We start from the raw sequence: 57,671 nt of genomic DNA, 5'->3' as shown, positions 1-57,671 counted from the left end.
GTGCTTGCATGGTCACAATGTGGCCATTGCAAACAATGCGAACAGCGGAATCAACGATTAGCAGACTTTTGAGGTTCTGTTTTGAATCTATCTCTGCAGACTCCAACAACAGGCTGTCGGTTTTGTTTTCACACAGAGTATGAAACAGACGAGTAGGATCCTGCGTGTAAGGTGCAGAGGCTTGGATAACTTCAAGGTTTCCCAACTTTTTGATTTCAATGGCCTTGTTCACAAGACCTCCTTTTCATTTGTAATCTTTTTTACTTCCTGCCGTACATAGTCGCACAAAGAAAACATTCACCCAATGTGGAATTTGCTCTATTTGATGAATGTTTGACCAGTTGAGTGCTGAGTATCCGACAAAACAAAAAGCCCGCTTTAGTAGCGGGCTTGGTAACATTAATTTGGTAAATTAAAAGTACACGTTAGCCCACCAAGAACTTGTCCAAGTGCGCCACCAAGCAAAGTTTGCAGAACTGTCACGTAGAGAGTTAGCTGCAAGATTCGCTTTCTGGTTTTGGTTAATTTCTTGTAACATAGTGAGCCTTAATTCAGGTACTTCGTATTTGTGTACTAGTTAACTAGTGCAGAGGTAAAAAGTCAACTAAAAAAACACATTTATGAGAATTGATTTACACAGCCATACCACGGCCTCTGACGGACGGTTACCTGCTAACGAATTGATAGACAGAGCGCTCGGTTTTGATATCGATGTGCTGGCGATTACCGATCACGATACGGTAGATGGTTTAGAGATTGCGCATCAGTATGTTCAAGACAACCAGCTACCCATAACAATCATTAACGGTATTGAAATATCCACGGTGTGGCAAAACAAAGACATCCACATTGTTGGGTTGAATATAGACCCGCAGTCCGCCGAGTTGGCTCAGTTAATCGAACAGCAGAAAAAGCACCGTGAAGGGCGAGCAGAAATGATCGCTCATCGCCTGAGTAAAGCAACCCGAAAAGGGGTGCTTGAAGAGGTCCAAGCCATTGCCGGTGATGCACCTATCACACGAGCACACTTTGCAAAATGGCTGGTGGACAATGGCTATGCTAAAACCATGCAACAGGTATTTAAAAAATACCTGACCCGTAATAACCCTGGTTATGTACCACCAAGTTGGTGTTCGATGGCTGAAGCAATCTGTGCCATCCATAGTGCAGGTGGTCAAGCGGTGCTTGCTCACCCCGGACGCTACGATCTTACTGCAAAGTGGCTCAAGCGACTGCTTGCAGCATTTGTTGAAGCGGGTGGGGATGCGATGGAAGTAGCCCAACCACAACAAGGCCAACAAGAAAGGCGCAACTTGGCCGATTATGCTATACAATACAAACTATTAGCGTCTCAAGGCAGTGACTTCCACTATCCGTCTCCTTGGATGGAACTTGGCAGGAATTTGTGGCTGCCAGCAGGTGTAGAGCCTGTATGGAAAGATTGGGGTATTGAGCCTTCGCAAGTTAATTAGTCAATAGATTGCTATTAAATCAATACGTTAAAAATAGAGTCGAGAGACTCGATGATGAGGAATTACCATGAGCCAGTTTTTTTATGTTCACCCAGAAAACCCCCAGGCTCGCTTGATCAATCAGGCTGTGGCAATCATTCGTAATGGCGGTGTGGTTATCTATCCGACAGATTCCGGTTATGCATTGGGTTGTCAGTTGGAGAATAAACAGGCTTTAGAACGAATTTGTAAGATTCGTCGATTGGATGAAAAGCATAACTTTACTTTGCTGTGTCGTGATCTTTCAGAGCTGTCGCTGTACGCTCGTGTCGACAACACAGCGTTTCGCTTGCTAAAGAACAATACGCCAGGGCCGTACACTTTTATCTTCAAGGGGACGAAAGAAGTACCGCGTCGTTTGATGAACTCTAAACGTAAGACGATTGGTATCCGTGTACCTGACAACCAGATTGCGTTGGATTTGCTGGAAGCGCTTGGTGAACCTTTGATGTCGACATCTTTAATTCTTCCGGGCAATGACGTCACTGAATCTGACCCAGAAGAGATTCGTGATCAATTGGAGCACGCGGTGGACTGCATCCTAAACGGTGGCTACCTGGGTGAGCAACCGACGACCGTGGTCGATTTCAGTGATGACGAGCCTGTTATTGCTCGAGTCGGGTCCGGTGATCCAGCAGCGTTCGAGTAACGACGCCTCTTTTCCAAACGTCCAATTATCTGAGCATAGTGTGTTGATACCTATGCTCTTTCAACCCGCAAAAAACCCGCGTGACTGCTATGCTGATTGTTAAGTCTAACAAACCAGATATGCAATATGCGTCATTTGCTTCTTATTCTATTCTTGTTCCCCGCTATTTCTTCTGCTGCACCGATAGAAGTGCGCGTTGTCCAAAATAATGGCAAACCAGTCAAAGATGCGGTGGTCTATGTTACCGCGTCAAACTTACCCGTTGAGGAAACGACAACTAACGAAACGTTAGTGACCGAAGTATCTCAAAACGGCCGTGCTTTTAAGCCTTATATTTCAGTAGTAAGAGTCAACCAACCGGTCCTATTTACCAACAAAGACGACATCTCCCACCATATTTATTCCATCACAGGCCCTCTCGATTTTTCTTTTGTGATTCGTGCTGCTGAACAGGGTGTTGAGAAATCTTTTCCTAGTGAAGACGTGGTCGCCATGGGATGTAACATTCATGACTGGATGAGCGGTTACATCAAGGTGGTCGATACTCCTTATTACACCATTACCGGTAAGTCAGGGGTTGCCAGAATAACGCTACCAGACGGTTTGGAAAATGTGACGTTAACGGCTTGGCACCCACAGATGAACGAAACGCTGCAAACGGAAGTGGCGGGTGACCAAGAATTTGAACTGGCGTTAACCAAGAAAATGTCACCGATACCGAAGCAGAAAAATGCTCAGATGATTGATTTCTACGGGTCCTATAAATGAATCAATTTAAAAGTATCCAGACTCAAATACTGTTCTCTTTTCTCGCGGTGTTGATCGCTGTTCAATGCATTTTGTTTTACTCCATTTTCCAATCGAATGAAAAAGAAAGAGAAGAGCGAGCGCAAATACACCTCAGTACAGCAAAGGCGGTGTTTGAAAATCAGTTTGATCAACGTACGCGTAATTTAACCGGGTTTGCTCAAACCGTCGCAAAAGATTTTGGCCTTAAACAGGCTTTGAGAGAGGACGCGCGCAGTTTCTTGGTGGCGCTGAATAATCATCGCCAGCGGATTTCTGCCGACTTGGCGATTGCAGTTGATGAGAATGGTAATTTCATCGGCAAGCTGGTTTACGACAAAAGCAGTAATCGAACCCGCGCCGATACAGAAAACAATATGCTGACCATGGAGGATACCGCTGCTCCAGATGAGGATCGCCCAATACTCTATGACTATCAGGGAGCGGTATTTCAATTAGTATTGGTTCCAGTCCAAAGTGGCGCTGAAACGGTCGCTTGGATAGGTTTTGGTTTTGCTATCGACCAGACTTTAGCGCAGCGACTCGCGCTACTGACAGGTATGAATGTCGATATCGGTTACCATGAGAGCGGGCAATGGTCACTGCTTGCCAGCAGTGTAGAAGAGGCGGTCAATGGCCCTTCCGCTATAGAGCCGCAGCAATCGGATGCTCACACTATTGCGACTGAAGTGGCGATTGGCTTTAAAGACCAAAAAGATCTCATTGCATCCCTTTATCTCTCAAGAGCGGACTTGTTCGCAACACTACAAAATCGATGGCTACAGATCATGTTGATCGTCTTGGTAACGTTTGGTTGTTCGATCGTCGCTGCCTTTTTACTATCAAAAAGTATCGCGAAGCCATTGCAGGGACTTGTGAGTAAAGCGAAGCAAATTGCTCAAGGAGAAAACATCGAAGCCTTGGTGGTGAATCGTAAAGATGAACTTGGTGTATTAGCCCATGAGTTTAACCTCATGAATCAGGCCGTTAACGACCGACAGGCTGAGTTAAACTACCGCGCTTATCACTCTGATCTTACAAAAATGCCGAATAAGAAAAAGTTGTTTGAAGACATTGCCAATCTTATCAACAAATCCTGTGATGGTTTTTTGCTCATTCGTTTCAGAGTGTTAGAATTTGAAGAGCTCAATTACAGCCTAGGGCTAGATACTGGCGAAGAGCTTCAGGTTGCAGCGGTCAGTCGATTAATGGCGTTGGAAGAGAAAGCACAATTTTATCAACTCGAATCGTCAGAATTTGCTTTGCTCTCCCAATGCAATACACAGCAGTCGGATGAGCACACTGCTAATGTCGTTCTTGCATGTTTGTCCGGAGCGTTCAACTTACAGCGCATTTCGGTAAGCGTGCATACTGTGTCAGGGTACTGCCGCTATCCTAAACATGGTGAAACTGCCCGTCAGTTGTTACACAACGCCGGTATTGCCTTACAACGAGCGATGAAGATTAAAGTACCAACGCTTGAGTTTGCCTCCAGTATGGCAGAAAGCGCAATCCATCGTGTTCGTTTGACGCATGAACTGACGGAAGCCATTCAAGGCGAACAGTTGGTACTTTACTACCAGCCAAAACTCAACCTTAAGACCTCGCAGGTGGATAAAGTCGAAGCTTTAGTAAGATGGATTCATCCACAACTGGGTATGATTCCACCGGATGAATTTATTGAAATTGCAGAGACCACTGGGCAGATAGATGCCTTGACGGATTGGGTCATACGCAGTGCCTTGCAGCAACTACAAGTCTGGCGAGAGAACGGATTCGAATTAGGTGTGGCAATCAATATCTCTGCGGTTAATCTAAAGCAGAAGAACTTTGACGACAAAATACTGACCTTACTCTCCCAGTTTGAATGCCGTGAAAACGAGGTCACAATTGAAGTTACAGAAAGTGCATTGGCTGAAGACCCCGAGTACGCCTTGTGTATACTCAGCCGATTGTCTGAGAGGGGGCTATCTATTTCAATTGATGATTACGGCACGGGTTATTCGTCGCTGTCGCAACTCAAACACTTACCGGCAACAGAACTGAAAATAGACAAATCCTTCATTCTTAACGTTGCCAGTGATCAGCAAGATCAGACGATCGCACAGTCGACGATTAAACTCGCCAAACGCTTTGGGCTTAAAATAGTCGCGGAAGGTGTTGAAGATCAAGCTTCACTGGATTGGTTGGTTGCCCATGGCTGTGATCATGCGCAGGGGTATTTTATCAGTCGTCCACAAGCGGTTGAAAAGTTAACCAGTTGGTTAGAGTTGTTAGATGAACAACGTTGGAGCCAAACAGAGCTAAAAGCCACTGAGATAGGCTCGGTGCACTCAGGACAATAGTGCCGTCTAATTAACAGCGTATTTGAGGTTGTAAAATCTTACCCTCACTCGTTTTATGGCTCTGGTGATTGCTGTTGGAAATGAAAATAATGCATGCGTTTTTTTAGAGAATTTGCGATAATACGCGACCGCGATTTAGGGTCGCAAAATAGAATCGACGTCTGAGAAGACGACACAAAGGTAGATTGATGAACGAAAAATTACAGAAAGTGTTAGCGCGAGCAGGCCATGGCTCACGACGCGAACTTGAAGCTTTGATTAAAGCGGGTCGTGTGAGTGTGAACGGCGTTGTGGCTAAGCTTGGTGAACGACTAGAAGACGAGAATGCGGTAGTTCGTATTGACGGCCACACTGTTTCTGCGAAGGCGCAGGAAGAAGTGGTGTGTCGTGTACTTGCGTACTACAAACCTGAGGGTGAGCTGTGTACTCGTCATGACCCAGAAGGTCGTCGAACTGTATTTGACCGTCTGCCAAAAATCCGTGGTTCTCGTTGGATCTCTGTTGGTCGTCTGGATGCGAACACATCTGGCCTACTACTATTCACAACCGATGGTGAGCTTGCTAACCGTTTGATGCACCCAAGTCGTCAGGTTGAGCGTGAATACCTTGTGCGCGTATTTGGCGATGTTGACGAGAAGAAAATACGTAATCTAGTTAGTGGTGTAGAGCTTGAAGATGGTCTAGCGCGATTTGAAGACGTTGTTTACGCAGGCGGTGATGGTATGAACCACACTTTCTACGTTGTGATCAACGAAGGTCGTAACCGCGAAGTACGTCGTTTGTGGGAATCTCAAGACTGTACGGTTAGCCGCCTAAAGCGTGTCCGTTACGGTGATATCTTCCTTGATAAGAAACTGCCTCGTGGCGGATGGATGGAGCTAGACCTCAAAGAGGTGAACTACCTACGTGAATTGGTAGAACTGCGTCCTGAAAAAGAGACGATGCTTGATGAAAACAAAGCGAATACATCACGCAAGCGTGAACGCTCACGTAGCCAGAAAATTCGTCGCGCAGTTAAGCGTCATGAAGAGCGAATGAACAACGGTGGTGGACGCAGCAACAATCCAGCGCGTCGTAAACCGCGTAAAGGTGCAGGCGAGCAAGGTGCTCGCAACAAACAGCGCCAGCGTTAGAAATATGAATAAAAAAGCAGCCATATAGGCTGCTTTTTTGTATTCAAAATCAGATAAATAGCGTGCCTTTAAGCGCAATCACTGCGCTACCAGAAAGCTTGACTCGCCCACTTTCCACTCGTTCGATATCCAGATAGCCGCCCCTTGAAGATGCTTGGTAGGCGGTGAGGACAGGCTTATCGATTTTTCCTGCCCAGAACTCAGCCAGTACGCAGTGCGCTGAGCCTGTCACCGGATCTTCATTCACGCCGACCCAAGGCGCAAAGTAGCGAGAGATGATATCGCTATTGGATTGGGTGGATTGAGCGGTGACAATGATCCCTCGCCCTGGTTGTCTAATCAATGAAGAAAAGTCAGGGCTAAGATCATGCACTGCCTGTTCGTCGCTAAGCTCAAACAGCTCCTTAGAATCAAACTGGCAGTAGGAGACAACCTGTTGTTCAGATAACCCGAGTGCATTGAGTCTCTCTTGAGAGCAATGTTGGTTGTACTCCAGTTCGGGCGCAGGGAAGTCCAACTCATAAGTCGAACTTGACACCTTCACACTCAGCAAACCGGATAAGGTATTAAAAGTAATGCTGTCGCCAGTTGCCATCTTTCCTTGTTGCTTTAGAACATGGGCAACAGCAAGCGTGCCGTGCCCGCACAGTTTGACTTCTACTTCGGGTGTGAACCAGCGCAAGCGCATATCGCTTAAGGACAAAAATGCCGTTTCAGACACCGCCATTTCTGCGGCAATAGCAAACATCAATGACTCATCAAGTGGCTGGTCCGTAATGCAGACACCCGCTGGATTGCCTTTGAAAGTTTCTGTGGTAAATGAGTCGACTTGATAGATGTCCAATTCCATGTTTTGTACTCCGCTGCGATTAAGTGTGATTGCGCATACTAAGTTGCTTAATGTTATCTCGCAACCAATTGATTTTCGGATTGTATGCGTTGCGCTTATGCCAAATTAACGTAAATGGAATCATCAACTTTTGCTTAAACTCTTCTTCAACCGGTATAGGTAAACTAATGAGGTTGGAGTGTAACTGTTTGGCGTAATGCTCGCAGTAATTTGGGGCAGTAGTGATGTACTCATGACCTGTTTGGGCTGCCATAAACAGAGATTGCTCAAAGCTTGCCATGGTTAATGTACTGGCTCGGCTCAGGCCTTGCTCTGCAAGGACGTCATCAAGGGCCCAAGTTTCACTCTTCTCCCAAAGGATATTAATGTGGGTGTAACGAAGAAAGGTATCCAGATTCCACTCTTGCTTAAGCGCTGGGTGGTCATCACGTAAATAGACTTTGGGTAGATCGGTAAACAGGACTTCGTAGTCCACAAAGTAGGGGAGAAGGTCAAGTGACTCTTTAGAGCGAGGATGGCTCTCCCGACCAGTAAAACCGATGTCAGCATCGCCACGGATGATGGCCTCAAGTGAATCGTAATCCCAGTTGCTGGTTTTTATTTTGGCCTGCGGGTAGCGTCCGTGTATTTGCTGAATCAACTCCCCCAGCAAAGTCAGTAACAAAGGCGACTCTATCGCGAGATGAAACTGAATCCCTTTCGTGGACTCTTGAGTGCGCCTTTCTGCAATTTGAGCACCAATTTGCAGCCAGTCATTGAGGTCTTGTTCCATACTGAGGGTCAGCGGTGTGGGTGCCAGTCCGGTTGGAGTTTTGACAAACAAAGGATCATCAAACCAATCGCGCAGCTTTCCCAGTGATTTACTCACGGTCGAAGGCGTAACATTGAGCTTTTTCGCTGCTCTGGAAACACTCAGCTCCTGAAGCAGAAGCTGCAATGTAAACAGTAAATTGAGATCAAGCCGTGCCAGAGATTTCTTCATAACGCTGTAGTGGTGTCGGTTTTGGTATCCATAGTATTAGAGCAAAGCTGATTAGGCTACCTGCCGCCAGTATTATTATCAGCATGTTTAGAGCACTGATGCCCAAAATACCCGCAAACCATATGTAGAAGGCTGAGCTGCATACTTGTGAAATGCCCAACAAAGAGCTGGCAAGGCCGGCACGTTTAGAAAAAGGGCTGAGTGCCTGACTCATGGCCACGCCAAAGCCGAGAGAAAAGCCAGCGCACAACAGCCCAAAGCCTATGAAGTACCCGATATGACTCAATTGAATAAAGTGAGTGATGATTAACGTAGCAGCAGACGCCGAAAAAAACGCTTGGGATAACAGGCTCAGACTTCGCTGCTCAAATCTGACCAGCAGGAGAGGCGCAGAAAAAGACGTGAGCATACTGATTAACGCAGTGAGCGCCATAACGGTCGAATAGCCGCCGCGATCGAAACCCATATCACTCATAATCAGCATTGGTGAAACATTAACGTATGTCAGGATCATGGTGACACTAAATGAAGTCACCATCAGACGACTCAAGAAGTAACGGTCTTTAAAAGATTCACTCTCTAAATTAGCGGGCTCATTCAAAGGTTGCTTGGTGGCCTTAGGTCGGCTCTCTTTTAGAGCAAATAGCGATAGAAGACAGACGATCACACCCATGCCGGACATGGTGGTGAAAAGCGCAGGCCAAGGGGAGTGAAGCATAATCAAATGGCCGATGACGGGAGCAATGACAGGCACGATGCAAGTGATGCCGTTGATCATTGATAGAACCTTTGCTCTTCGCTGGTCGTCCAGCACATCGCGCAAAATCGCGAACGCAACGACGTAACATGAACCAGCGCCGATACCCTGGGCAAATCTCGCGATGAGAAACTCCGTACTTTGGGTCGATGTTCCGCCCATAATTGACGCCGCGACAAATATGGCAGCACCGGCAATCGCTACGGGTTTTCTTCCCGATGAATCCGCAATTCGACCAGCAACTAACATCGTGGCCGCCATGCCAGCCAGATAGACCGAAAAGGCGATGTGTAGCTCGGCTTCTGTTGCGTTCAAGTCTTGAGCAATTTGCGGTAAACCAACCAGATACAGGTCTATGGCCGTGGGATAAAGTAAAACAAGAGTAAAGCTACAAAGCAAAAATCGAATCATGGAAACCTCGCGAACTGAGAAGTCCTGATACTAAATTGCGCTTGAGGGAACCGCGAGTGGCAAATGCGACAACGGGTATTTCCAATGACGACAAACCCTTTATGAGTGAGAATGATTGGGAGGTGAACAAAAAGGGGCAATCAACATTGCCCCTTGTGTTTATAGCGTTTGGTTAAGCGCGAAATACCGCCCTTGTTTCTCAAGCAGCGCCTGATGGCTGCCATGTTCAACGATTTGGCCTTGTTCAATCAGACAAATCGAATCCATCTTATCAAGGTTGACCAAGCGGTGAGTGATGAAAACGACGGTTTTGTCTTCAAAATGCTGTTCAAACAGCTGCATGATTTGTTGCTCAGTCTGTTTATCTAAGCCTTCTGTCGGCTCGTCTAGCAACAGAATAGGGCCATTATGAAGCAGCGCTCTCGCTATACCGATACGGCGTTTCTCACCTCCGGACAACTGTCGACCACCGTCACCTAACCAAGTATCCAAGCCCTGATCGTCAAGTAGTTTCTCAAGTCCTACTTTAGTCAGAGATTCGCTTAGCGCTTCATCACTGGCATCAGGGGAGGCCATCAACACGTTGTCACGCAAAGTACCATTCAAGATATCAACCCTTTGGCTGACTACACTGATTGCCTGACGAAGTTGGCTTTCACTCCAATGACGAATGGATTGGCCTGCAATCTTAATGTCGCCTTGTTGGGTGTCCCAATAGCGATTCAGCAACTGCATTAATGTCGACTTGCCCGAGCCGGTTTGACCCACCACTGCGATGCGGTGCTTGGCAGGGATTTGTAGGCTAATGTCTTGCAGTGTATTTGAGTCGCCATCCGGATAGCGGAAAGTGACATTCTCATACTCAATTGAATACGCGTTGTTGTGCTGCGTGTTCTCTTCTGGGAACTGAACGTCGGGCTCGGACAAGATGATGTCGTTTAATCGACGTGCTGAAGTCAGTGTTTGCCCCAAATGCTGGAAAGCACCGGCAATTGGCATTAGAAGCTCGACACTGGCCATAGTGGCGAATACCACCAAGGCAATCATAGGGTCTGGCATAATACCGCCGACACCATCTGCCGCTAGCCATAGCATCAGAACAATTGTCCAACCGTTAGCAAGCATCAGCAATGCTTGGGCTAAACCAGCAAAGTGAGCGTTAAAATACTGATTCTTCAGCAAGCGTTCTTGCACATTTAAAATCGCATTGCGGTAACGTTCTTCGGCGCCAAACAGGGTGAGCTCGCTATAGCCTTGTAACCAATCTAATGTCGCGATACGCAGGTCGGCTTTGTTTTGTGTCAGCTCTGCGCCATTAGTTTTACCTAATTTGTAGAACAACACTGGCCAGATAAGCAGTAAAGCCATAAGAATGGCGCCAAGTGTTAAGCCGAGCTCCATGTCAAACCAGCAAATTAGCGTTGTTATACCTAGGATGCCAAGTGTGCCTACGACCATAGGACTGACAAGGCGAAGGTAGACGTGGTCCATTGCGTCGATGTCGGCAACTAGGCGGTTAAGCAAGTCTGCATCACGCAGGTTTGATACTCGACCCGGAATTAATGGTGCGAGCTTAGCGAAGAAGAAAATACGCAGATCGGTCAGTAGCTTGAAGGTGGCGTTGTGACTGACTACGCGCTCCCCCCATCGACCGGCGGTACGTCCCATAGCAAAGCCACGAACAAAAGCCCCTGGCAGCATGTAGTTGAAGGTTTCTCGGGCGATAGTTAATCCGGCTACTGCAGCAGCAGATAGGAACCAGCCTGACAAAGTCAACAAGCCTATAGAAGCGAATAGAGTCAGGAAAGCCAACAGCATGCCCAGCGATAGGCCGAACCAGTGCTTTTTATACAGTTTTAGATAGGGAATTAAATCACGCATCGAGATTCCCCTTATTGGCTTGGTTGAGAGCATTACTCGCCTGAAGCATATTTTGGAATAACCCCTCTTGATGGGAGAGTTTGTTGTAGTGACCACTTTGAACAATCTCGCCGTTTTCCATGACCAGAATCTGTTCAACGCTTTGTAGATGGCTGAGCTGGTGGGTGACCATCAGTGTTGTTTTACCTTCGACTTGATCCGCTAAACCGAGCATAACCAAGCGCTCACTGCGTGCATCCAGACTTGCGGTTGGTTCATCAAGTAACCAGAACTGACCGTTTTGAACCATTGCCCTTGCCAAAGCGAGTCGTTGCGCCTGACCGACGGAAAGGCCGCCAGAGCGGTCAGATAGGGTGTAATCGAGCCCGTGTTGCTCAACGAATTCTGCGGAGAAAGACTCTTGTAATGCGGTTTGAATGGTGTCATCCGTTACGTTGTCTTTGCCTAACGTGATGTTGTCACGAATAGAACCATGTAACAGCAACGGATTCTGGCCAACCCAGCTGATTTTTTCTCGCCAGTTCTCGAGGTTCAATTCTGTTCTTTCAATACCATTGATGATGAGTGACCCTTGATATGGTAGGAATCCGAGTATCGCATTGATTAAGCTGGTTTTGCCGGCGCCACTTGGGCCAACTAAAGCTGTCGTTTGAGCCGTCGAGAGCTCAAAACTCACCGGGCCAAGCAATTTAGTGCCTTCAGGTGAGAACACCTCTAAATCTTTTGCTTGGATGGAAATTGTGTCACTCGCGCTGAGCGTTTTGTCACCTGAACGAACGGCACCGACATCAGTATCAAGGAACTCAACAATGCTTTCAGCAGCTCCAACCGCTTGTTGCTTAGCATGATAGAAAGTGCCTAAATCACGCAGCGGCTGATAAAACTCAGGAGCCAGCACCAGAATGAACAGACCAGCCATTAAAGTTACACCCGCACCATAGTCGCCAAAGTTAAGCTCGCCGATAAAGGCAAAACCGAAATAAACGGCTGTCAGTGCAATGGAAATAGAGGTAAAGAATTCCAGAACGGCAGATGAAAGAAACGCAATCTTAAGAACATCCATTGTGCGAGTTCGGAACACTTCGGAAGCGCCGCGCATCACTTCAGTTTCCGCTTTGGTTCGGTCAAACAGACGAATGGTGGTCATCGACTGTAAACGGTCATAAAAGTGACCGGACAAACGTTGCAACGCTTTGAAATTTTTGCGGTTTGCGTCGGCTGCTTTCATACCAACTAGGGCCATAAACATCGGCACCAAGGGGGCAGTTAGCAAGAAGATAAGTCCAGCTGCCCAGTTCACTGGGAAGACAACAATAAGAATCACGAAAGGAACCAGCACAGATAAGGACATCTGAGGTAGATAGCGAGCAAAGAAATCATGCATATCTTCTACTTGTTCAAGCAGCAGTGTGGCCCAAGAACCAGCAGGTTTACCTTTGATGTAAGCGGGCCCTAACTCTCGAAGTTTATCGAGAATAAGCTGACGTATATAGAGACGAATTTGCTCACCGCAGCGATAACCTGCGATCTCCCGACCCCAGGAACACAGTGCTCGAACGCCAATAACGGCAGCTAAACCTAGGAAATATGGAATCAGTTCATATTTGTCGACCTGTTCAATGATCAATTGATGAAGAATGGTGGCGAGCAAGGCTGCTTGAGCTAACAAGAACACGCTTGAAAGTACGCCGAGGCCAACAGCAATCATTAGCCAGCGTTTCGCTAACTTACTTTGCTGCTTGAGCCATTTATTCAAGCTGCGCTGTTTCTTTTTGTCCATCGTGAAGGCTTAATGATAATTATTATGACTAATCGAGGCTCGCGATTATACAAAAGAAAGCCTCGTGGGAATACCACGAGGCTTTAAGGATTTGAGTCAAAAATGAAAAATATTATTTACTGTCTGCTAGAGCATCTAAATAACGCTCTGCATCTAGTGCAGCCATACAGCCTGTTCCGGCTGACGTGATGGCCTGACGATAGTTGTGATCCATGACGTCACCAGCGGCGAAAACACCGGGAACACTAGTCTCAGTTGCATTACCTTCAAGACCCGATTGAACGATGATATAGCCATCTTTCATCTCTAGCTGGCCTTCGAAAATGCCAGTATTAGGTTGGTGACCAATTGCGATGAACGCGCCCATCACCTCCAATTCTTCGATAGAATCTGACTGGGTGTCTTTAATGCGAACGCCAGTCACACCCATATCGTCCCCGGTAACTTCTTCTAGAGTACGATCAGTATGAAGAATGATATTGCCGTTTTCGACTTTGTCCATCAAGCGTTTAACCAGAATCTTTTCGGCTCTGAAGCTGTCACGACGATGAATTAGGTGCACTTCTGAAGCAATGTTAGAGAGGTAAAGCGCTTCTTCAACAGCGGTGTTGCCGCCGCCTACAACCGCCACTTTTTGGTTACGGTAGAAGAAACCATCACAGGTTGCACATGCCGAGACACCACGACCTTTAAATGCTTCTTCGGATTCAAGGCCAAGGTATTTGGCAGATGCACCGGTAGAGATGATCAACGCATCACACGTGTATTCGCTACTATCGCCTTTAAGTTGGAATGGGCGCTGGCTGAAATCAACCTCGTTGATGTGATCAAACACGATCTCGGTCTCAAAGCGCTCGGCATGTTCTTTCATGCGCTCCATCAATGCTGGCCCTGTTAGACCCTCAGGATCACCAGGCCAGTTCTCAACTTCGGTTGTTGTCGTTAACTGACCGCCTTGCTGCATGCCTGTGACGAGTACTGGATTAAGATTAGCGCGCGCAGCGTAAACCGCGGCTGTGTAGCCTGCAGGACCAGAACCAAGAATAAGTAGCTTACTGTGTTTTACGTCGCTCATTTGTGCTCCATTAGCGATGACGCTTATCAATTTCTCTCGATTGTATGGAATAGTTGCAGCTATTGAAAGCGTTAGCAAGTCACGGAAATGTAATTAATGGTTATAGATTAGAACGCAAACGATGACGCTTTTGACGCTGAATTTTCCTCTTAACTGCTTGAGCTTGAAGGCATATATCGCTGTTAATAGATAAGTCATCTGAATTTTGGAGTGATAAAAGTTCCATTCTAGCTTATTGTGCTAAATAATAACTTAATATTGGTTTCAAGTTCTTATTTATTATTTTTGATGGATGTAAGTGCTGATATTTGTTGATCTAGCGATATAAATGCGCAAATAATAATTGTGAACAAGATGTTAACCCCATATTTCAGTGTGAACATTCATTAAGGAGATGATGATGTTACCTAACCGCGAAACAACTCTGCAGCTCACTAAGCTAAGTGACAATGCTTTTGCACAGTTGGCGCCGTCTTTTACCAAGCTACCCAATACCGAGCATGCAGATGGCCAATATCGTTTGCGACGTTACTCTGTGATTCAGTTTAAAGATGGTCAGGTTATTGATCTTCAGAAAAATGAGTTTATGCAAACCGATGATATTAATCGTTTTCAGGGTAATGTCGTACGACAATTCGAGCCGATTGAAACACCGACTCTTCAAAGTGAAGGCATGCGTGAAATTTGCCAGTTATTTGTAGAGGCCAACAAGCTGATTGACGGTCAGGAAATTGAAATTCACCAAATGCGCATCTCTGCTATTTTCGATGAAACTCAGGTAGCCCCTGAAGGCGTGCATCAAGATGGATTTGAGCATATTGCTCTGATTGGTATGGGGCGACACAACATCGAAGGTGGTGACGTGATGCTTTACAGCAGCTTCAACGAGGCACCTTTCTTCCGTAAAGTATTGCAAAACGGTGAAGTCGCTATGTTGGCCGATAATAAGCTTTGGCATAACGCGACGCCTATTCGCTCTGTAATTGAAGGTGAAGAAGGGTATATGGACGTATTTGTACTAACCGCGAAGGAAGCCGTGAATGAACTTCACTCCTAATTTGGTACGCGCACAGTTTCGTGCGCTGCAGCAAAGTCACAATGATTTGCCGGTGATGTTTCTAGATGGACCAGGCGGTTCCCAGGTACCAAATGGTGTTCTGGAAGCGATGACCGCATATCTGGGTTTTTTTAATTCGAATTTGGGTGGTCACTATTTTTCCAGTGCCCACACTACAGATTTAATGAAACTAGCGAGAGAGTCCGCACAAGCACTGTTAAATGCAGAGTCGAGTGATAATATTGTCTTTGGTGCCAACATGACGTCTCTCACTTTCCAGCTTAGCCGAGCGATCAGTCGTAAATGGCAAGCGGGTGACGAAATCATTGTTACATCTCTCGATCATTATTCTAATGTCTCTAGCTGGCAGCAAGCGGCCGATGATAAGCAAGCGACAGTCCTTCAGGCACGAGTTAACGAGCAAGACTGTTCACTAGACATAGAACATTTGCTATCGCTGATCAGTCCTAAGACTAAACTTGTCGCGCTGACTTACGCATCGAATACCACAGGCTCGATTGTAGATGTGAAACGTGTCGTTGAAGCAGCACACAACGTCGGGGCAATGGTTTACGTTGATGCAGTGCACTATGCTCCGCACCACTTAGTCGATGTTCAACAATTGGGTTGTGATTTCCTTGCTTGCTCTGCCTATAAGTTCTTTGGCCCTCACGTTGGGGTAGCGTATGTGGCACCTAAGTGGCTGCATGCTTTGCAGCCCTACAAAGTTGAGCCTGCAACCAATACGGGACCTGGTCGGTTTGAAACTGGGACTCAGAGTTTTGAAGGATTAGCCGGTGTAATTGCGGCAGTGAAGTATCTGGCTCAATGGGGCAACGATGGTGATGATCTCCGTACTCGACTGATCGACTCTTTCCAGCAGTTCAATCAGCATGAATCGGCGATCAGCGAACGTTTTTTGGCTCGTTTCGCAGAATTGAAAGGCGTGACCTTGTTGGGCCGTAATGAAGCCAACAGTGAACTCAGAACACCAACTTTTGCTCTAACGTTTGACCACCATGCGCCCGAAGAGATCGCTAAGAAACTTGGTAAGCGCAACATCTGTGTCTGGAACGGACACTTCTATGCCCTCGGTTTGGTTCGTCAACTCGGTCTCGAAGAATCAGGTGGTGTTGTTCGAATTGGCTTCATGCACTACAACACATTAGAAGAAGTAGATATCTTGTTTGATGAATTGAAACTAATCTTAGGCCAATAGAGCAGTCTGAGATTTTTCATCTGGCTTTTGAGCCGGTACAAAGACCCTCATGTAGGGTCTTTTTTGATCGTGCGAAAGGAATTACTCTATCTAACGGTCTGATTTCTCTAAGCAGAATGTATAAGGATAAACCGTGAATCTAACTCCGTTATCAGAGCACATTGGCGCTTTAGTTGAAGGCGTTGATCTTTCTAATTTGAGTGAGCAAGAATTTTCTGCTCTTTACCAAGCTTACCTCAAACATAAGGTATTGTTCTTTCAAGCCCAAGGAATGACACCGCAGCAGCAGATCGGGCTAGCAAAGCGTTTTGGTGATTTGGAGCCAGTACACCCGTTTTTTCCTCACCTAGATGATGAAGAACAGGTGGTTGTGATTGAGACTTCTCCCGGTAATCCCCCCGGTGAAAGCTATTGGCACACAGATTTAACCTGGCAGGTTACGCCGTGCCGTTGTTCTATCCTGCAAGCACAGCACTGTCCTCCACATGGAGGAGACACCATCTGGACATCGATGGAAGCGGTATGGTCACGTCTAACGCGTGATGAGCAACAAGCTTTACAAGGACTCACAGCGACACACGGGCTGCATGCGTTTGAAGGCAGCCGTTATGACTCCGTTAATGAACAAGGGGAGAGCCGCGTTGCAACAGTATCTAAAGGCTACCCGCCGGTTAAACATCCTCTTATTGTCCGTCATCCGGAAACAGGTAATCTGACCGCATTCGTCAATGAGCAGTTTACCCTGCGTATTAACGAGCTAGAAGAAAGAGAAAGTCGAAAATGGCTCGACCAACTATTTGCTTTAGCGCGACAACCTGAACATCAGGTACGATTTTCATGGCAACCGGGCTCTGTTGCCATCTGGGATAATATCTGTACTCAACATTTTGCTGTGACTGATTATGGCGATCAACCACGTCGACTTCACCGTGTAACGGTTCGTGGCTTAGACTTGCTGCCAGCTTAAACCAGACCCCACTGAGCGCCGCCTAGTTTCTTCCGTATACGCGCGGACGCTCAAAGCGATAGAAACCTTGTTGCTCTTCTTTTTCGAGTGTGGAGGCCTGCTCGCCAAAATAGTCGATTCGAAGTTGGGTTAGCTGACTGTCCAGATCTTCACCGGATAGACTGGCCAATAGTGCTTGCCTTTCTCCCATATATTGATAACCAATTTGCCAGCGAAGCTCATTGTCTCGATCTTGCTTTGCCGCTTTTTCGATTTGTGATTCGCTATAGCCCAAATCTCTGCGGATACTGGCTAGCTGCTCTGCTCGTTGGTAGGAAGACATGTTGCTCAAATCACGTTGAACAGAATCTAAACTGAAGAAAGTGCTTGCCATCATCGCAGGGCTAAGGATTTTACCTCCAGCATGTTCAACAAAATTGGTTTCAATGGTGGCTTTAAGTGAAAAAAGCCGCTGGTTGATTTCCATATCATAAGCGTTGTTGAGTAGTTCAATCGATTTTTGCGTATCGGCAATTCTTTGCTCTCGTTCAGCAAGCTCTGCAGACCATATGATATCGGCGTCATCGCCAAACAGCTCACGCCGTTTTGCCCATACTGCTATTTGCTTCTCTTCAAATGTCATTGTGAGCAGAGGTTTCATTTCAGAGAGTAGCCACTGTTCGTAATCTTCCATTAAAACAATTTTTTCAAAGATGATGTCTGCGTATCTCGGAAAAGCTTGTCTGATAACATCATAAAAAAGGAAGGGGGATTGGTCCGGATATGTTTCTGTTAGATAGTCTCTGAAATCACGCAAGCCAACTTGAATTTCGATCCGATTAACTCGATCACCTAACTCCTTTTGCAATTGAATCGCGAGGCGATCGGTAATGTTTGCAGCTTCCTGCTCTTCTTGGATTTTGGTTTGGTCGGATAATTGTGCTTCAGTATTATCCTTATTGTTGTACGCTGATATAACAACAGGAACTGTGTTGATACCGATAGGCGCAAACCAAGCTCCTACCCCTGCAATGGCACATACTGCGGAAGCCCACACCCACTTACTCATTGTTTTCTCCTTATCAGATATCCATAGCTCACCGATGGTTGACCACCGGTGAGTGTATTGAAGCGACTAGATTACGGCTTGTAGGTAAGGCCAGATTAGCTGCGCCAGTTTTTGAGAGCCCGAAGTTGTGGGATGAATATCGTCCGATAGGACATCGTCTGGTGTGATGTGAGGTCTAGGGTCGACAAACTGACAGGATACTGTGGTGTTGGTACAAGCGTCAGCAAGTCGGGTATCGCCAAAATCGATAGCCTGATGAAGATTTTCCTTATCGCCTGTGGTGTAGTAGTAACCCAGATAGATGACCTGTTGTACACCATCCTGGTCCATTTCGTTGAGTAGATTAACGGTTTCCACATAGACATCATCAACCAAGCTTTTACATTTGCTGCTTAACTCTGGGCGGTACCAAGTGGTTTTACATTTGTGAGGGTCAAAGATGGCGGCGGGCAGTAGGATGTCGTTACCGCCTCCATCCATCACAATAACATTGATATTGGAGTCATCGCTTTTGGCATCCTGATATTGCTCAACAACTGGCTTGGCAACAATTCCTCCGCTCAGCTTAGCGCCACTTAAGGTGTAATCACGGAACGTGGTATTAGCCATTTCAGGTCCCTCAAGAAATTGTTGCAGTTCTCCTGAAAGGTCAAAAATGGAATCTCCTAAAGTAATGACATCGTTGCGTTCAGCCTCGGTTACGTACGGATTACCTGCACAGCCTGCAAGGGCAGCGACTAGAGCCGCGGTGGTCACAGTTTTAAATAGAGGTGAAGAGCCAACTTTACTGTTCTTATAAATGGTTTTCATTTTTCTTCTCACTAATAGATTGACGTCACGCACTTAATTGCGCTCAGATTTAATCTAGTCGGCATATTGAAAACTTTCAAAGTATTGAAATAAAACACATTTAATGACAATTGTCTCATTTGTTGTTGGGAGCGATGCATATCGTGTAGTTGATTAAAAAGGCAACATCGAAGGTAGAAAAGGGGCGTAGATGAGTCCATTCATGTTAAATTGACTATCGACAGAGCAGTTTACCAGTTATATTCCGCATAAATAAAAAAACAAAAAAGTATTTCTATTATGAAGAATATCCTGATTTTGGTCGTCTTACTGCTGACAGCTTGTGCTCAGCAAACGACTAGCATTCCCATTGAGAAGAATACCAACTGGACGTCTGGTCAGTTAAACAACGGGTTAAAGTATCACATTTATCCGATTGATACCGAAGCCTTGTCTCTTCGCTTGTTTATTCATGCAGGATCTCTCGAAGAAACCCCAGACCAACTTGGATACGCTCATTTTGTCGAGCATATGGCATTTAATGGCAGTAAAAACTTTACCCCTAACGAAGTCATTGAACTGATGGAAAAAACGGGTGCGAGTGGGCACGATGTCAACGCTTACACTTCATATGAGGAAACGGTTTACACACTGAGTTTGCCCAATCAAGATGAGCTCGATAAGGCGATGCTTTGGTTAAGAGATGTTGCCAATCGCGTCACATTCTCGCCTGATGAAGTTGAACGCGAAAAAGGCGTTGTACTTGCAGAATATCGCCGCAGGGCCCCAGAAAATCGGTCTTTCTACGATAAAGCTTATGAAAACAGTATTAAAGGAACGCCTTATGAGGGAAAGGCGGCGATCGGTACGCCAGATAGCATTCAAAACGCAACATCTCAATCGCTCAAAGCGTTTTATGATACTTGGTATCAGCCCCAATTGAGTGAGCTAATTATTGTAGGTGACATTAAGCGCGAAGATGCCAGAGAGCTGATTAAAAAAATGTTCTCTGATTGGCAATCGACCAGTGACTCTCAACCTCCTGTTCGACCAAAAGCGAAGATCAATAAAGGTGATTTTGTCGCGCAAGTTAACATTGGTGAACCGTCTGTGGCCGGACTAACATTCTACCTTGGTGATGATGTGCTGCTAACGAGAGAAGATCTTATTGAGTATTGGAAAGACAGTATCGTTGCGCGACTTGTATCAAATCGCTTGGATGCCGTTTACTCAGAGCATGCACTACCGTTACGTGACTTCGATTCTAGCATATACACTAGCGTGGATGAACGGATATACGACGTATCTATTGCATTCGCTCCACAAGACAGAGATACCGTCCAGCCTTTGTTTTTTAGTATTTTGGCGTCACTAAGGGACCATGGTGTGAGTTCGGAGGAATTCGATGTTGTGATGGCGGGGTATCGCAGTAGTCGTAAACATGCTGATGATGATTGGTTTAAGCGTGGAGCAGAAGCTTTTGCTGAAGACAGAACGTACCAACTGGCGGAAGGCGAACCTTCTCAATCTTTAGCTGACTATAAGCGCAGCCTCGATCAGCTGCTAGTAACAACCAGTCTTGATGATATTAATCAACATGCGAGAAATATGCTATCTTATTCATATGATATGTTCGTTGGCACTGATCAAACAGAATCAATTGAGCAAGCGAAGCGAACTCTACCAGAGTGGAAAAGCATGTATGGAATGCCTGGTGTTACCAGTAATCGTATCACTACAGACGTAGATGGGCTAATTGAAGTGGAGTCTGTTGACCCATTACCTGCCGCTATCGATGGGAAAAATGGTGAACTAACCTGGTCCTTGGAGAACGGCATCGATGTGTTGTTCGATCCTGAAAATGACAGCGATTTTGCCCACATTGTTTACATGTCAGCCGGCGGTAAAGCCGTATTGGATAGGGAACTGCTACCTGCATCTCAACTTCTGCTTGCAACGATCATTAAGAGCGGTGTTGGTCAATTTAATGGGGTACAGCTAAAAACGTATGTCCGCAAAAATGACATTGATGTGCAAAGTTACATTAATGGCACGGAACATGGTTTCGAAATTAGTGTACCTAAAGATCAGGTCAATGATGCCCTAAAACTTCTATACAACGTAATGACATACCCCAAGTTCAGTGAACAGCAGCTTGACGTGTTGAAGAAGGAATACTCTGATGAACTTATGTCTTACGTCAAATCTCCACTTGGCCAGTGGTATGACGCCATTGAGAGTAATACCTACGCGCAGCAAAGTGTCTATTTTCCTACCACAGCTCATGACTTTGAAAGCGTAACGGTCGATCAAGTCCAACAAGTCTATGATGAACTATTCAGGAAATCACGAAATAGTAAACTGGTCATTGTGGCTGGTTTAGATTCAGCGCCGGTTGCAGAGGGTGTGAAGAATTTTGTTGCGACCATCTCACAGGAAGAGGCGCCAATGCCATCTTATCGGGTGAATTATAATGATCGCCCTGACAGCAAAGTTAATCTGGCGATCAACAATGAACAAAATAGCCGTTATAGATTACGCGCCATCAACAAATCGGCTCGGGTTCAGGATGCAAAACTGGTATTAGTTGATAAAGTTATTCAGCGTATTCTAGCAAGACGATTGGATGCGTATGTGCGTGAAGAGCTGAGTTTAGACTACGCTCCAGATAGTTACTATTCTACGGACTACAATGAACCTGCAACAGATTGGACGCTCGAAGCGCAAGTAGCCGCAGAGGATCTGCCCAAGGTAGAGCAAGCTATCGACAAGGTTATTCAAGAACTCATTGCTGAAGTTACCCAAGAAGAATTTACTATCGCTAGGGAACAACTGGATGCGTATCTCAAAGACACGATCAACTACCCCTCTGATGTCGCTTGGTTCCGTGCTTTAACTTTGGTGAATGGTTTTGGTGAGGAAGCCTTTACTCAGGCAAGAGAGATGGCAAAAACCATCATGTTAGAAGACGTGAGAGTCCGTATCGTTGAATCATTTGGTCAAGGTGCAGAGAAATACAAATACATACTTAGTCCCCTCGATCAATAAGCCTCCGCACTTAAAAAGCCCTTTCATTGTTTAATGAAAGGGCTTTTTGATTACATCAGGGTATCCTTCGATCAAACGCTGACTTCGACTTCGTAGGAAGTGAATTTACGGATGTTGATAACACCAGTATCAAAAATCATATACTGGCCTTTTATCCCCTGTAAGAGCCCAGTGACTTCAGGGTTCTTATCAAAGTTATGCGATGTGATTTTTGTTGGGTGCTGTAAAACTGGGTAGCTGATGGACGTGATATCAGCGTTGAGTATCTCAATCGCATCATCACCGAACTGATGTTTTATCTCAGCGATTTTGTCTTCAACCAACGGCAATAGCTCTGCAAACTTCTCTTCAAGCGGCATTGGCTCGCCATCTTCTTTCAGCAAGGTACGCCAGTTGGTTTTATCTGCAATGTGCTTAGCCAGTTCAACTTCAATCAGGCCAGAAATATGACGAGTTTTGACTTTGAGTATGGGTAGACCTTGGGTTGCTCCTTGATCGATCCAACGAGTCGGGATTTGGGTATGGCGAGTAATCCCTACTTTGAGACTGGATGTATTTGATAAATAGACGAAGTGGTCAACCATACAGTTCTCTTCACCCCACTGCGGTTCGCGACACGTACCTTGGTCGTAGTGGCAACTCTCTGGTTTCATAATGCACATATCGCAGCTGGCGAGTTTTTTCATGCATACAAAGCAGTGACCTTGGGAATAGCTCTTCTTGGTTTTCTTGCCGCAAGCGCTACAAAAAATGTTGCCCGTGTGGGTTAGGGTAATGCTCCGACCGATGAAGGGTTTAAGATCGACGAGTTCTTCGCCCACAGGAAGACGATAGTGGACCTCACCATCTAAGGAAGCACGCATTTTGTTTAGCGTACCTTTTGCGATTAAAGACATGACATTGCTCTTTTTTAATATTCTTCAGCTCTTATATCGATAAATGTTTTATTTAAGCTGATTCACTCGGCATTCAGTGTAGCAGAGAATTTCGACTGGCAATATGAATACCTTGGTTGCCCAGCGATCGTTGGATTTTATGATGGATTTATCGACGACTATTGTGGGAGTAGTCGCGATGTACAGGCGCGTATGTTGTCTTTATCGCCAATACAATTCGCCTGCCGTGAAAACACGATAACGCAATTCAAGGTAAGTAGTAATAGGTAACTATTGATGCCACTTTATGGTGGCTTGTTCGAGGCTTACAGGCTGATTTAAGCTCAGAACACCACCTCGTGCTTTGGGTTGGGACACACTCTTAATTGTGAACGAATATAAACGAGCGCCAGATACTCAAATTCAATTTGTTGTCAGTGATTCTACGCTACGTTGGGGATTAGCGTCTTCTATCGTAGTTGATTCACCATTGTCGGTTTGGATGGGCTCTTTGGGGCCAAGGAATTTAGGTTTTGCGCGTGTGATATAAAGATCCAATACAGCTTTAGCTCTTGCAAACACTTCCCTTAGCCTGATCTTATAACCAGAGTGTGCTGATGGGCCTGGAACCGCAAAACACTTGGCATTGATATTATGAAAGTTAGCGATAAACAAGGCTCGTTCGCAGTGAAATTTCTGAGTAATGATCAAGAAGTTGTCGGTATCAAAAATTTCCTTTGCTCGAACTACTGAGTCAAGAGTTCGAAAGCCTGCATAGTCGAGGTATATATGATTCTCAGGAACGTCTGCTTTGAGCAAGTCTCGTTTCATAGTCCAAGGCTCATTGTAAGAGCGATGGGCATTGTCACCGCTTAACAAGAAATTATCGACTTTTTCACTCTGATACAAAGCTATTGCCGCACTGATACGATTGGCGTAGTAATCATTAAGGATTTTTCCTAGATATTTACTGGTTCCCAGTACAACGGCAACGTCGAAATTACCGATTTGCTCTGGACTTGTATAGAGCTGATCTTTGGTTTGATGGGAGACCCAACGATCAATCAAGAACAGAGCAATAGTCGCACAGATAAGCAAAAATGGGATCAAGCGAAGCCCCTTTAACGCGTAGGCCAAATAATGGTCAGAGGGTTTAGGTCTGTGAAAGAGTCTTCGCACTAAATTTGTCGATTCCGTTGTGCCCATGAGCCAATCAATACAAAGCTGACAATAATAATAGTGAACATGATGCCAGCATCCATATCGCGTAATGTCCGAGCGAGGTAAGGGGTTACTTTGACAATGATTAAGCCGTAACCAAAAGCGTTAATCAAGATAAATACGATGGTTCTGAGTACAAAGTTGTGGTTTCTCAGTGTTCTTCTCAATAATGTGTTTATCTCACCGCCCGCCATCACCAAAAAGCAGGCAATCAGCGCTGTGGATATTTCAGTTAAATATGGAAATAGATATTCCCCCGCTGGGGAAAAAAATTCAAAAATCATCATATATAAAAAGCCCCTGCTACCAGGGGCTGAATCAATAAAAAGTTAGAATGAAGTACGCTTGTAACGACGGTAAACTGGCTGCCAAAAGTGGTTTTCAATCGCTTCTTCCAGGGCCTCGTCAGTAATCTCTAGCGCCACGCCTTGTTCAATTGCCTTCTTCGCTACAGCAAATGCAATCTTCTTCGAGACTGAGTGGATCGCTTCCAGAGGAGGCAACAGTGGTCCTTGACCATTGATTGCCAATGGAGAGCAAGTGGCCAGAGCTCGACTTGATTCCATCAGCATTTCGTCAGTCACGCGCTTAGCCTGCACTGCAAGGACGCCTAAGCCAATCCCTGGGAAAATGTAGCTGTTGTTACATTGTGCGATCGGGTAGGTTTTTCCATTATGAACGACAGGATCAAATGGGCTACCAGTCGCCACTAATGCTTCACCGTTAGTCCAGCGAATAATGTCATTTGGCGTCGCTTCAACTCGGCTAGTTGGATTCGATAGTGGGAACACGATTGGCCTAGCGCAGTGTTTGTGCATCTCTTTAATGACCTCTTCACTGAACAGGCCCGGGGCGCCAGAAACACCAATAAGAACAGTAGGTTTTGCGTTACGCATAACATCAAGTAGTGAATAGCCACTGCCTTCTGCTTCCCAGTCGTCAGTGTTGATGTGTTTCTGTACTAAGCGTTGCTGAAAATCAAGTAGATTTGGCATGCCTTCCTGTAGCAGACCCCAGCGGTCGACCATGTAAACCTGAGAGCGTGCTTGCTCGTCAGAGATCCCTTCCGAAACCATTTGGGCAATGATAGCTTCTGCAATACCGCAGCCTGCAGAACCTGCACCAAGGAAGGTTACGCGTTGTTCTGACAATTGTGTGCCTGCTGCTCGACATGCTGCCAGTAGAGAACCGACAGTGATAGCCGCCGTGCCTTGAATGTCATCGTTGAAACAGCAGATTCGGTCTTTATAGCGCTCAAGCAAAGGCATTGCGTTTTTCTGTGCGAAATCTTCAAATTGAATGAGCGCATCAGGCCAACGACGCTGAACAGCTTGGATGAACTCTTCAACAAACGCATCATATTCAGCGCTTGTAATACGCGGATGACGCCACCCCATGTACATTGGGTCAGCAAGTCGCTGAGGATTATTAGTACCGACATCCAGTACGATAGGCAGCGTATATGCTGGGCTGATACCACCACAGGCGGTGTACAGCGCAAGCTTACCGATAGGAATGCCCATGCCACCGATGCCTTGGTCACCTAGGCCCAGAATACGTTCGCCATCGGTAACAACAATCACTTTAACATTGTGGTTGGATGCATTGTTCAGAAGATCGTCAATACGATCCCGGTTTGCATAAGAAACGAAAAGGCCGCGACCACGGCGATAGATGTTTGAGAAGTTCTCACATGCCGCACCCACTGTAGGTGTGTAGATGATTGGCATCATTTCTGAAACATGGTTCTGCACTAGGCGATAGAACAAGGTTTCGTTGGTATCCTGAATGTTACGTAGATAGATGTGTTTATCCATATCGCTTTCGAAGTTGCGATATTGTTGGTAAGCACGTTCCACTTGTTCCTGAATGGTTTCAGTTGTTTCTGGTAACAAACCTTCGAGGTTGAAAGAAGCTCTTTCTTCTGCTGAGAATGCACTTCCCTTATTGAGAAGAGGCGTACTAAGAAGCGCTGGACCAGCGAAAGGAATATATAAAGGGCGTTTGTCGTTATTCATTACTTGCCTTGTTGTAGGGTATTAAGGAACGGGAACCAGAAAATGATAGGGATTAGTGACCATATTGTAAACCGAATATTCCTGCATTCTGGCACAGATTAGTTATATACTTTCCGACTTTTCCACGATCTCAATGCAAACGATGTTCAGCTTACCTATAGACACTCTCAAAACCGAATTTCTGAAACTTCTTTCTACTCACCATATGATAGTAGAAGCGGAAACCGGCTCGGGCAAATCAACTCGATTACCATTGTGGGCAGCGGAGCAGGGAAAAGTACTGGTGATTGAACCTCGGCGTATTGCCTGTACGTCATTAGCGCAGTTTCTGGCAGAGCAAAAAAATGAGCCACTAGGTTGCTCTGTGGGTTATTCGATTAAGCTGGAAAACCGTTGTGATGAGAAAACAAATATTATTTTCGTTACGCCAGGTGTTGCATTGCGTTGGTACTCTGAAAATCGGCTCAGCGATTTTAAAACCATTATTGTCGATGAGTTCCATGAGCGCCGCTGGGATACTGACTTGCTGGTGGCGTTGTTGAATCAGAATAATCAGCATCGTTTAGTCATTACATCAGCCACGATTGAGGGTGAGAAGCTTGCGCGATACGTTGGAGCGCAACGCCTACAAGCTAAGGGGCGCAATTTTGACGTAGCAATTGCTCATCGGGCCGGTGATTCAAGGCAGCTACCAGATAGCCGGAACCTAGAACAAAGAGTCCGAGCAGAGGTGGAGAGTTTACTCGACTTAGAGGGGGATATTCTGGTTTTCTTGCCAGGGCGTAAAGAAATTACCCAATGCCAGAGTGCGCTCGCTCATCTTGACAAAGTGGTAGTCGTGCCATTGCATGCTTCTGTGACTAACAAACAGAGGGAAGTTGCGCTTAACCAGCAAGAGCTGCAAAAAGTCGTGCTTGCGACAAACGTTGCTGAAACCTCACTAACCATACCGAATGTGGTTGCCGTTGTTGATTCTGGTTTGGAGCGACGTACTGAGCAGAGAAACGGTAAAACCACATTGAGCCTAAAACATATTTCTAAAGCAAGCGCGAGACAGCGCAGCGGTCGAGCGGGAAGAGTGATGGATGGCATTTGTATTCGCTTGTATGGTGAACATGCTGCGTTGGCTGACGTTACTCCTCCAGAGCTTCATCGAGAAACACTCACAGAAGCCATGTTGGCCTGCGCCAGTTGTGGGTATTCTCTTTCTGCACTGAGCTTTTTAGAACCACTACCTGAAAAGTCGCTTGTTCAGGCGACTGATATTTTGCACGCCATGGGTGCGATAGATGAATCTGGCCTAGTCACTTCACATGGACAACGTATTTACCCTCTTCCGATTGATGCTCTGTATGCTGATTTGGTGACGCGAATGCCACAGCGAAAGCTACAAGAAGCCATGGTGGATTTAACCGCAGTGCTCGCGACACCTGCATCTATGTACCGTTTATCGTCAAATGAAGAAGCACTAGAAGAGCTTGGCAAAGAAGAGCCTTTGGGATGTGATGCTGAAGTCGCGATTAGAGTCGTACGTGGAGAAAAGCTCCCCGGTGTTACTATAGATGATGATGTACTCACAGAAGCGCGGGCACTTTCTCAACAAATGCGGACAGTGTTCGAGTTGCCCGAACTTAGTGTGGCTTCCCGTTACTCTCATAATGAGCTAGTTGAAGCTATTGCCTCTCTTCACCCTGAGTTATTGTTTGTCAGAAGAGAACGTCGTCGTGAGGCGTTGGGCAATGGTCAAATGGAAGTCTCACTGGGCCGGGCAAGTCGTTTACCCGATGATATTGAGGCTGCACTGGTGCTAGATACTCACAGTTTACCGGGGCGAGGAGTTAAACAAACATTGACACTCGCGACGGTGACGATGCCAGTTAAACTATCGCTTTTTGAACAACTGGACATTGGGCACTGGGTAGAAGGCGAGGTGATCAGTGTGGGAGATGTCCCCTACATTCAACTCCATATGATGTATGCCGGACGAGAAGTGGCCTACAAGAAAGCGCCAGCAAAAGGTGAGTTTGCGATTAAATCACTCGTTGAAGCCGTTAAACGTGAAGAGTTGTTACCGGGATTTGCTAAACAGCGACATCAACAGATCGAGCACTGGAAATTATACCACTCACTGCATAACCCCTCTGCAACACCGATTCAGGAATCGTTGACATTTGACTCTTGGTTTACTGAACAGCTCGTAACATTGGAGCTGGCAGATGCGTCGGAGCTTGCGATGTTCAGCGCAGAAGATTTTCCTTTTGAAGGCATTCCTTACTGGGAGTATGAAGACTTTGCTGCCATGTACCCATTTGAACTCTATATTGGTGACTTGCAATTAAGCGTCGAATATCAACCGATGAAAAAGCGGGTCTACGTGGTGTATAAGTCGGGCTTACGTAAAGGCGACCCAAAGCGTTGGGAGCTACCGCGCTGGGCAGGTTGGCGTGTGCAATACAAAAGAGCTAGTCGAATTATAGATATCCGCTAGCCAGTGGCTTGGGATAAATTACTGCCCTGAAATATTACGCAACTGATTACCCATGTCTCTATCTTGTGCATCTTTTGTTATCGGGTTGGTTTTGATATAGCTTTTTGACCGAAAAAATAGCTATAAAAGATGATTGTTCTATATCCTATTGCTATATGGATAGTGATAGACGATATTGAGGATACTGTGTTGCCTACCAGAGGAGATTGATATGGAACATCAGGGCAAGGCAAGTGTGGTATTCGACTATACCTCTTTTCTTGGCGCGTCGTGCAGTAAGAAATGGACTTTCTTAGAAGCAATGAGTACCTTCGCACCTATTTTCAGTTTGGCTTGGAAAAGTACGATCAAAGAGGCGGTATCTGCGGAAGACCGCCTGTGGGATCAGGCAATGAAATCACTGTCGGTAAGTCGGAGCGATGAGTCCAATATTCTGACACTGATGCAATTAGCACGGAGTGAAGGCATTGAAGAGCTGAAACTGGTGATGCCTTATGAGCTCGAGCGAGAACAAATCGAAAAACTGAGGAACCGCTCCAATACTCATATTGAAAGCCATCAGCAAGATGAATTGATCATTACTTTCTAAGGCCCATGATTGGGCCTTTCTCTATTGTGACAATCCTGTTGTTCTCTCAATAACTTGCGCCAAGCTGAGCTATACTTTCAAATCCAGAACGGCAGTCATTTGTGATTATTAAAAGTGCGTTCTCTCCCATACACTGGCTTTATTCGTTCGTCTAAAGAGGTATTCATGGAAGTAAAACGGCCTTATCTCCTTATTCCAATTCTCGTGGCGGCATCATTTACTGCTCACGGGCAAAGTGCGACAAACAACCTCAATTACAACTTTTTGTACGCCGACTTAAGTGCGGGCTCGCTTGATGAGAATTTAGGGGTAAATAGCAATGTGACTTCTCTAGCGGTGGGGGGCAACATGCTTATCGACAATCAGTTTCTCGCTACATTGGATTACGAAGCCAGGTTTATCCATCCGCAAAACACCACCACCGAGATTTACACTTTACTGCCTGGTGCTGCATTTAGGTACCCATTAGAGGATAAGTGGGATTTGGTCGCAGGCGCGAAAGCCGGCTTTGTTTGGTCAACACAAACCAACGATATTACAGATGCAAAGATATCGAGCGACAATAAGTTCATGTGGGGCGGAGATTTGACGCTTAAATATGAGTTAAATAAGTTCTGGGAGCTGTCAGTGACCGGTGGGTTACGACGGAGCGACATTCTTGATGAAGATATCTTTAATATGCGTGGGGATTATCAGGTGTCGACGAAGTTGGTCTTCGGTGGTTTCTATACGCATCGAAACAATGGTTCAACGACGACCAATGAAGGTGGCGTTAGCATACGTTATCTGTTCTAGGCGCTATCACACAAAAAGAGCCAGCATCAGCTGGCTCTTTTTTATTGGATTCTGGTCGCTTATAGAACAGCGGCCAGTGCTTTACAAAGTGGTAGCATGTTCGAACGAGTCATACCTGCTACGCTGATGCGGCCTGAACCTACGATGTAGATGGCGAACTCATCTTTAAGGCGAGTCACCTGTTGTTTTGAAAGGCCAGAGAATGAGAACATACCGTTTTGACGTTCAATGAAGCTAAAGTCAGCGTCAACGCCTTGTTCTTTGAGGGTGGCAACAAACAGTTCGCGCATGTCTTGAATACGGTCACGCATTTCTTTTACTTCCGCTTCCCACTCATTGCGCAGTTCAACATTGTTAAGAATGTGCGTCACAACTGCGCTACCGTGTGCTGGTGGGTTAGAGTAGATAGAACGGATGATGGCTTTCACTTGAGAGAATGCTGTGTCCGCTGTCTGCTCTGATGCCGCAACCAAGGTGAATGCACCTACACGCTCGTTGTAGAGGCCAAAGTTCTTAGAGAAGGAGCTCGCGACTAAGATCTCTTTGTTGTATTTAGCAAAAATACGTAAACCTGCCGCATCTTCTTCAACGCCTTTGGCGAATCCTTGGTAAGCGAAGTCGAACAGAGGTAGCAGTTTTTTGTCCGCAACCAGCTTGGCAAGTGTTTCCCATTCTTCAAGTGTTGGGTCAATGCCTGTTGGGTTATGGCAGCAGCCATGAAGAAGGACAATATCGCCTTCAGACGCTTGCTCAAGATCGGCTACCATTGCCGCGAAATCTTTATCTTTTGTCTCAGCGTTGTAGTAGCTGTACTGAGCGGTTTCGATACCTGCTGCAGTGAATACACCGTTGTGGTTAGCCCAAGTTGGGTTGCTGATCCAGATCTTCACATCACCTAACTGACGTTTGATGAACTCACCCGCCACGCGCAATGCGCCTGTACCACCAGGAGCCTGAGCGGTTTTTGCTAATTTGTTATTAACAATATCAGAATCTCCACCAAATAGGAGTTTCTGTACCGCTAGGCCATACTCAGCGGTCCCTTCGATAGTAAGGTATGACTTGGTTTTTTCGCTTTCAATTAGGGCAGCTTCCGCTTTTTTAACGGTGGCTAGAACAGGGGTTTCACCTTGTTCATTTTTATAAATACCAACGCCAAGGTTAATTTTGTCTGCTCGCGAGTCTTTTTTGAACTCTTCTGTCAGTCCAAGGATAGGATCTGCCGGCGCAGCAACTACTTTTTCAAACATAATTGTCATCCATGTGAGTCGAAGGGAGGATATAAATATTTCGGTTATTTATACCTTATCTGCGCTTGTCGAGACAACATCAACCAGTAAGAAAATGACAAAATAGGCACATTTAAAATGCACTCGGCGCCTAACCTACTTTTTTACCCATTAAAAACAGCGCAGAGCGTATTAACTTTGGAAGTAGGTGTTAATTCGATGCAAGACGTTTAAGTCGGCTCATTGGCTTGAAGTTCTTCCAAAGCCATCGCATTCTCTTCGGCTTCTAAGCTACGGTATTTATCGGCGATATCGACAAATTCCTGTTCTATTGTAAGGAAGGCGTCAACCAGCTCAGGGTCAAAATGACTGCCTTTACCCTCAAGGATAATGGATTTCGCTTTCTCATGGCTGAAGGCTTTTTTGTAAACACGCTCGGAGATTAGCGCGTCATACACATCAGCAAGCGCCATCAAACGACCAGAAAGCGGGATTTCATCGCCTTTTAATCCCTTCGGATAGCCACTACCGTCCCATTTTTCGTGGTGATTTAGAGCGATCTCTTTCGCCAATTGAAGGAAAGAGTTACTGCCCAGATGTTTCTCTGCAATCGAGAGGGCCTTCGCCCCAATTTCTGGATGACGTTTCATCGTCTTAAACTCGTCGTTGGTGAGTTTACCGGGTTTGAGTAAAATACTGTCAGGAATACCCACTTTACCTACGTCATGCAATGGCGCCGATTTGTATAACAGTTCTATGTAATTAGGAGTAAGCAACGCCCTATGTTTGTCAAATTGGCAAAGGTAGTTGGCTAAGGCGCGAATGTACTCTTGGGTACGCAAAATATGCGCGCCAGTTTCGTTATCTCTAGATTCTGCCAGTGCTGAAAGAGAGACAATGGCAACATCACGAGTGGTTTTGACTTCGTCTTGAGTCGATTGCAGGCTATCGAGCATCTTGTTGGTCAGAGAGGCCATCGAACCGAGCTCATTATGCTCAAAAATAGGTAAACGCTTGGCAATATTGCCCTGTGCGACTTCTTGTAAAGAACACTCCTGAGACAACAAAACTTTACGCATTAGTTTGGTCCACAGTATGAGAATCGTCGCGACGTAAGCACCGAGCACCAATGACAAATAGATGAACTCTTTAATCACACTAACGGTAGCACTGCCATCGAGAATGCGCTCAGGATTATGTTGTAACCAGAATATATCTTTTACTGCAACCATGGTGAGCATGGTCGTTAAGGTGATGAGGAGCATAGCAATCATCATGATCATTTGTTTGACCATAGATTGACGCTCACCACTGAGTTCAAAATGATAGTGTTCTGTTTGTGTTAATTGATCAAATTTCTCGAGCTTGGAAGCGAGCTGTAAAATCAAACCAGAGAAAAAGCCGAACAAGGTCATCCCAAACAAAACCTTGAGATTACTGTCGAGTCCAAAGTCGTAATGAAGGTTATAGAATATTGCGAGTGGGACGCTGCCCATAAAAAACAGGGTGGCATCGAGTCGGGCTTGGCGTTGCTCTTCAAGTAAAGAGTGGTCATTGAGCAAAAAATGTCGAACGACAAACAGCGCGCCAAAGGTTACTCCGACGTGGAATAAAATTTCCTGGGTTGTCAGGGTTTCTAAAAATGGGCAAACCCGCCCGCCATAAGTACCGAAAACCACAGCCGCAATCGCGTACAGTTTTAGCGTTAGAGGCGCGTTGTAGTTGGAGTTAGCCATTTTCTAGCCCTTATTCTTAAAGCCCAACTCAGCTTACGCAAAGCCAAGTTTCATAGTCTTCACTTATAAAATGACCCGCGATACTATCGTTTAATTTCGAGTTTAGATACATTTTTGCCACTTTAGTAGTAGTGGTAGTACCAATTGAGAGGAGTGCAGCGAACTGAAGGCGATTAACAAGCCACACGGTGTTAGAGCAGCGTGTGACTTGTGGAAGGTAGGCGGTTGAATAAGACCGAAAACAATTACTTTAGCTTTTTCGCTGCCCAGTCATTTAGGTGTGAAAGAATTGCTCTTATCGCATGCTTTTCAGTCGCTTTCTCATTCTGGTCTACTTCTATGTCTTTCTTAGGGTGTGAGCCAGTAGCGTCTTCGGCGATATGCAGCCAGTCAGGGTGCCAGTAATAGGGTTGACCGTGTGGAGCAATCCAACTGTGGACACCATTGCTTTCACCTTTATATTCGATATGTGATTCATCGTATTTTTTCATTCTTACCCGGTCCTTACGTTGAGTTATTCGGATCACTGATACGTGATTAAATGTAACAGAGAAGTAAATATTTAATGTGATAAGTGTCAACAAACGGGGTGCGTTAAAAATTAATAAAATTGTTTAGTGAGCTTAAGCCAGTGTCAATCAAATGTGTGATATCTTTTGTTTCCTGAATGACAAGGTGAGGGAAGTATGAATCGCTATCAACAATTGGCCGAACAGCTTAAGTTACAAATTGAGAATGGCATTTGGCGAGCAGGGGAAAAAGTGCCGTCGATTCGAATGACCAGCCGTAACCGCTCAGTCAGCGCTTCAACTGTCCTTCAAGCTTATCAACTTCTTGAATCTCAAGGTTGGTTACTCGCCAAACCGCAGTCAGGCTATTTCGTCACTTCGATCATGGAACGGGTTTCAACGCCTGAGCCAGAAAGCAAAGTGGTTGCACCTGAGTTTAACGACAAGCTATACGAGTTCCTACAAAGCAATAGTAAAGCCGATATTGCGCTCGGTTCGGCTTTTCCTGATCCTAATTTATTCCCTCTACAAGCATTGAATCGTCATCTAGCCAGCGCTGGCAGAAAAATGCCACTCAATAGTGTGTTTGACAACATGCCACCAGGTAACGAAGCGCTGCGCCGTCAAATCGCCCAACGTTATCTTAAGCAAGGTATAACGGTCGCTCATACTGATATCGTTATTACCTCAGGCGCAATGGAAGCGTTGAACCTAGGGCTGCAGGTGGTCACTCAGCCGGGTGATACAGTGATTGTTGAAGCACCGGCATTCTATGGCGCTATTCAGGCGATTGAGCGATTAAATCTCAAAGCGATTGAAGTTCCGGTCCACCCTGAAACCGGGTTGTGTATAAAGAAGTTTGAACGAGCGATTAAGAGGCACAAAGTATCAGCATGCTGGTTAATGCCAAATTTTCATAACCCGACTGGCGCGAGCTTGGCGCCCAGTGGTAGGAAAAAGGTGGTTGAGCTAGCGAACCGATACCAGATCGCGGTCGTCGAAGATGACGTTTATTCTGAATTGTATTTTGGTGATGATAAACCTATGCCGCTTAAGTACTGGGACCAAGAAGATAGGGTTCTTCTGTGCGGCTCATTGTCTAAATCCTTATGCCCAGGGTATCGGGTTGGTTGGGTGGTTAATGGTCAGTTTAATGAGCGACTACAGAAGCTGCAGCTGGTATCGACGTTATCAGGCAGTGTGCCCGTTCAGGAAGGCGTCGCGCACTTCCTTCAATATGAAAGCCTTGATAATCACCTCAGAAAACTGCGTAAGGAATTAGCGGTCAGACAACAGGTTTTTATTGAGGTCGTGAAACGTTGTTTCCCTCAAGGGACTATAGTTAGCCAGCCTCAGGGGGGGTACTTTGTCTGGATAGAATTGAGCAAGGGGGTAGACACTTACTTGCTTTACCAAAGATTACAACAGCGTGGAATTACTATTGCTTATGGGCGGCTGTTTAGCTCCCGTGAGCAGTTCCAGAATTGTATCCGTTTGAACGCTTCATATCCTATGACCAGCAAGCTGGAGCAGATCATGATGGAAATTGCTAAGGCGATCACTGATTAATCACTGTTTGGTCATTTTTCGCTTCAACTGTACTGCGCTTACCGATCAACTCTGTGATGAAATAATCGGGAAATTTATACAGTTAGCGAGGAAAGTATGGAAAAACAACGCCATAAGCAGGAATTTCGTTTGATTATTGTCGCGATTTTCTGTGCATTCTTATTGATTTTTGGTCACCTGATTCTTGCTAAGTCTTTTGCTGATATGGTTTGGACAGAATACACGGCTGCCGCGATTCCATTTGTCATGTTTGGGCTTTGCCTGTTTGGTATCAAATACGCCTCAAAAGCACAAGATTCTTAACAGCGAACGAAAGCCTCCCTAAATGAGGGAGGCTCCGATACTCTATTTCTCAGGATTTGCGGAGGTTGGGCGACTATTATCGGGATAGAAGGCCATCAAATCTTCCGCATTCTGCAACGCGCTGCTACCTCGACATAGGGCTTGTATGCTCCTAATCCATGTTCGTGGTTTCCATGCTTAATACAAATCATCCAACCCAAACACCTTGGTGTTGCGCGCTTGATAATAAAGTGACGTTTTGACTACGGCCAAATTTGAATAGTGGCAGACATTAAAAAAGCCTCCATGAGGAGGCTTTTTAATGTTATCAGTGTGCTTTTTGCTTAGAAATTAGCTGAGCGCGGTGTACGTGGGAATGGAATAACGTCACGTACGTTACCCATACCTGTTACGTAAGAAACCAGACGCTCAAAGCCCAGACCGAAACCTGAGTGAGGAACTGTGCCGTAGCGACGAAGGTCACGGTACCAATCCATGTGCTCTGGATCGATGCCGATATCGCGCATGCGGGCATCAAGAACGTCCAGACGCTCTTCACGCTGAGAACCACCGATGATTTCACCAATGCCTGGTGCAAGTACATCCATTGCTGCTACTGTTTTTCCATCTTCGTTGAGGCGCATGTAGAAGGCTTTGATGTCTTTCGGGTAGTTCTTAACGATTACTGGTGCTTTGAAGTGTTCTTCAGCGAGATAACGCTCGTGCTCTGAAGACATATCGATACCCCATTCAACTGGGAATTCGAAGTCACGGCCAGAGTCGAGAAGAATCTGGATGGCATCAGTGTAATCAACCTGAGCGAAATCAGACTCAACAAATTTCTCTAGGCGAGTAATCGCTTCTTTGTCGATACGTTGTGCAAAGAACTCAAGGTCATCACGACGCTCTTCCAGTACTGCTTTAAATACGTACTTCAGCATGTCTTCAGACAGTTTCGCGATATCTTCAAGATCGGCGAAAGCAACTTCAGGCTCAACCATCCAGAATTCCGCTAGGTGGCGGCTGGTGTTTGAGTTTTCTGCACGGAAGGTAGGGCCAAATGTGTACACTTTGCTTAGCGCACAAGCGTAAGCTTCGCCATTAAGCTGGCCAGATACCGTTAGGAACGTCTCTTTACCAAAGAAGTCTTCGTTGTAGTCCACTTTACCTTGTTCTGTGCGCGGTAGGTTTTCCATGTCTAGCGTAGATACGCGGAACATTTCACCTGCACCTTCTGCATCAGAAGCGGTAATAAGTGGTGCAGACACCCAGAAGTAACCTTGCTCGTGGTAGAAACGGTGAATTGCCTGAGACAAACAGTTACGTACACGCGCGACAGCGCCAATAACGTTCGTACGTGGACGAAGGTGTGCTACTTCACGTAGGTATTCAATCGAGTGACGAGTTTTCGCCATCGGATAAGTATCAGCATCTTCAACCCAGCCAACGACTTTCACATCTGTCGCTGCAAGCTCAAAGTCCTGACCTTTCGCTGGAGATTCAACGATAGTACCTGTTACTTCAACAGAACAACCTGTTGTCAGTTTTAGAACTTCTTCGTTGTAATTATTTAGATTATTAGGGACCACGGCCTGAATCGGGTCGAAACAAGAGCCGTCGTAGATGGCAAGGAAAGAGATTCCAGCTTTGGAATCACGACGCGAGCGGATCCAGCCGCGGACAGTTACCTCACTGTCAACTGCTAGCTTACCGCTTAATACGTCTGATACAGGCGCGTAAGTCATGTTGTAAATATTCTCCATTGAGTAAAAAATCAACCCAATGTTTTATTGTGGACTCACTGAATAAAAAGTGAGCAAACATTGGGTTGGATTGAATTTCATATATTCAATGGAACATATTACCTTTCAATTCTTAGGCTTCAACCTTTATTCGCTAATAGTGGCGCAAAAAATGTCCAAATCGACTCAATTCTTCCGCGAAAGGGTAAATTGGTTGATCAAAGACTCCAAATGTTCTGAAAGTTGCTCTAGATTCATGCTGATGTCGCGCGTTTTTGCGGCAGATTGAGAGGTGTCATCGGCATGCTGGGTGATGATTTCGACTTTGTGCTGTACCTGCTGACTAATATGAGTGGTATTGCTTGTTTGCTGCTGAATACTTTGTGCATGAGAGAGTGCTTGTTGCATTTCCGTCACCACTTCAGACATTGCCACAGACAGCGCTTCAATCTCATTGGAGCGTTGATGAGCGGTTTCGCACACGGTATCAACCGAGGACAGTGAGCTTTCACTATCTTTTTGGAACTGAGAAATGATGTTTTCGATACTGCCGGTAGCCTGCGACGTTCGACTTGCTAGCTGACGTACTTCATCCGCGACCACAGCAAAACCACGACCTTGCTCACCTGCTCGTGCCGCTTCGATAGCAGCGTTCAGCGCTAGCAGATTAGTTTGCTCCGCAATACCTTTGATGACCTCCAAAATAGTCGATACTTCTGCCGTTTGATCGTTGAGTTCAACAATGTTGACTTTCACTTGTTCAATATCGGTGACTAGGCTCTTAATTTCAGTACTGGCGTTATGCGCCTGAGTCGCGCTTTGTTCAGCGATGCTGGTTGTGTGTTTGATCAAGCTAGAGGCATCATCAGTGGCTCGCTCAACTTGTACCTGCTGGGACTGCATTTGCTCGATGCTGGTTTGGACATCCGAGGTTTCATTTTGCTGATTATGCGCAGCTTGATCTGTGACTCGAGCAACATCAGTGAGTCCCGTTGCTGAATGGGTCAGATGGTGGGAGGTTTCTTGTACTTTCTCTAAACTGTGACTCACAGTATCCATAAACGAGTTGATCGCCATAGACAGCTGGCCAATTTCATCCTTGTTATTATGCTCAATCCGTTTCGAGAGATCTTTACTTTCACTCACACTCTGCATGTAACGTGATGTTTTCTGGATAGGACGAACAATGAATTTACGGATCAGGAACAGAGTCAACAAAAAGCCGATGAAGCCAAATGTTGCCATAATGGTTACGGCGATCATTGTGCGCTGGCTGATCATACTATTGACGTGAGATAAGTTGTACTCTAAGCGAATAGCACCGAGTACCTCGCCTTCTGGGGCCATATGACAAGAGACACAATTGGTACCACGATAGTTTTCACTGGCCTTCATAGGTAAAGCGACAACTAAGCCATTACCCCATGCGGCAGAAATGGGCTCGATAACTAGTTCGCCACTGAGGGCACGTTGATCAATCTCGTCTTCAGGCGCTTGGTTTGGTTGGCCTGGGCCATACAGCTTACTGACTGCGTCAGCACGAAGGACTTTGACCTGCTCGATACCATCCTGAGCTAAGGCTTTTTGGCGAAGTGTTTCTTTTTGCGCCATGGTTCCGGTTAGCATCATCATATTGAGGCTGTCGAAGTAGTTACTGGCTTTGTCGTGTAACTGTTCGCTGAGAACGGAATTCATCAGCTCTTTTTGTTGCCAATACTGATAGGCGGTGGAGGAAGCCAGTACCAGTGAGAACACGGTGACTAGGGTTGCCAGCAACTTGGTAGTAATGGTTGAGCTCATTTACAACTGCTTAATTGTTAGAATTGGAATAGACGTCAAATATAATGACTTATATGCACATTCACTCAATGGATGTACATGGTTATTGTGACCCTACACAATGTGTGGATTATGTAAATGTGATGTGGGGCTTATGTAATCAAAACTTTGACGTAGCGACATTTTTTCGGCGTGCTACAAAAATTGAGAATTCAACATCTTATAAATAATTTTATTAATCGCTGAGTGAACCTTGTCACTACTACACTATTTCCTTAGTATTGCGTGTCTTTTTGTAATGCCTGAGATCCAAAATGAAAACTGAATTATACAAAGAGTTTATGTTTGAAGCGGCACATCACCTTCCACATGTACCGGAAGGTCATAAGTGCGGTCGACTGCATGGTCACTCTTTCTTAGTTCGTCTATATGTAGAAGGCGAAGTTGATCCTCATACCGGATGGGTTGTCGACTTTGCGGAAATCAAAGCCGCGTTTAAACCTATTTATGATCAACTTGACCACTACTACCTCAATGATATTGAAGGTTTAGAGAATCCGACCAGTGAAGTACTGGCGAAATGGATTTGGCAGAAAGTGAAGCCAACCTTGCCACTACTGAGCAAAGTTGAAATTAAAGAGACGTGTACCGCAGGTTGCATTTACGCAGGCGAATAACATACCTATATGTTTGAAAAGAAGCGAAGCACAGAGCTTCGCTTTTTTGATACTCATCCGCCAGCTTTAAAGTGTATTCTGTGTTTTTGTCAGTGAATAGCGCATTTTATCTCTTGGGGAGATTGCAATCCTATCGTCAATGTTTAAGATGTTTATTCTCTTCATGCTGAAGAGTAAGTAGCAGAGGAATTGCTGCTTTGTTTTAAAGGACTGTCTCACTTAATCGGACACCTCAATGATCTTCAAAATTACAACCCCGATCATCGAACCGACAGAAGGTTCGCCACACGTTTCATCGATGTCACTCGTTACCCTCTCCATGTTCAACTGCGTTTTTTCTCTGCGCCACTCTTTCCTAAGCCTTTTTTTCTATAAAGCCCGCTATTCGTATCGTTTTTGATTCTTGGCCCCGCGCTAGGCACGCGCACATCTCAATCTTTTATTTATTAAAACAGATACGACAATTATGAATACAAAACTTCTGGGTAGCTCCCTGATTATTTCCGGTACTGCACTCGGTGCTGGCATGCTAGCCATTCCAATGGTTCTAGCACAATTTGGTTTGTGGTATGGATCATTATTAATGATTTTTATCTGCTTTGGGACAACTTACGCGGCTTTGTTGTTACTCGAAGCGACGTTAAAGGCAGGCGGTGGTTTGGGCCTTAACTCTGTGGCTCGTCAGACACTAGGAAAAGTGGGGCAGTTAGTAACGAACCTGCTGCTATACGCTTTATTGATTTGTTTGCTAATGGCTTACATTCTTGGTGCGGCAGACCTCTTAGGTCAGTTTACCAGAGCAATAGGTATTGAACTCTCTGCTAGCCAGACTCAAATTCTCTTCACGCTTATTGCTGGTGCGGTTATCGCCTGTGGCACAGGTGTTATTGACAAACTCAACCGCTCACTGTTTTTCATCATGATTGCTAGTCTAAGTTTGAGTTTGGCTCTGCTACTGCCAGACTTTCGTTTCGCTAACATCACTCAGGTGATGAATCATGACCATTTAGCCCTGTTCAAAACCAGTGCTGTACTGTTTACTAGCTTCGGATTTATGGTTGTTATACCTTCTCTCGTCTCTTACAACCATGAAGCGACCGATCACCAATTACGAAACATGGTGATTGTTGGTTCAGTGATTCCCTTGCTCTGCTACCTATGCTGGTTGTTTGCTGTTGTCGGTAACTTACAACCCGAACAGCTTGGCGAGTTCTCCAATGTGTCAGAGCTTATCCAAGCCTTTGAACATCACTCGCCTTGGATTGGTACTATTCTATCGGTGTTTACAGGGTTGGCGCTATTGACGTCGTTCTTTGGTGTGGCCATGTCTTTGTTCAATCAAAACCGTGATATGTTCCGGCAGAACCATCTTGTCACCTACGTGATTACGTTCATTTTGCCACTTGCAGGAGCCTTGTTGGCTGCAGACAAGTTTTTGGCAGTGTTGAGCTACGCTGGGATCATTCTGGTGTTTTTGGCAGTGTTTGTACCACTTGCTATGGTATACAAGATCAGACTTGCTAATGCAGAGACGACGCGATACACCGCAGAAGGTGGAAGCATAATGTTGATGTTTTCTTTGTTTTTTGGTGGCTTCTTGCTTGTTTCCCAGGTTATCTAAACAAAAGGCGGGTCTCCCGCCTTTTTTAACTTAGATGATAGAAATGCGAATAGATTGAAGCTAACAGTAAGAAAAAGTGGACTGGCAATAAAAAAGCCCGTTAAAACGGGCTTTGAAGAGAGGTAGAGTGTGGCATTAGCAGATAACTTTTACTGCAAGACCACCTTGGGATGTTTCGCGGTACTTGGCGTTCATGTCTTTACCGGTTTCTAGCATGGTTTCAATAACCTTGTCCAGAGACACCGTAGGGGCTGATGAACGACGCAGAGCCATACGAGATGAGTTGATCGATTTTACGGCGGCAATACCGTTACGCTCGATACATGGAACCTGCACCTGACCAGCGACAGGATCACAGGTGAGACCTAAGTTGTGTTCCATAGCGATTTCCGCAGCCATACAAACTTGCTCTGGGCTTCCACCCATTAGTTCCGCAAGACCAGCCGCTGCCATTGAGCATGCTACACCGACTTCGCCCTGACAACCGACTTCCGCACCAGAAATTGAGGCGTTACGTTTATATAGGCCACCTATTGCGCCAGAAGCCGCAAAGTAGCGGATGTAATCTTTCTCAGTAACAGTCTGAATAAACTTGTCGTAGTATGCTAATACCGCAGGGATAATTCCACACGCGCCATTGGTTGGTGCCGTTACAACTCGGCCACCAGCAGCATTTTCTTCATTGACTGCGAAAGCAAACATGTTGACCCAATCGACGACAGCCATTGGATCGTTAGTCGTTTTTTCCGAAGTCATCAATTGTTGGCGAAGAGCCGCAGCACGACGAGGTACACGCAGTGGACCTGGTAAGATACCTTCTGTATTCATACCGCGATCCATACACTCACGCATGGTTTTCCAGATCTTAGCGAAGTAAGTGCGAGATTCTTCCTCAGAGTGAAGAGCAGCTTGGTTTTTCATCACAAGCGTGCTGATGGAAAGACCACTTTCTTTACATTGGTTGACCAGCTCTTCTGCCGTGGTGAACTCATAAGGTGCTTTAACCGGGTTTGCTTGCTCCTTGCCGAAGTTCTCTTCATCGACGATGAATCCCCCTCCGATCGAGTAATAGGTTTTTGAGTAGACCTTCTCGTTCTCGATCCATGCATGGATCTGCATACCATTTTCGTGCAACTCAAGGTTAGTTTTATGGAAGTTCATTCCACCTTCTTTCGGGAAGGATACTGTATGACAGTGCATGCCAACAGGAAGTCGTTCCGTTTCCTCTACGCGAGCGATAAAGCCCGGAATAGAGTCAATATCTACTTTCTCAGGGGTATTGCCTGCAAGACCCATGATGATGGCGATATCGGTGTGGTGACCTTTCCCTGTCAGTGATAGCGATCCATAAACGTCAACGGTGATTTTAGTGATGTCGCGCAATTTTCCCATTGAACGTAAATCATCAATAAATTCTTTACCCGCTTTCATTGGGCCTACAGTGTGTGAACTTGAAGGACCAACACCGATTTTATAGATGTCAAAAACACTAATCATATCGATTTCCTCAAAACAAAGCCTCCCAACGGGGAGCGGGAGGCTTATTATTATCGTTATATTTTTTATTTAACCACTTAATTCACTAGCGTGATTAAAGTGCTCCGTAGATTACAGAACTAATTGCCGCAAGACCACAGATTGTTGTGAAAATCTGAACAGGCGCAGAAGTTTTGTACTTCGCCATTGCTGGCACGAGTTGCATGGCAATAACAGGCATTAGGAATAAGATTGCTGCAATCATAGGCGCGCCCATGGTTTCAATCATGCCTAGGATGCTAGGGTTAGCAATAGCCACAATCCAAGTGGTGATAACGATGAATACTAAAGAGAATTTTTCAATCTGATCCACGGGTACTGAAGAGCGAGATTTGATCAGACCAACCATACCTTCATGAGCACCTAGGAAGTGACCAAAGTAGCTTGATGTAATCGCCGCAAACGCGACTAGAGGGCCCATGTAAGAGATCAGAGGTGACTCGTGAACGTTCGCTAGGTAAGACAATACCGAGATGTTTTGCTCTTGCGCCATGGCAAGCTCTTCTGGTGAAAGAGACAGCACAACAGAAAATACAAAGAACATCACGAAGCCCATCAGCATCATTGCCGCGCCGCCAGTAATCGCATCGGTTTTCTTTACTGCATCTTCTCCGTATACACGGCGTTGTTCTTTAGTGAACTGAGAAATAATTGGGCTGTGGTTGAAAGAGAATACGATGATCGGAATTGCTAGCCATACGACAGAAGGAAGGGCAGACCAGTCAGGTGCGACTTCCACCATAGAGCTATTCCAATCTGGAATCAGATAGACAGAGAGTGCTAGTAGAACCAATACCAATGGGTAAACCATGGCAGAGGTCGCTTTCAGCATGAGCTCTTTACCAAATACTACGCCAGCGGTCATAGCAGCAATAAGTGCCCCAGACAGCAACCAGCGAGGTATGGATTCCATGCCCATTTGGTTTACTAGGAAAGAATCTACTGTGTTTGTAATGCCAACACCATAGATAAGAACAATAGGGTAAATAGCGAAGAAGTAAGCGAAAGTGATAAGGTTTGCGCCATTTTTACCGAAGTGTTCTTCCACTGTATCAGTGATATCAGCTTGAGGGTTTTTCGCAGAGAGAACGAAGCGAGCAAGAGATTTGTGAGCGAACCAAGTCATTGGTGCTGCGATGAGAGCAAGGATTACTAATGGCCAGAAACCACCAGCTCCCGCTTTAATTGGTAGAAATAGTACGCCAGCACCTACCGCAGTACCGAAAAGTGACAGGCACCAGGTGAAGTCTTTGTAAGAAAACTTACTAGACGATTGTGCGGTCGAAACCGCTGATTTTGTAGCATTCATTTTGTGATACTCATTTTTGGGAACAGGAAATAAGTCGGGTGCAATTTTGCATAAAAATCTTGCACGAAAAATAGATCTAAATCATGAATTGATGCGAGTCATAATATGATATGTCAAAAACAGGTTTTTGCTCACGAAAATGATGTGCTACTAGTGATTTATGCTAATCCAATTCATTAGAAAAACTAATCTTGTTGCAAATTTGTTTAATGTATGTCGCGAGAAAACGTTTGCCTTATTGATGAATAGTTTAACTAATGTGATTAAACGTCGAACAATACCAATAAATGTTAATGTTGCGGCATGATATGGTTTTGCATGGCGTGGATAATTTGTGCTGTCATCCCCCAAATAAAGTGCTTTTCGTAGGACAGGCCAAACACACGGTGTGAATGGTTACGAAACTGGAAGCGTTCGCTATGCAAGTGACGTTTGTCGAGCACGATTTCAGCGGGCACTTCGAACACTTCGTCAACTTCATTAGTGTCAATGGTCGTTTGGTAATCAGGGGATACGAAAGCGAGAAAGGGGGTCACCGTAAACTTACTGATGGTGATGAGTTCTGGCATCTGGCCAAAAATGGCAATTTGTCGGTGTTTGATTCCAATTTCTTCGTAAGTCTCTCTTAATGCAGTATCCGCCAATGAGTGGTCCCAATCTTCATATTTGCCACCAGGAAAACTGACTTGTCCGGGGTGATGTTTTAGGTGCTTTGCGCGTTTGGTGAAAATGATATTCAGCCCGTTCCCTCTCTCCACGAACCCTATAAGCACTGAGGCTTTGCGTAATGACTCATGATGAATATGTGCAACTCGTTTTAAAGCTTCATGGTGATAATCGACGGTTTGCTGTAACTGGAACTTTTGAATTAATAGGTTTTTATTGAGTTCTGACAACACGTTAGCTCCGAATGCTTATTTGAAAAACTAAACTTTATGACTCATGCTTGAGAGACCATCATATAACAAGGATAGCTCAATATATGAAAGGACTTGTCTTTACAGAATTTATGGACTTAGTTGAAGAGAAGTTTGGCCTCGATGCTCTTGATAAACTTCTTTCTGATGCAGGCGATGAAGGTGTCTACACCTCAGTCGGCAGCTATGATCACAGAAACTTGGTAAAGCTTATCGTTCAGTTAAGCAAACAAACGGGTATTTCTGCCGAAGAATTGCAGCGTGTTTTTGGCCAATCTGTATTTGAAAAACTCTATCAGTCTTTGCCTGAACGAAGTAGCTTACAAGGGTGTAAAAACTCACTTCAGTTTATTCGTTTGGTTGAAGACTATATCCACATCGAAGTGAAAAAACTGTATCAACAAGCCAATCCTCCACGCTTTGAATTTATCTCTGAAACCGAAACAGAAATGGTCTTTGATTACAAAAGCGCCCGCTGTATGTCCCATGTCTGCTTGGGTTTGATTGAGGGGTGTGCTCAGCATTTTAATGAATCGCTTAATATCGAGATGGAAAACAATCATAAAAGCGGTAATGATGTTAGGTTCAAGGTAGCAGTCGTAGGGTAAATGGATGACTAATCAGTCTGCGCTGGAACGGAAAATTGCCAGAGAAATTGCTGCACGCAAGCAAGCGGAGTTGTTGCTAGAGCAGAAAAGTCTCGAACTTTATGAGGCGAATGAGCACTTAAAGTTAGTGCTTACCCAACTGAAAAGGCAAACGCACAAAGATTTACACAAACTGGCTTTTGAAGAGCAAATAAACGAGATTCTGATCCACTTCGGCCGAGCTTTCCTTAGTCGCACGTTAGATGATGGTTTGCTGTCCAACCTGCTTGAACGCCTTGATTCCTCTTCCGCGTTGACAGAGTCTGGGCTTTTTCTCGCCCCTGGCATTGCCTCGACGATTTACGATAGCCACTTTGGTTACCAACAGCGAGACACAATAGATGGAATTAAGCCTTATGCATATTGGCAAGAAGAAAGGCTCTCTCTTCCATTGGAGGTCGATCATCAGGTGGTGGGTGAGTTGTCAGTATTCACCGAAGATCATGATATTGAACCTGAGTTTATCGTTAGCCAAATGCGTTTGGTTGCGGATTTGCTTTGCAGCGCCATTAGCCGACAAATTATGCTGACCAATACTCAAGAGGCGAGAGCCAGAGCAGAAGAATCAGAGAGGGCGACCAAAGAGTTTGTCGCCATGATTAATCATGAGTTAAGAACGCCATTAAATGGTTTGCTAGGGAGCGCTGAACTACTGTCAGATACCTCGTTGGATGAAGAGCAACGTACTTTACTAACCAACCTTTCCCATACTGGTGATTTCTTAAGGCATATCATCAATGACATCCTTGATTTTAGTAAAATGAGTGCAGGTATGATGGAGCTAATTCCATCGACTTTTGCTTGGCTAGAACTGACCAATATGCTCGATGGTGTGTTTGCGAATAGGGCACAGGACAAAGGGATTCATTTTTCAATTGACTCGGCGCCAGAAGTACCAGAGTTTTTGATAGGGGATTTTGACCGGATTTGCCAGATTCTGATCAACCTCGTCGGCAATGCCATCAAGTTTACTTCAGCAGGCTCAGTGCAAGTCAAAGTGCTCTGGCTAGAAGACAACCTTAAGGTCATGGTGAAAGATACGGGCATAGGTATACCAGAAGAAGCAAAAGCGATTCTTTTTGATCCTTTTGTGCAGGCCGACAGAACCGCTAAACGTCATTTTGAGGGAACAGGTTTGGGTTTGGCAATCTGCAAAAACCTCATCGATCTGATGAAAGGAGAGATCGGTTTTACCAGCCAAAAAGGTGTGGGCACTGAGTTTAAGCTATCTATTCCGCTTAAAGTCGCCACTCAAGCATTGCAGACTGAAAGTACGGAGAACAAGGCGACAAAGCCGCTGGAAAATTTGTCTATCTTAGTGGTGGACGATATCCGCATGAATCAAGTTATTATCAATCAAATGTTGAAAAAGCTGTCGATCACGCCGGATATCGCTAACAATGGTGTGGAAGCCATCAAAGCCGCATCTGGAAGCCGATATGATCTCATTTTTATGGATTGTCGAATGCCAGAGATGGACGGTTTTGAAGCCACCAGTTACTTACGTGAACAAGAATTTGAACTGCCTATCATAGCTTTAACGGCTGGGACAACGCTGGAAGAGCGTGAAAGATGTATTCAAAGCGGTATGAATGACATTTTAACCAAACCGTACACGGCAAAAGACCTAAAACTCATGCTCGAAAAGTGGGCTTAATTCTCGAGCACGGGCAGAATTCTGCACAGCTTGTCTAATGTTTCCTGATATTCTGCTTCACTGTCACTGTCGGCGACCAAGCCGCCACCTGCCCAGACATGAATTTGATGGCCCTCAGCGATCAGTGTTCGGATAGTAATACTGGTATCCATCGAACCATGGCGGCTTATGTAGCCGATGCTACCACAGTAGGCACTGCGGCAATGTGGCTCCAATTCTTCGATGATCTCCATGGCTCGAATTTTAGGAGCGCCTGTGATTGACCCCCCAGGAAAGCTAGCACGCAGCAGATCGGCAGGTGAGTATTGAATATCTAACTCAGCTCTTATTGTACTCACTAGGTGATGCACGGCTGGAAAACTCTCAATATCGAACAGTTTGGGAACATGTACAGAACCAGGTTTTGCAACCCGTCCGACATCATTTCTCAGCAAGTCGACGATCATCAGATTTTCCGCTTGATCTTTCTCTGCCATCGCCAGTGCCTTTGCAGAAGCGGAATCTAATTCAGCGTCTTGATACCTAGGGCGAGTGCCTTTGATGGGCTTTGTTTCAATCAGACGGTCGTGTACTTGCAAAAAGCGTTCAGGTGAAACACTCAGGATTGCGCTGCATTCAGTACGGACAAAGGCGGAAAAAGGCCCTTTGTTGACTGATTCGAGCTTCTGATACGCATGCCACTCACTTCCTGAGTATTGAGCACTAAATCTCTGAGCCAGGTTAATCTGATAGCAGTCTCCCGAGCGCAAATACTCTTGGACTTGATGAAAGCGATCGCGATACGCTTGCTTTGACATATTGGACTGCCAAGGACTGCATAGAGAAAAGCCCTGCGAGCCTTGATTCGTTTGCGACTCGAGCCAATGATAATGACGTTCAACGCTCTCGCCGACGACGAACGCTTGTTTCTCTTTATGATCAACCACCACTGCCCATTCATAGATACCTACCGCCATATCTGGCGATGAGAGATCTCGCTCAGCCATTTTGGGAAGTTTTTCTACTCTGCGACCTAAATCGTAGGCAAAGTAGCCTAGTGCTCCACCAATAAATGGCAAATCACCTTTGTATTCTTGGTTGGGCAGCCATTGGTTCTGTTGTTGCTCTAAGAGTGTAAAAGGGTCTTGACCGGATTCAAATTGCCCAGCGGGGTTAACGATCTTCGTAAATTCGCCACAGGTGGTGAGTTTAACGATGGGATCAGCAACTAAAATATCAAATCGGCTATCTATGTGGTTATCGGATGCAGAACGTAACAACATCGACCACGGTTTGTCTTCAATTCGGCTAAAAAGACGTTTTGAAAGCTCTGGATGGTAGTTAATCGGTTTGATTTCTAAGCAATTTAGTGTGCTGTTATTCATTTGTTTAATTTGTGACAAAGAGATCGTTCACTGCATAGCAAGAGAGGGAAACCAAGAGTATCATATTGCCAACTATCGCCGCTACAGTGACGTTTTATAATAAAAAGGTGGTGTCAGTCTTCTAAACTTGTGGTTAAAAGCAAGAATATAAACTGGCGTCTATACGGCGGTGTTAAAGGAAGCATAACTATAACGAGGCATGCAATGACGGTAATTCGCAAGCAAGATGTGATCAGCAGTGTCGCTGATGCACTTCAGTATATTTCTTACTATCACCCTCTAGACTTTGTTCAAGCCCTTGAAGAAGCCTATCACAAAGAAGAGAGCCAAGCGGCGAAAGACGCGATTGCTCAGATTCTTATCAACTCGCGTATGTCTGCAGAAGGTCACCGGCCAATCTGTCAGGACACAGGCATCGTTACCTGCTTTGTCAATATCGGTATGGAAGTCCAGTGGGACTCTACCGATATGACGGTTCAGCAAATGGTCGATGAAGGTGTTCGTCAGGCCTACACAAACCCTGACAACCCTCTACGAGCGTCTGTTCTGCTCGACCCTGCAGGTAAGCGAATCAATACCAAGGATAACACGCCTGCGGTTGTTCACATTAACATGGTGCCGGGCAATACGGTTGAGATACAAATTGCTGCCAAAGGCGGCGGTTCTGAGAATAAGACCAAGATGGTCATGCTTAATCCGTCTGATGATGTGGCTGAATGGGTTGAAAAAACACTGCCGACAATGGGGGCGGGTTGGTGCCCTCCGGGAATGCTAGGAATAGGTATTGGCGGTACAGCTGAAAAAGCAGCAGTACTGGCAAAAGAATCTCTGATGGAGCACATCGACATTCAAGAGTTGATTGAGCGTGGTCCAGAAAACGCAGAAGAAGAGCTACGTCTCGACATTTTCAACCGTGTCAACAAACTAGGCATTGGTGCTCAAGGTCTGGGCGGTTTAACCACCGTCGTGGATGTGAAAATCAAGACAGCGCCGACGCATGCGGCATCCAAGCCAGTGTGTTTGATTCCCAACTGTGCTGCAACGCGCCACGTGCATTTTACCTTAGATGGTTCAGGTCCAGCGGACTTGACGCCACCTAAGCTTGAAGAGTGGCCAGATATCACTTGGGAAGCAGGAGCCAATACCCGCCGTGTCAACCTTGATGACGTCACGCAAAAAGACGTTGAAGAGTGGAAGACTGGCGAAACTGTACTGTTATCAGGAAAGATCTTGACGGGGCGTGATGCGGCGCATAAACGTATCCAGACAATGCTGCAAAATGGTGAAGGCTTGCCACAGGGCGTTGACCTTAAAGGCAAGTTTATTTACTACGTTGGCCCAGTTGATGCTGTGGGCGATGAGGCTGTGGGTCCAGCAGGCCCGACGACCTCAACTCGTATGGATAAATTCACCGACATGATGCTCGAAGAAACAGGCATTATGGGTATGATTGGTAAAGCAGAGCGTGGCCCAGCGACCGTGGAATCCATCAAAAAACATAAAGCGGTTTATCTAATGGCTGTCGGTGGTGCTGCCTACTTGGTGGCAAAAGCCATCAAGAAAGCGCGTGTTGTGGCGTTTGAAGACTTGGGCATGGAAGCGATCTACGAATTCGAAGTGGAAGATATGCCAGTCACGGTTGCTGTGGATTCAACGGGGGCTAATGCTCACCAGATCGGCCCAGATACTTGGAAAGTAAAAATTCAGGAAATGGAGTCTCAATCATAGAACGGGTTAGAAACCACTGAATGAAAAGGTAAACAGTGGATAAAGGTGCGGTATGCCGCACCTTTTTTATCAGATTTTTCGCGTTAAAGAACTCAAGGAGCATTCATGCCACGATTTGTTCAAATCCTACAACTGATTATTGCCGTAGTGGTCGGTTCGTTGCTCGGCTACGATTTATTCCTTAATGGGATTAGCATTTTTGATCAAAAGTACGTCATCATGACTTGTGCTTTATTGGTTCTATTGGAAATCGCTTTGTTTGTGATCTTCAAGCTGATAGAAGATGACTAACGCTATCTGGTGCGTTTGCCCACGTTTAAAGCATCTAAGCCTCTGATTTTTATCAGAGGCTTTTTTATTCATCTTTCATTAAGATTACAATGATTAGGATGAATGTGTGTTCCAAGCAAAGAGACGGTAAATGAAGAACATAACCCAGGAAGTGAATGATTTTATAAATCGAAGTGTTGATTCCCATGTACGGGTAGCCGTGACGGGGTTATCACGCGCTGGTAAAACAGCGTTTATTAGTTCACTTGTCAATCAACTATTACACACTTCCACTCATGACAACCTCCCTCTACTGGCATCGGCTCGCGATAAACGTATCGTGGGTGCAAAGCGAGAACCTCAAGCCAATATGATGGTACCGCGCTTTGCGTATGATGAAGCGATGGAAGACGTATTCTCTGAGCCGCCAACATGGCCCGAGCCGACACGCGATGTCAGCGAAATTCGTCTTGCTGTGAAATACAAATCGACGAGAAAATCTAAAAAGCTGTTTAGCAGCACATCAAGGTTACACATCGATATTATTGACTATCCTGGTGAATGGTTGCTCGATCTACCGTTACTGGACATGAGCTTTCACCAATGGTCACAGACACAATTCAACGCACTTAAAGGTCAACGTGGAGAGCTGGCACAAGACTGGTTAGCTAAACTCGAACAACTAGACCTGACTGGTGACGTCAATGAAAGAGAGCTTGAAGCGATCGCACAGAGTTACACTCAGTATTTACACAATTGCAAGGCGACGGGGTTGCACTGGGTTCAGCCTGGTAGGTTTGTTTTACCAGGTGAGCTGGAAGGTGCGCCAGTGTTGCAGTTTTTCCCGTGCCGCTTTGATGCAGAGAGTAAAGTGAGTAAGGACTCCAATTTAGCCATGCTCGAAGCGCGCTATCAGGAATATCAACAAAAAGTCGTGAAAGCGTTTTACAAGCATCACTTCTCGACGTTTGACCGTCAAATCGTTTTGGTCGACTGCCTACAACCTTTAAACGCTGGTTACGAATCGTTCCACGACATGCGCCATGCCATTGAACAGATCATGCATAGCTTCCGCTATGGCCGAAGCAATATACTAAAGAGATTGTTTGCGCCGAGAATCGACAAGATATTGTTTGCGGCGACTAAGGCCGACCATGTTACTCCAGAGCAGCATCCCAACCTTGTTTCTCTGCTGCAACAGATGGTTCATCCCGCTTGGCAAACGGCGTCCTATGAAAACATCGAGATGAGCTGTATCTCTATGGCGTCTATTCAGGCAACCAAAACAGGTTTCATCAACCGTGGTACTGAATCCGTTCCTGCTATACAAGGAATAAACCTTGAGGGACAACCCATGACAATATTTCCGGGAGAGGTTCCGCAAAAACTACCTCACAAGCGTTTTTGGCAAAACGAGGGATTCGAATTTATTGGCTTTCGGCCACTTTCTAGCTCGGAAGATGATCCTATTCCTCATATTCGTCTCGATAAAGCGCTGGAATACCTGATTGGAGACAAGCTGAAATGACCGATTATCAAGACCCAAAGCTGAAGCAAAAACAAGTCTTCAACCAAACATTGGATCAAGAACCTTTGGGTAGCGAGCCAGACCTGACCTCGCAAATGCAGTTCGAAGAACGAGAAACCTTTATACCAGCGGCAATCAGCTCTGAAGAAACGTCTAGTGGGGCTGAGGAAAACCTAGCACAGGTGATTCGACCTAAAACCGGGCGTCGATGGCTAGCGAGTGGTCTACTTACAGCTTTTTCTGGCTTAGTCGGTTGGCAAGCCATCGACAGTATTATGGTGTCTGTTCAAAATGCAGATTGGTTAGCGCTTGGCTGGGCAGGTTTTATGTCGACACTGGCGGCGCTAGGCATAGGGGCAATGGGTAAGGAACTATGGAAGCTTAAGACGTTACGTCATCACTTTTCGGTTCAAGAACAGAGTGAAGCGCTAATTGCTGGTAATAGTGTCGGTCGCGGAAAAGCTTTTTGTGAAGCTATCGCTAAGCAAAGCGGCATTAAGCCAGAATCACCAAGCTATGACCGCTGGATACACAGTGTTAATGCTTCTCACAGCGACTCCGAAGTACTCGACATGTATGACGCTATGGTCGTGAGTGAACAAGACAAGAAAGCGAGCAAAATCGTCACTCAGTACGCGACGGAATCTGCCGCTTTGGTGGCAATTAGCCCACTGGCCATTGTTGATATGTTGCTGGTCGCATGGCGCAATTTCAAAATGATCGACAGTCTCGCCGATGTCTACGGTGTAGAGCTCGGATACTGGTCTAGATTGAAGCTTTTCAAAGCAACATTGATCAACATGGCCGCGGCAGGGGCAAGTGAACTGGCGATAGATGCCAGTATGGATTTAATGTCGATGGATCTTGCGGGGAAAGTATCAGCGAGAGCAGGGCAAGGGCTTGGGGTTGGTATACTGACCGCAAGGCTAGGAATCAAAGCGATGACATTACTTAGGCCTATACCTTGGCATCCGGAAAGAAAAGTTAGTTTAGGTGCGATAAGAAAGCAGATTGTAGAAAAAATCGCCTCTATAACAATCAAATAGTGTGAATGTGAAGCAAGTAATGCTGGTTTGCTTGACGAGGATCTAGGCTTAAGGGAAACTACTGTCAACTTTTCCTGACACCTAAGACTAGGGATTTAATCAGTGCGTTTAGAAGTGATATGTGAAGACAGATTAGGGCTCACCCGTGAGCTACTCGATATTCTGGCTTCTAAAAATATTGATTTGCGAGGGATCGAAATCGACACCATAGGTATTATCTACCTCAACTGTCCTGATATCGATTTCGATACTTTCAGTGAACTTATGGCCGAGATACGTCGAATTTCAGGTGTGAGAGACGTGCGTAAAATTCAGTTCATGCCGATGGAAAGGCACAATACAGAACTTATCTCTCTGCTTAATAACTTGCCTGAGCCAGTATTGGCGATTGACTTGAAAGGCAATGTTGATATGGCGAACCACGCGGCTTTAGGCTTGTTCAGGTGTGAAGAACAGGAGATGATTGGTCACCAAATCAGCACTCTGCTACCCAGCTTTAATTTTTCTAAGTGGGCTGAGGGTAAGATCACCCGTCAGCGAGAAAACATTGTTATTGGCGGTCTCGACTACAGCATGGAGATAATGCCAGTTTACATCACTGATGAATCCAACGAATCGATCTTGGCCAGTACAGTGATGATCATCCGCTCTACGCAAGAAAAGTCGGTCTTAGAAGATTCATTACCCCTGCACAACAATCTCGGCTTTGAACATTTTGTCGGTATATCCAATCGGCACAAGGCACTAATGAGCCAAGCGAAAAAACTGTCGATGCTTGAGCAGCCATTGCTGATTCAAGGAGAAACGGGCACAGGGAAAGAGATGCTGGCCAGAGCGTGTCATAATCGTTCCCACCGAGCGGCTTCACCATTCCTTGTTCTGAGTTGTGCTTCAATGCCAGATGATGTGGCCGAAACTGAGCTGTTTGGTCATGCCCCGGGCTCGTTCAACCATGAACAGGGTCATAAGGGCATTTTTGAACAAGCGGATGGCGGCACGGTTTTCTTAGATGAAATTGGTGAAATGAGCCCTCATCTACAGATTAAGTTATTGCGCTTGCTCCAAGATGGTACTTTCCGTCGCGTAGGGGCTGAGCAAGAAATTCATGTCGATGTTCGAGTGATCGCTTCTACTCGTCATAACCTTGCTGATCTCGCGGAGTCTAAATCGTTCCGTGAAGATCTTTTTTACCGCTTGAATGTTTTAACACTTAATATCCCTGCACTTCGAGAGCGCTCAAATGATATTGGCCCGCTTCTCGAACTGTTTGTCGTCAAATATGTTAAACAGCTTGGTATCAAGAAGCCCAATATTGATGAAACCTTAGTTGCTCAGTTGGTTAACTATCAGTGGCCAGGGAACATGCGACAGTTAGAGAATATGGTGTTGAGAGCGCTAACTGAGCTAGATACAGAGACGTTGACTGTTGATCTATTTCATTTGCCGCAACTCGACACTCCTTCCACAAGTGGGGCGACCATTAATCTAGATGGTTCACTAGATGAAATCATGAAAGATTATGAATCTCAGGTTCTGGAACGCCTTTATCAGTCGTTCCCGTCAAGCCGAAAATTGGCCAAACGCCTCAACGTTTCCCACACCTCAGTGGCCAACAAGCTGCGTGAATACGGAATAAGAAAAAACTAGATGGAACGAATCAGTACTCCTCAACAGGTGTTTGAGCAGGATGAAGGTATTATTCTGCGCACCGCGGAACCTACCGACGGTCAGTTGATCTCTGATTACTTTATTGCTAATCGAGAACACCTCAAGCAGTGGGAACCCAGACGGGAAGAGGCTTTCTTCTCAGAGTTTGGCTGGACACAGCGTTTGATTAAGTTGAACGAGCTTCACCGTATGGGTTTAGGCTACTACTTGCTCATCATTGATAGTGAAACGAACGAAATGTTGGGTACGGTTTCGTTTAGCAATATTTCTCGATTCCCTTTTCACGCCTGTAACCTTGGCTATTCACTTGGTAAAACTGCACAAGGGCGGGGTGTGATGACGAGAGCTTTGAAGATGGCCGTTCGCTATATGTTTACTATCCAAAACATCCATCGAATTATGGCGGGCTACATGCCACGAAATCATCGCAGTGAAGCCGTGCTTGAGCGTCTTGGATTCCAAAGGGAAGGATTCGCCAAAGATTATCTGCTGATTGATGGGAAGTGGGAAGACCACAACCTGACGTCATTGCTTAACCCCAACTGGATAAAAAACTGACCATGGATAGATTAGAGAAACAACTGGCTTTGGTGATGGAGCTAGACCAACTGAAATCCGTTTTGCGAAGAACCCGTGTCAAAAGTGCTCAAGGTCGTCTTGAAAATAGCGCAGAACACAGCTGGCATGTTGCTCTAATGGCGATATTAATGGAAGAACACGCTAACGAGCCCGTTAATATTGCTCGTGTTGTGAAGATGCTACTGCTGCACGATATTGTTGAAATTGATGCTGGCGATACATTCGTGTACGACATAGCGGCCTCAAAACTACAGGCGGAGAAAGAGCTTGTCGCTGCACAGCGATTGTTTGCTTTGCTTCCTAATGATCAAGGGCAGGAGCTTCTTGAACTATGGCTTGAGTTTGAGCGAGCTGAGTCAGCTGATGCTAAGTTTGGTAAAGCCCTGGACAGGATAATCCCAATGTTACTTAATTATCACAATAATGGTCAGAGTTGGCTAGAGCATGGCGTGACTCGTGAGCAAGCGCTGACGGTAAACCAGAAAATAGAATATGGCTCGCAAGCTTTATGGGCTAAGGCTCAGCAAGTCATTGAAGAAGCCACTCAAAAAGGATGGCTTAAAGCCTGAACAGGCCATACTACGAGGAAAATGAATGTCGTATCTCACTTTGGATGAATACCAAAGAAAATGGATTTTCACTCACCAATCTATGCCCGTACCAGAGCAAGATCTTGAGCAGATCAAGCCGATGACACAGGCGCGTGCTGCTCAGTTATGGAAAGAGAACATCAGTACTCAAAGCCCAGATGCAGAACGCCTGAGTTCAAGTGACTGGCCAATGAAAGAATCCAACTGGAAAGAAAGTCTTGATTGGATGGCGGCTTGGGAAGCCGACGAAGACGTGTTGCCAGAAGGCGTCGCCGAGTTTATTGCTTGGCAGGACGACGTCACGGTCTATTTTTGCTACGAAAAATACAACGTCATCGAGACTAAATGGAGTATTTTTAAGAAACATTGGAAAAATTTCTTGTTCTACGATGATGGCCCGATTTTAATCGGTCGTCGACGCAAAGAGTCTTTATGGTTTGATTCCGATGGCAAGGTTAAACTCGGTTATCGAGGCTAAAAAAAGCAGCCATTTAAGGCTGCTTTTTGCTGTTTATTGGCTAGACAAGGGTCACGACATTGCGCAGGTTGAGTAGTAACTTATGCGCACTACCACCAGACATACTGTAAGGGTCAAATTTCGCTTGAACCGAATATTTAAGGTTGATCGGTGTGGTCAGGTTCATTTCGGGAATATAGCCCATACTCCAGTCACCGAATTCTCGCTCGAAGATCTCGGTGTAATCGAGCAACAAAATATCTTCATGTCGCTGATCATTAAGAATTTGATGATAAATCTTGTTTACCTGAGCTCTTGAACCTTCGAGGCACTGCAAAAAGTAATTGCGATTAAATAACAATAAACCCGTCACATCGACTAGCGCGTTGTTTTTTCTCGCTACATCTAGAATATTTTGAATATCTGATTCGGTAATCCCTTTTGTTATTGTGCTTGCGTAAACCAACCTGACTAAGTACATAGTGTTCTCCTTGCTCGCCTCGTGCTTTCGTTCCCACTAACAGTATATGCAATAAAACACACTTTATCTGGGTTGCCAGCGTAATATAAGTACAACAGTATACTGACAGTCAAACATAGAATAATGATAGCGAGCGTCCAGAGGTCATCAGATACCGCGGTCCACATAAGCCATAGGGAGAACAAGCCAAACAACGACCATATAGAAATTGTGCCGTAATCGTTGGGACGCTGTCTTACGAGTTCAAATTGATAGACCATTTTGGCCTCTTGTACCGCTTGCTGCTGGGCTTGCTGATATTCTGGGGTTAGCTCCGGTAACGAGTCGACAGACACATACATCAGTGAGGCCCCATCAACTACACCTGATGGTAGTAGTCTTCATGTTCAACTTTGATGAACCTCTTCAAATGGCGCATCATTTCTATTTGCTCTTGCTCTGTACTGGCATAGGTCAGGAAATAAAATTCTTTGTTA

51 protein-coding genes and 1 other annotated feature (1 of these 52 running past the window's edge) are annotated in these 57,671 nt (G+C 45.5%); of the genes, 26 read left to right on the top strand and 25 right to left on the bottom strand.

Annotated elements, in window-relative coordinates:
- Together OH455_RS07325 and OH455_RS07320 are read right to left on the bottom strand one after the other, a co-directional pair.
- Positions 1-232, bottom strand: the beginning of a protein-coding gene (locus OH455_RS07325; protein ID WP_269980921.1) for an anthranilate synthase component 1. It extends 1,334 nt beyond the left edge of the window; the window shows 232 of its 1,566 coding nt (coding positions 1-232); it begins with the start codon at positions 230-232; its stop codon lies off the left edge, out of view.
- A 131-nt stretch (positions 233-363) separates the two neighbouring features.
- Positions 364-466: a sequence feature (Trp leader region), on the bottom strand.
- Entirely contained in the window at positions 413-538 is a 126-nt protein-coding gene (locus tag OH455_RS07320) for a Trp operon leader peptide (protein ID WP_269980920.1), read from the bottom strand. Its footprint overlaps the feature before it by 54 nt.
- 82 nt (positions 539-620) lie before the next feature.
- Here OH455_RS07320 and rnm point away from each other — a divergent pair, with 82 nt between their 5' ends.
- From rnm to rluB, 5 genes are all read left to right on the top strand, one after another.
- Positions 621-1,472 carry an RNase RNM gene (gene rnm, locus OH455_RS07315; protein WP_269980919.1) on the top strand — a complete coding sequence of 284 codons (852 nt, stop codon included), beginning with the start codon at positions 621-623 and terminating at the stop codon, positions 1,470-1,472.
- A 67-nt stretch (positions 1,473-1,539) separates the two neighbouring features.
- Positions 1,540-2,160, top strand: coding sequence for an L-threonylcarbamoyladenylate synthase (locus tag OH455_RS07310; RefSeq protein WP_045974469.1), 621 nt, complete (start codon positions 1,540-1,542; stop codon positions 2,158-2,160).
- A gap of 126 nt (positions 2,161-2,286) precedes the next feature.
- Entirely contained in the window at positions 2,287-2,928 is a 642-nt protein-coding gene (locus OH455_RS07305; RefSeq protein WP_269980918.1) for a hypothetical protein, read from the top strand.
- Positions 2,925-5,291 (top strand): putative bifunctional diguanylate cyclase/phosphodiesterase, encoded by a 2,367-nt coding sequence (locus OH455_RS07300; protein ID WP_269980917.1) that lies wholly within the window; start codon positions 2,925-2,927, stop codon positions 5,289-5,291. The genes OH455_RS07305 and OH455_RS07300 overlap by 4 nt, the downstream gene beginning before the upstream one ends.
- Before the next feature lie 188 nt (positions 5,292-5,479).
- Entirely contained in the window at positions 5,480-6,424 is a 945-nt protein-coding gene (rluB, locus tag OH455_RS07295) for a 23S rRNA pseudouridine(2605) synthase RluB (protein ID WP_045974466.1), read from the top strand.
- 49 nt (positions 6,425-6,473) lie between these two features.
- On the opposite strand, the gene OH455_RS07290 is transcribed toward rluB, so the two are convergent.
- From OH455_RS07290 to trxB, 6 genes are all read right to left on the bottom strand, one after another.
- Positions 6,474-7,274: a PhzF family phenazine biosynthesis protein gene (locus OH455_RS07290; protein ID WP_269980916.1), complete on the bottom strand. Its 801-nt coding sequence runs from the start codon at positions 7,272-7,274 to the stop codon at positions 6,474-6,476.
- Between the two features lie 19 nt (positions 7,275-7,293).
- The gene (yidZ, locus tag OH455_RS07285; protein ID WP_269980915.1) at positions 7,294-8,256 is read right to left on the bottom strand and encodes an HTH-type transcriptional regulator YidZ; all 963 of its coding nucleotides are present in this window, start codon (positions 8,254-8,256) and stop codon (positions 7,294-7,296) included.
- Entirely contained in the window at positions 8,231-9,424 is a 1,194-nt protein-coding gene (locus OH455_RS07280; protein WP_269980914.1) for an MFS transporter, read from the bottom strand. Before OH455_RS07280 ends, yidZ begins: the two co-directional genes overlap by 26 nt.
- Before the next feature lie 159 nt (positions 9,425-9,583).
- Positions 9,584-11,305, bottom strand: coding sequence for a heme ABC transporter ATP-binding protein/permease CydC (cydC, locus tag OH455_RS07275; protein ID WP_269980913.1), 1,722 nt, complete (start codon positions 11,303-11,305; stop codon positions 9,584-9,586).
- On the bottom strand, positions 11,298-13,085 hold the full coding sequence (gene cydD, locus OH455_RS07270) for a heme ABC transporter permease/ATP-binding protein CydD (RefSeq protein WP_269980912.1): 1,788 nt from the start codon (positions 13,083-13,085) through the stop codon (positions 11,298-11,300). Before cydD ends, cydC begins: the two co-directional genes overlap by 8 nt.
- 112 nt (positions 13,086-13,197) lie before the next feature.
- A complete protein-coding gene (gene trxB, locus OH455_RS07265; RefSeq protein ID WP_045974460.1) occupies positions 13,198-14,160 on the bottom strand; it encodes a thioredoxin-disulfide reductase in 963 nt (320 codons plus the stop codon).
- A gap of 397 nt (positions 14,161-14,557) precedes the next feature.
- Here trxB and OH455_RS07260 point away from each other — a divergent pair, with 397 nt between their 5' ends.
- From OH455_RS07260 to OH455_RS07250, 3 genes are all read left to right on the top strand, one after another.
- Positions 14,558-15,217, top strand: coding sequence for a 2OG-Fe dioxygenase family protein (locus OH455_RS07260; protein WP_206373820.1), 660 nt, complete (start codon positions 14,558-14,560; stop codon positions 15,215-15,217).
- Positions 15,201-16,436: a cysteine desulfurase-like protein gene (locus OH455_RS07255; protein ID WP_269980911.1), complete on the top strand. Its 1,236-nt coding sequence runs from the start codon at positions 15,201-15,203 to the stop codon at positions 16,434-16,436. Before OH455_RS07260 ends, OH455_RS07255 begins: the two co-directional genes overlap by 17 nt.
- A gap of 133 nt (positions 16,437-16,569) precedes the next feature.
- Positions 16,570-17,403 carry a TauD/TfdA family dioxygenase gene (locus OH455_RS07250; RefSeq protein ID WP_269980910.1) on the top strand — a complete coding sequence of 278 codons (834 nt, stop codon included), beginning with the start codon at positions 16,570-16,572 and terminating at the stop codon, positions 17,401-17,403.
- Positions 17,404-17,425: 22 nt separating this feature from the next.
- Here OH455_RS07250 and OH455_RS07245 read toward each other — a convergent pair whose 3' ends face one another.
- Both OH455_RS07245 and OH455_RS07240 read right to left on the bottom strand, forming a co-directional pair.
- On the bottom strand, positions 17,426-18,451 hold the full coding sequence (locus tag OH455_RS07245) for a hypothetical protein (protein ID WP_269980909.1): 1,026 nt from the start codon (positions 18,449-18,451) through the stop codon (positions 17,426-17,428).
- A 66-nt stretch (positions 18,452-18,517) separates the two neighbouring features.
- A complete protein-coding gene (locus tag OH455_RS07240; RefSeq protein ID WP_269980908.1) occupies positions 18,518-19,261 on the bottom strand; it encodes an SGNH/GDSL hydrolase family protein in 744 nt (247 codons plus the stop codon).
- 279 nt (positions 19,262-19,540) lie between these two features.
- Between OH455_RS07240 and OH455_RS07235 the strand changes: the two genes are divergently transcribed.
- On the top strand, positions 19,541-22,288 hold the full coding sequence (locus tag OH455_RS07235; protein WP_269980907.1) for a M16 family metallopeptidase: 2,748 nt from the start codon (positions 19,541-19,543) through the stop codon (positions 22,286-22,288).
- A 71-nt stretch (positions 22,289-22,359) separates the two neighbouring features.
- Here OH455_RS07235 and OH455_RS07230 read toward each other — a convergent pair whose 3' ends face one another.
- The 4 genes from OH455_RS07230 to OH455_RS07215 form a co-directional block, all read right to left on the bottom strand.
- Positions 22,360-23,184 carry a DUF2797 domain-containing protein gene (locus OH455_RS07230; RefSeq protein ID WP_269980906.1) on the bottom strand — a complete coding sequence of 275 codons (825 nt, stop codon included), beginning with the start codon at positions 23,182-23,184 and terminating at the stop codon, positions 22,360-22,362.
- A gap of 402 nt (positions 23,185-23,586) precedes the next feature.
- Positions 23,587-24,342, bottom strand: coding sequence for a SanA/YdcF family protein (locus OH455_RS07225; RefSeq protein WP_269980905.1), 756 nt, complete (start codon positions 24,340-24,342; stop codon positions 23,587-23,589).
- On the bottom strand, positions 24,342-24,671 hold the full coding sequence (locus OH455_RS07220; RefSeq protein ID WP_269980904.1) for a DUF3392 domain-containing protein: 330 nt from the start codon (positions 24,669-24,671) through the stop codon (positions 24,342-24,344). Before OH455_RS07220 ends, OH455_RS07225 begins: the two co-directional genes overlap by 1 nt.
- Positions 24,672-24,713: 42 nt before the next feature.
- Positions 24,714-26,402 carry an NAD-dependent malic enzyme gene (locus tag OH455_RS07215; RefSeq protein ID WP_269980903.1) on the bottom strand — a complete coding sequence of 563 codons (1,689 nt, stop codon included), beginning with the start codon at positions 26,400-26,402 and terminating at the stop codon, positions 24,714-24,716.
- A 142-nt stretch (positions 26,403-26,544) separates the two neighbouring features.
- On the opposite strand from OH455_RS07215, the gene OH455_RS07210 reads away from it, so the two are divergent.
- The 3 genes from OH455_RS07210 (at position 26,545) to OH455_RS07200 (ending at position 30,274) form a co-directional block, all read left to right on the top strand.
- Entirely contained in the window at positions 26,545-28,890 is a 2,346-nt protein-coding gene (locus OH455_RS07210; protein WP_269981028.1) for a helicase-related protein, read from the top strand.
- Between the two features lie 211 nt (positions 28,891-29,101).
- Entirely contained in the window at positions 29,102-29,479 is a 378-nt protein-coding gene (locus OH455_RS07205; RefSeq protein WP_045974449.1) for a hypothetical protein, read from the top strand.
- 165 nt (positions 29,480-29,644) lie between these two features.
- Positions 29,645-30,274 carry a porin family protein gene (locus tag OH455_RS07200; protein ID WP_269980902.1) on the top strand — a complete coding sequence of 210 codons (630 nt, stop codon included), beginning with the start codon at positions 29,645-29,647 and terminating at the stop codon, positions 30,272-30,274.
- Between the two features lie 59 nt (positions 30,275-30,333).
- Here OH455_RS07200 and OH455_RS07195 read toward each other — a convergent pair whose 3' ends face one another.
- The 3 genes from OH455_RS07195 to OH455_RS07185 all read right to left on the bottom strand — a co-directional run bounded on the left by OH455_RS07195 (position 30,334) and on the right by OH455_RS07185 (position 33,730).
- Positions 30,334-31,524: an amino acid aminotransferase gene (locus tag OH455_RS07195; protein ID WP_269980901.1), complete on the bottom strand. Its 1,191-nt coding sequence runs from the start codon at positions 31,522-31,524 to the stop codon at positions 30,334-30,336.
- A gap of 209 nt (positions 31,525-31,733) precedes the next feature.
- Entirely contained in the window at positions 31,734-33,239 is a 1,506-nt protein-coding gene (locus OH455_RS07190) for an HD domain-containing phosphohydrolase (RefSeq protein WP_269980900.1), read from the bottom strand.
- Between the two features lie 245 nt (positions 33,240-33,484).
- Positions 33,485-33,730, bottom strand: a complete 246-nt coding sequence (locus OH455_RS07185) for a hypothetical protein (RefSeq protein WP_045974445.1) — start codon at positions 33,728-33,730, stop codon at positions 33,485-33,487.
- A gap of 195 nt (positions 33,731-33,925) precedes the next feature.
- On the opposite strand from OH455_RS07185, the gene OH455_RS07180 reads away from it, so the two are divergent.
- On the top strand, positions 33,926-35,317 hold the full coding sequence (locus OH455_RS07180; RefSeq protein ID WP_045974444.1) for an aminotransferase-like domain-containing protein: 1,392 nt from the start codon (positions 33,926-33,928) through the stop codon (positions 35,315-35,317).
- A 96-nt stretch (positions 35,318-35,413) separates the two neighbouring features.
- The gene (locus OH455_RS07175) at positions 35,414-35,620 is read left to right on the top strand and encodes a hypothetical protein (RefSeq protein ID WP_045974443.1); all 207 of its coding nucleotides are present in this window, start codon (positions 35,414-35,416) and stop codon (positions 35,618-35,620) included.
- A gap of 323 nt (positions 35,621-35,943) precedes the next feature.
- Here OH455_RS07175 and asnS read toward each other — a convergent pair whose 3' ends face one another.
- Both asnS and OH455_RS07165 read right to left on the bottom strand, forming a co-directional pair.
- The gene (gene asnS, locus OH455_RS07170) at positions 35,944-37,344 is read right to left on the bottom strand and encodes an asparagine--tRNA ligase (RefSeq protein ID WP_045974442.1); all 1,401 of its coding nucleotides are present in this window, start codon (positions 37,342-37,344) and stop codon (positions 35,944-35,946) included.
- A gap of 183 nt (positions 37,345-37,527) precedes the next feature.
- Complete coding sequence (locus OH455_RS07165) at positions 37,528-39,141, bottom strand: methyl-accepting chemotaxis protein (RefSeq protein WP_269980899.1); 1,614 nt, start codon at positions 39,139-39,141, stop codon at positions 37,528-37,530.
- Between the two features lie 293 nt (positions 39,142-39,434).
- Here OH455_RS07165 and queD point away from each other — a divergent pair, with 293 nt between their 5' ends.
- Complete coding sequence (gene queD / locus OH455_RS07160; protein WP_045974440.1) at positions 39,435-39,797, top strand: 6-carboxytetrahydropterin synthase QueD; 363 nt, start codon at positions 39,435-39,437, stop codon at positions 39,795-39,797.
- A 466-nt stretch (positions 39,798-40,263) separates the two neighbouring features.
- A complete protein-coding gene (locus OH455_RS07155; protein WP_269980898.1) occupies positions 40,264-41,418 on the top strand; it encodes an amino acid permease in 1,155 nt (384 codons plus the stop codon).
- A gap of 135 nt (positions 41,419-41,553) precedes the next feature.
- Here the strand turns inward: OH455_RS07155 and OH455_RS07150 are convergent, their stop codons facing one another.
- The 3 genes from OH455_RS07150 to OH455_RS07140 form a co-directional block, all read right to left on the bottom strand.
- Positions 41,554-42,915 carry an L-serine ammonia-lyase gene (locus OH455_RS07150; RefSeq protein ID WP_045974437.1) on the bottom strand — a complete coding sequence of 454 codons (1,362 nt, stop codon included), beginning with the start codon at positions 42,913-42,915 and terminating at the stop codon, positions 41,554-41,556.
- Between the two features lie 94 nt (positions 42,916-43,009).
- A complete protein-coding gene (locus OH455_RS07145; RefSeq protein WP_269980897.1) occupies positions 43,010-44,263 on the bottom strand; it encodes an aromatic amino acid transport family protein in 1,254 nt (417 codons plus the stop codon).
- A gap of 290 nt (positions 44,264-44,553) precedes the next feature.
- Positions 44,554-45,162, bottom strand: a complete 609-nt coding sequence (locus OH455_RS07140; protein WP_269980896.1) for a CoA pyrophosphatase — start codon at positions 45,160-45,162, stop codon at positions 44,554-44,556.
- Positions 45,163-45,245: 83 nt separating this feature from the next.
- On the opposite strand from OH455_RS07140, the gene OH455_RS07135 reads away from it, so the two are divergent.
- Both OH455_RS07135 and OH455_RS07130 read left to right on the top strand, forming a co-directional pair.
- Positions 45,246-45,788 carry a heme NO-binding domain-containing protein gene (locus OH455_RS07135; protein WP_269980895.1) on the top strand — a complete coding sequence of 181 codons (543 nt, stop codon included), beginning with the start codon at positions 45,246-45,248 and terminating at the stop codon, positions 45,786-45,788.
- A gap of 4 nt (positions 45,789-45,792) precedes the next feature.
- Positions 45,793-47,484, top strand: a complete 1,692-nt coding sequence (locus OH455_RS07130) for an ATP-binding protein (RefSeq protein ID WP_269980894.1) — start codon at positions 45,793-45,795, stop codon at positions 47,482-47,484.
- Here the strand turns inward: OH455_RS07130 and pabB are convergent.
- Positions 47,481-48,848: an aminodeoxychorismate synthase component I gene (gene pabB / locus OH455_RS07125; RefSeq protein WP_269980893.1), complete on the bottom strand. Its 1,368-nt coding sequence runs from the start codon at positions 48,846-48,848 to the stop codon at positions 47,481-47,483. The genes OH455_RS07130 and pabB overlap by 4 nt on opposite strands.
- Positions 48,849-49,052: 204 nt before the next feature.
- On the opposite strand from pabB, the gene OH455_RS07120 reads away from it, so the two are divergent.
- The 8 genes from OH455_RS07120 to OH455_RS07085 all read left to right on the top strand — a co-directional run bounded on the left by OH455_RS07120 (position 49,053) and on the right by OH455_RS07085 (position 56,735).
- Positions 49,053-50,576, top strand: coding sequence for a fumarate hydratase (locus OH455_RS07120; protein ID WP_206369376.1), 1,524 nt, complete (start codon positions 49,053-49,055; stop codon positions 50,574-50,576).
- A 105-nt stretch (positions 50,577-50,681) separates the two neighbouring features.
- Positions 50,682-50,867 (top strand): hypothetical protein, encoded by a 186-nt coding sequence (locus tag OH455_RS07115; RefSeq protein ID WP_269980892.1) that lies wholly within the window; start codon positions 50,682-50,684, stop codon positions 50,865-50,867.
- A 130-nt stretch (positions 50,868-50,997) separates the two neighbouring features.
- On the top strand, positions 50,998-52,374 hold the full coding sequence (locus OH455_RS07110; RefSeq protein WP_269980891.1) for a YcjX family protein: 1,377 nt from the start codon (positions 50,998-51,000) through the stop codon (positions 52,372-52,374).
- Positions 52,371-53,420 (top strand): YcjF family protein, encoded by a 1,050-nt coding sequence (locus OH455_RS07105; protein ID WP_269980890.1) that lies wholly within the window; start codon positions 52,371-52,373, stop codon positions 53,418-53,420. The genes OH455_RS07110 and OH455_RS07105 overlap by 4 nt, the downstream gene beginning before the upstream one ends.
- 102 nt (positions 53,421-53,522) lie before the next feature.
- Entirely contained in the window at positions 53,523-55,067 is a 1,545-nt protein-coding gene (tyrR, locus tag OH455_RS07100; protein WP_045974427.1) for a transcriptional regulator TyrR, read from the top strand.
- Positions 55,068-55,646, top strand: a complete 579-nt coding sequence (gene rimJ, locus OH455_RS07095) for a ribosomal protein S5-alanine N-acetyltransferase (RefSeq protein ID WP_045974426.1) — start codon at positions 55,068-55,070, stop codon at positions 55,644-55,646.
- Between the two features lie 2 nt (positions 55,647-55,648).
- Positions 55,649-56,236, top strand: coding sequence for an HD domain-containing protein (locus OH455_RS07090; protein WP_269980889.1), 588 nt, complete (start codon positions 55,649-55,651; stop codon positions 56,234-56,236).
- 25 nt (positions 56,237-56,261) lie between these two features.
- Complete coding sequence (locus OH455_RS07085) at positions 56,262-56,735, top strand: DUF2947 domain-containing protein (protein WP_269980888.1); 474 nt, start codon at positions 56,262-56,264, stop codon at positions 56,733-56,735.
- Between the two features lie 40 nt (positions 56,736-56,775).
- Here the strand turns inward: OH455_RS07085 and OH455_RS07080 are convergent, their stop codons facing one another.
- Positions 56,776-57,195, bottom strand: coding sequence for a BLUF domain-containing protein (locus tag OH455_RS07080; RefSeq protein WP_269980887.1), 420 nt, complete (start codon positions 57,193-57,195; stop codon positions 56,776-56,778).
- Positions 57,186-57,536: a hypothetical protein gene (locus OH455_RS07075; RefSeq protein WP_269980886.1), complete on the bottom strand. Its 351-nt coding sequence runs from the start codon at positions 57,534-57,536 to the stop codon at positions 57,186-57,188. The genes OH455_RS07080 and OH455_RS07075 overlap by 10 nt, the downstream gene beginning before the upstream one ends.
- Positions 57,537-57,671 lie beyond the last annotated feature (135 nt).

It is taken from the genome of Vibrio sp. T11.5 (assembly GCF_027587155.1).
GTDB lineage: Bacteria > Pseudomonadota > Gammaproteobacteria > Enterobacterales > Vibrionaceae > Vibrio > Vibrio neptunius.
This window is presented reverse-complemented; position numbering and strand designations above follow the sequence as displayed.

Excerpts from the sequence above, each read along its gene's own strand:
- OH455_RS07185 (WP_045974445.1), bottom strand. The coding sequence starts at position 33,730 with ATGAAAAAATACGATGAATCACATATCGAATATAAAGGTGAAAGCAAT.
- OH455_RS07230 (WP_269980906.1), bottom strand. The coding sequence starts at position 23,184 with ATGTCTTTAATCGCAAAAGGTACGCTAAACAAAATGCGTGCTTCCTTA.
- OH455_RS07320 (WP_269980920.1), bottom strand. The coding sequence starts at position 538 with ATGTTACAAGAAATTAACCAAAACCAGAAAGCGAATCTTGCAGCTAAC.
- asnS (WP_045974442.1), bottom strand. The coding sequence starts at position 37,344 with ATGACTTACGCGCCTGTATCAGACGTATTAAGCGGTAAGCTAGCAGTT.
- OH455_RS07190 (WP_269980900.1), bottom strand. The coding sequence starts at position 33,239 with ATGGCTAACTCCAACTACAACGCGCCTCTAACGCTAAAACTGTACGCG.
- OH455_RS07210 (WP_269981028.1), top strand. The coding sequence starts at position 26,545 with ATGTTCAGCTTACCTATAGACACTCTCAAAACCGAATTTCTGAAACTT.
- OH455_RS07300 (WP_269980917.1), top strand. The coding sequence starts at position 2,925 with ATGAATCAATTTAAAAGTATCCAGACTCAAATACTGTTCTCTTTTCTC.
- rluB (WP_045974466.1), top strand. The coding sequence starts at position 5,480 with ATGAACGAAAAATTACAGAAAGTGTTAGCGCGAGCAGGCCATGGCTCA.
- OH455_RS07080 (WP_269980887.1), bottom strand. The coding sequence starts at position 57,195 with ATGTACTTAGTCAGGTTGGTTTACGCAAGCACAATAACAAAAGGGATT.
- OH455_RS07195 (WP_269980901.1), bottom strand. The coding sequence starts at position 31,524 with ATGTTTGAAAAAGTAGTTGCTGCGCCGGCAGATCCTATCCTTGGACTG.
- OH455_RS07130 (WP_269980894.1), top strand. The coding sequence starts at position 45,793 with ATGACTAATCAGTCTGCGCTGGAACGGAAAATTGCCAGAGAAATTGCT.
- OH455_RS07310 (WP_045974469.1), top strand. The coding sequence starts at position 1,540 with ATGAGCCAGTTTTTTTATGTTCACCCAGAAAACCCCCAGGCTCGCTTG.
- yidZ (WP_269980915.1), bottom strand. The coding sequence starts at position 8,256 with ATGAAGAAATCTCTGGCACGGCTTGATCTCAATTTACTGTTTACATTG.
- OH455_RS07180 (WP_045974444.1), top strand. The coding sequence starts at position 33,926 with ATGAATCGCTATCAACAATTGGCCGAACAGCTTAAGTTACAAATTGAG.
- OH455_RS07145 (WP_269980897.1), bottom strand. The coding sequence starts at position 44,263 with ATGAATGCTACAAAATCAGCGGTTTCGACCGCACAATCGTCTAGTAAG.
- OH455_RS07240 (WP_269980908.1), bottom strand. The coding sequence starts at position 19,261 with ATGAAAACCATTTATAAGAACAGTAAAGTTGGCTCTTCACCTCTATTT.
- OH455_RS07085 (WP_269980888.1), top strand. The coding sequence starts at position 56,262 with ATGTCGTATCTCACTTTGGATGAATACCAAAGAAAATGGATTTTCACT.
- OH455_RS07175 (WP_045974443.1), top strand. The coding sequence starts at position 35,414 with ATGGAAAAACAACGCCATAAGCAGGAATTTCGTTTGATTATTGTCGCG.
- OH455_RS07220 (WP_269980904.1), bottom strand. The coding sequence starts at position 24,671 with ATGATGATTTTTGAATTTTTTTCCCCAGCGGGGGAATATCTATTTCCA.
- OH455_RS07135 (WP_269980895.1), top strand. The coding sequence starts at position 45,246 with ATGAAAGGACTTGTCTTTACAGAATTTATGGACTTAGTTGAAGAGAAG.
- pabB (WP_269980893.1), bottom strand. The coding sequence starts at position 48,848 with ATGAATAACAGCACACTAAATTGCTTAGAAATCAAACCGATTAACTAC.
- OH455_RS07075 (WP_269980886.1), bottom strand. The coding sequence starts at position 57,536 with ATGTATGTGTCTGTCGACTCGTTACCGGAGCTAACCCCAGAATATCAG.
- OH455_RS07215 (WP_269980903.1), bottom strand. The coding sequence starts at position 26,402 with ATGAATAACGACAAACGCCCTTTATATATTCCTTTCGCTGGTCCAGCG.
- cydC (WP_269980913.1), bottom strand. The coding sequence starts at position 11,305 with ATGCGTGATTTAATTCCCTATCTAAAACTGTATAAAAAGCACTGGTTC.
- OH455_RS07200 (WP_269980902.1), top strand. The coding sequence starts at position 29,645 with ATGGAAGTAAAACGGCCTTATCTCCTTATTCCAATTCTCGTGGCGGCA.
- OH455_RS07235 (WP_269980907.1), top strand. The coding sequence starts at position 19,541 with ATGAAGAATATCCTGATTTTGGTCGTCTTACTGCTGACAGCTTGTGCT.
- OH455_RS07255 (WP_269980911.1), top strand. The coding sequence starts at position 15,201 with ATGAACTTCACTCCTAATTTGGTACGCGCACAGTTTCGTGCGCTGCAG.
- OH455_RS07165 (WP_269980899.1), bottom strand. The coding sequence starts at position 39,141 with ATGAGCTCAACCATTACTACCAAGTTGCTGGCAACCCTAGTCACCGTG.
- trxB (WP_045974460.1), bottom strand. The coding sequence starts at position 14,160 with ATGAGCGACGTAAAACACAGTAAGCTACTTATTCTTGGTTCTGGTCCT.
- OH455_RS07110 (WP_269980891.1), top strand. The coding sequence starts at position 50,998 with ATGAAGAACATAACCCAGGAAGTGAATGATTTTATAAATCGAAGTGTT.
- OH455_RS07120 (WP_206369376.1), top strand. The coding sequence starts at position 49,053 with ATGACGGTAATTCGCAAGCAAGATGTGATCAGCAGTGTCGCTGATGCA.
- OH455_RS07245 (WP_269980909.1), bottom strand. The coding sequence starts at position 18,451 with ATGAGTAAGTGGGTGTGGGCTTCCGCAGTATGTGCCATTGCAGGGGTA.
- queD (WP_045974440.1), top strand. The coding sequence starts at position 39,435 with ATGAAAACTGAATTATACAAAGAGTTTATGTTTGAAGCGGCACATCAC.
- OH455_RS07305 (WP_269980918.1), top strand. The coding sequence starts at position 2,287 with ATGCGTCATTTGCTTCTTATTCTATTCTTGTTCCCCGCTATTTCTTCT.
- OH455_RS07155 (WP_269980898.1), top strand. The coding sequence starts at position 40,264 with ATGAATACAAAACTTCTGGGTAGCTCCCTGATTATTTCCGGTACTGCA.
- OH455_RS07150 (WP_045974437.1), bottom strand. The coding sequence starts at position 42,915 with ATGATTAGTGTTTTTGACATCTATAAAATCGGTGTTGGTCCTTCAAGT.
- rnm (WP_269980919.1), top strand. The coding sequence starts at position 621 with ATGAGAATTGATTTACACAGCCATACCACGGCCTCTGACGGACGGTTA.
- OH455_RS07115 (WP_269980892.1), top strand. The coding sequence starts at position 50,682 with ATGCCACGATTTGTTCAAATCCTACAACTGATTATTGCCGTAGTGGTC.
- OH455_RS07290 (WP_269980916.1), bottom strand. The coding sequence starts at position 7,274 with ATGGAATTGGACATCTATCAAGTCGACTCATTTACCACAGAAACTTTC.
- OH455_RS07280 (WP_269980914.1), bottom strand. The coding sequence starts at position 9,424 with ATGATTCGATTTTTGCTTTGTAGCTTTACTCTTGTTTTACTTTATCCC.
- OH455_RS07090 (WP_269980889.1), top strand. The coding sequence starts at position 55,649 with ATGGATAGATTAGAGAAACAACTGGCTTTGGTGATGGAGCTAGACCAA.
- cydD (WP_269980912.1), bottom strand. The coding sequence starts at position 13,085 with ATGGACAAAAAGAAACAGCGCAGCTTGAATAAATGGCTCAAGCAGCAA.
- rimJ (WP_045974426.1), top strand. The coding sequence starts at position 55,068 with ATGGAACGAATCAGTACTCCTCAACAGGTGTTTGAGCAGGATGAAGGT.
- OH455_RS07105 (WP_269980890.1), top strand. The coding sequence starts at position 52,371 with ATGACCGATTATCAAGACCCAAAGCTGAAGCAAAAACAAGTCTTCAAC.
- OH455_RS07260 (WP_206373820.1), top strand. The coding sequence starts at position 14,558 with ATGATGTTACCTAACCGCGAAACAACTCTGCAGCTCACTAAGCTAAGT.
- OH455_RS07205 (WP_045974449.1), top strand. The coding sequence starts at position 29,102 with ATGGAACATCAGGGCAAGGCAAGTGTGGTATTCGACTATACCTCTTTT.